Here is a 53,893-nt window from a genome sequence, read left to right as displayed (position 1 = left end):
CCCGTGGGTACCCCGCCGCTGTTGGGGCGCCCCCCCCCCCACATCCTAATAACCCCGGGGGGGCCCCCCCCCCCCCCGGGGGGGGGGGGGGGCGCCCCCCCCCCCCCCCCGCCGGCACGGGACGTCAGTCGGTGCCGGACTCGATCGCGGCCGCGTCGAGCAGCGCGTCGGCCTCGGAGACCTCACCGCGCGAGGCGATGACCTCGGCGCCGCCGTCGGGCACGTCGCCGATCAGCTTCGTCGGCTCGACCTGGGCCGAGATGAGCTCGGACTGGCGGGTGCCGACCATGCCGAGGCCCGCGAAGAGCTCCAGCTTGGCGCGCGAGTCCGCGATGTCGAGGTTGCGCATGGTCAGCTGGCCGATGCGGTCGACCGGGCCGAACGCCGAGTCCTCGGTGCGCTCCATCGACAGCTTGTCCGGGTGGTAGCTGAACGCCGGGCCGGACGTGTCGAGGATCGAGTAGTCGTCGCCCCTGCGCAGCCGCAGCGTGACCTCGCCGGTGACCGCGGAACCGACCCAGCGCTGCAGCGCCTCGCGGATCATCAGCGACTGCGGGTCGAGCCAGCGGCCCTCGTACAGCAGCCGGCCGAGCTTGCGGCCCTCGGTGTGGTAGCTCGCGACGGTGTCCTCGTTGTGGATCGCGTTCACGAGGCGGTCGTAGGCGATGTACAGCAGCGCCATGCCGGGCGCCTCGTAGATGCCGCGGCTCTTGGCCTCGATGATGCGGTTCTCGATCTGGTCGGACATGCCCAGACCGTGGCGGCCACCGATCGCGTTGGCCTCCAGCACGAGGTCGACGGAGCTGCCGAACTCCTTGCCGTTGATGGTGACCGGGCGGCCCTGCTCGAACCCGATGGTCACGTCCTCGGCGGCGATCTCGACCGACGGGTCCCAGAACTTGACGCCCATGATCGGCTCGACGATCTCGATGCCCTCGTTGAGCAGCTCGAGCGACTTGGCCTCGTGCGTCGCACCCCAGATGTTCGCGTCGGTGGAGTACGCCTTCTCGACGCTCGACCGGTAGGGCAGGTCGCGCTCCAGCAGCCACTCGGACATCTCCTTGCGGCCGCCGAGCTCGGTCACGAACTCCGCGTCCAGCCACGGCTTGTAGATCCGCAGCGACGGGTTCGCGAGCAGGCCGTAGCGGTAGAACCGCTCGATGTCGTTGCCCTTGTAGGTCGAGCCGTCGCCCCAGATCTGGACGTCGTCGTCGAGCATGGCGCGCACGAGCATGGTGCCCGTGACGGCGCGGCCGAGCGGGGTCGTGTTGAAGTACGCGCGGCCACCGGAGCGGATGTGGAACGCGCCGCACGCCAGTGCCGCGAGCCCCTCCTCGACGAGCGCCGAGCGGCAGTCCACGAGACGCGCGATCTCCGCGCCGTACGTGCCCGCGCGGCCGGGGACCTTGTCGATCTCCGGCTCGTCGTACTGACCGATGTCCGCGGTGTACGTGCACGGCACCGCGCCCTTCTCACGCATCCACGCGACCGCGACGGAAGTGTCGAGACCACCGGAGAAGGCGATGCCGACGCGTTCGCCGGCGGGAAGTGAAGTGAGCACCTTGGACACGACAATGATTATGCACGACTGTGTATGAACATGCACGCCGGGGTGGCTGTTAGTTGTGCCTCAGGTAGTGCTCGGCGATGTCGTCGCTGGTCGTGAGCCACACATCGGGTGCGGCAGCCAGGTGGGCGAGCGCCCGGTCGAGGTACTTGTGCCGGAACGCCTGACCGGTGACGAACGGGTGCAGCGCCAGCGCGAGCACCCGGCCGCCCTCGGCGTGCAGCACCTCGTACTGGTCCTCGACCATCCGCAGGAAGTCCGGCCCGGAGCGGTCGAGCAGCATCAGGTCGTTGAGCTCCACCGAGTACGGCACGCTGATCATGCCCGGGACGGTGAGCCGGAACGGCTGGTCGTCGGCGGTCCAGTCGAGCACGTAGCTCAGCCCGAGCTCGGCGAGCAGCTCCGGCGTGCGGGAGGTCTCGGTGAGCCCCGGCCCCATCCAGCCGCGCGGCCGGATGCCGGTCGCATCTTCGATCGTGTTCACGACGTCGGCGAGCACCTCGCGTTCGCGTTCCTCCGTCAGGCCGGTGTGCAGCTTGGAGTTCGTCTCGCCGTGCGCGAGCCACGCCCAGTCGCGCTCGACGCCGGCCTCGACGATCCGCGGGTACCGCCTCGCCGCCAGGGAGTTGAGCAGGACGCTGGCGCGCAGGCCGTGGCGGTCGAGCGCGTCGATGGTGCGCCAGATGCCGACGCGGGGGCCGTAGTCGCGCCAGCCGTGGTTGAGCGGGTCGGGCGTGAGCTCGGCGGTGCCCGGCCAGATGCTCGTGGACGGCGTGCCGAGCAGGAAGTGCTCCACGTTCAAGCCGACGTACACGGCGACCCTCGCGCCGTTCGGCCAGGCCAGCGGCGGGCGGTCGATGATCGGCGAGTAGTCGTAGAGCTTGTTCTCCGTCATGTCCCGACGGTAGGAGTTGACATCAATGTCAGGTTCAAGTCCGTTCCGGAGGCGGGGATGCGCATCGGTGAGCTGGCGCGGCGCACGGGCGTGAGCGAACGGTCGCTGCGCTACTACGAGCAGCAGGGCCTGCTGGCGCCGACGCGGACGGCGGGCGGGCATCGCGAGTACCCGGACGGCGCCGTCGACCGGGTGGTCCGCATCCAGGAGCTGTTCGCGGCGGGCCTGTCGAGCAGGAAGGTGTTCTCGCTGCTGCCGTGCCTGCGCGACGCCGACGGCGGCCCGTCCGAGGTCGCGACACCGCGGCTGGTCGCCGAGCTGGAGGACGAACGCGCGCGGATCGACCGGATGATCGCCGACCTGCGCACGACCCGCGCGGTGCTCGACGACGTGATCGACACCGCCCGAGGAGAAAACACCTAGGCACGCCCAGGTCTTCGAGCAGTTCGTCGTGACCGTCCCGGCCGTCGAGTCGTTCGCGGTCACCGGCCGCGAGCTGATCCCGGCGTTGTGAATTTCCCGGTACGGCAAAGATTCAGTGAACCACCTAGACGTGAACGCTGTTCATGTACAACCTTTTGCCTGCACGCCTCTCCGCTCCCCTGCTCCCGGAATCGAGGCCCTGTGAGGAAGAAGCTCCTGCCTGCCCTGCTCGGCGCACTGCTGGTCACCGCGCTGTTCCCCGGCGTCGCGCTCGCCGACCCGCCCCGCGCCATCCCCGCGAACTTCACGGCGGAGGACGGCAAGTGGCAACCGGCGTTCGACTACGACGGCGATGGCTGCTACCCGACCCCGGCGATCTCGCCGACCGGCCAGGTGGCGCCGGGCCTGAAGAACTCGGGTGCCCTCAACGGCGACTGCCACGACCAGTCGGACCTGGACAACACCAACTCCTACAGCCGGTCCAAGTGCAACAACGGCTGGTGCGCCTACCTGTACGACCTGTACTTCGAGAAGGACCAGGCCGTGCCGCTGTGGGACTGCTGCGGCCACCGGCACGACATCGAGCACGTGGTCGTCTGGGTGCAGAACGACGTCGCCCAGTACGTCTCGGTCTCGGCGCACGGCAAGTACAACACCTTTTCGCGCGACAAGGTGCAGTGGGAGGGCACCCACGCGAAGGTGATCTACCACAAGGACGGCGCCAGCACGCACTGCTTCCGGCTCGCCGGCTACAACGAGCAGGCGGAGAACCACTACGGCGTCTACCAGTACCCGGACCTCGTGAGCTGGGACCGGTTCCCCGGCGGTGTGCGCGACGTCCTCGTGAACGCGGACTTCGGCAGCGCCTCGCTGGCGATCAAGGACAGCGCGTTCAACGGCAACCTCGCGAGCGCCAAGCCCGCCGGCATCGCGTTCGACCCGCACGCCTGAGCCGTGCCGCGCTGGGCCCGGTCTCCGGGCTCAGCGCACCGGCCGCCCGTGCTCGCACAGGACGACCCCGCCGGAGCCGACGGCGTGCAGCGCGGCCTCGACCCGGCGCGCCAGCACCGGTTTCAGCAGGCCGCGTGCCTCGTCGAGGGGGAACAGCCCGGCCGAGCGGATCTCCGGGTCGGTCAGCTCCAGTGCGGCCACCTCGGCCGCGGTGACCAGGCCGCCGTCGAACACGAACGCGAGCCCCTCCGGCATCGGCCCGTCTGCGGGGACGTGGTCGACCACCAGCAGCCGCCCGAGCGGCCGCTGCACCCCCAGCTCCTCGCGCACCTCGCGCACCGCCGTGCGCCACGGCGCCTCACCGGCGTCGACCGCACCGCCCGGGATCTCCCACCACCGCTTGTAGGTGGTCTCCACCAGCAGGACCCGCGCCCGGTCGTCGCGGAACAGCACCCCGGCCGCAGCGCGCTTCCTGCTCAGCGACGCCGCGTACTCCGCGTACGGCAGAAGATCCACACCCGCGGAGGCTACTCGGCCACGCGGTCGTCCCACTCGCCCAGGAGCTCCCTTCCCGGCCCACCTTGCTCTGCTGGCGTCTGGTACTTGCAGCTGCCGATGAAGCCATGGGGGTCAGCGGCGGGCGGCGAGGAGCGCGGACACCGTGACGAACCGGAACCCGCGCTCCTTCAGACCGGCGATGATCGGCCGCAGCGCCTGCCGGGTCTGGTCCCGCCCGGCGTACATGGGGTGCAGCAGGACGATCGACCCCGGCTTGGTCTGCGCGAGCGTCTCGCTGACGACCCGGTCCTTCGGCGGTGTGCCCGCGGAGTCCGGTTCCACGTCCCACATCACCGTGGTCCGGTCGTGCTGCTCCAGGTAGTACGGCAACGCGAAGAGCTTCTTGCCGTTGGGCGGCCGGAAGTGGATGGCACCGCTGTAGCCGGTCCTGCGGATCGCCGCGTCGGTGTCCTCGACCTCCTTCGCCACGAAACCCGGTGTCACACCGAACATCCGCTCGTGCGAGAAGGTGTGGTTGCCGATCTCGTGCCCGGCCCGCGCGATCCTGCGCCCCAGCTCCGGGTGCTCCTCCAGGTCGCGGCCCACGAGGAAGAACGTGGCCGTCACGCCCTCGGCGGCGAGCACGTCGAGCACCTGCTGCGTACCGGCCGGGTCGGGACCGTCGTCGAAGGTCAGCGCGACGACGTTCTCGGTGGTCTCGACGCGGTGCACGAGGTCACCGAAGAACTGGAACGTGCGCGACCTGCTGACGTTCCACAGCACCACGGCGGCGGTCAGCACGACGACCACGCTGACGGCGGTGATGATCGTCGGCTTGCGGGACAACCACTTCATCCGCCCACTATGCCGAGGACCGCCGTCCCGACGCGCAGCACCCCGTCGTCGAGCGGCACGCACCGCACGCCGCCCTTGCCGCGCAACGCCTTGAACGCTCCGGGCGCGATCACCCGGTCCATCCACGCGCACGGGTTCGCCGGCCGGTGCACCTCGAACCGGACCGGCCCGTCACCGCTGTCGAGGCTGAACGCGGTGCCGCGCACCAACGCGTCCACGTCGAACCCGCGCACCACGACGTTGCGCCGCGCGACCAGCGGGTCCACCGGCCACGGCGCGAGCGACTCGGCGGCGAGGAACGTGACCGCCGCGTTGCGGTGCGCCTGGTGGTTGAAGTACCGGTCCCCCACGATCCCGAGCTTCGCGCGCACCTCGACGTGGTCGTGCGAGACGGGCCCCGGATCGGGACGCGGCCCGTCCGACGGACGGCCCTCGTAGGCGTGCACGGCGGAGGCGTGCAGCGCGACGATCTCCACCGCTTGCCCGGTTGCCGTTCCGGCCTCAGGTAGTGGCAGGTGCAGCCGTTGTGCCATGGCCGGTTGCCGAGGTGTGTGCGCTGGTGGTGCGTGCCGAGGAGTCCCGGATCTCCGCCGGTGGTCGCTTCGGTCGTCCATGCGGTCCACGGTACGTGCCATCGGCCCGCCGAGGAGCCTCCTGACCGGCCGAACCGGACTCACGCCCGCGCTGTCCCGTTGGTCCTGGCCGGTTTCGGCCTGGGCGTCGGTCGTCGAGGCGTCTGCCGCGGGTGGCTCGGCGGCTACGGCGCGGAGGTGGTGCTGCCGGAGATCGTGCCGGGCGTGCGGCCCGTTGTGGCCGTGCGGGTACGTTGGACGGGTCCGCGAACGAGGAGAGGCGAGGATGAGCCAGGCGCTGCCGTTGGAGATCGGGGTGCACGACCGCGGTGCCGACACGGTCGCGGCGGTCGTCGGGGAGCTCGACTTCGGCACGACCCCTCGGATGCTGGAGGTGGTCGAACCGCTCGCCGCCCAGGGCGGGACGCTGGTGCTGGACCTGTCCGGGCTCGACTTCTGCGACTCCAGTGCGCTCAGCGCGCTGGTCAGGTTGCACAAGGTCGCCCTGGCAGCGGGTGGCGCGCTGCACCTGGCCGCGCTGCGGCCCCAGGTCGAGTCGGCGATCAGGCTCACCTCGCTGCACCAGCTGCTGACGATCCACGCGCACGTGCCCGACGCACCTGGTGGATCAGCCCGGTGAACGACTTCTCCCCCCGGCCTGCCCGGGACGGTGGCGACTTCGCCTCGTTCGGCCTGTCGGACGTGGTGCGGCTGACCGCGGGACTCCGCGCCGCGGCCGAGGACGCCGACGACTTCGGCTCCGCCGCCGCTGAGGTCGTGGAACGGCTGCGCGGCCACTTCACGGACGAGCACGGGAGCTCGGTCGTGCTGTCGGCGCGGTTGTTCTCCACCCGCCGTTTCGCCGAGCTGCCCGAAGCGCTCCGGGAGGTCGCGCGCCGATCCGAGCCCGATGAGGCCGGTCCGGACACGTGGTGCCTGGTGCTGGAGGCCGGCTCCGGTGCGGAACCCGGCCAGAACGCACCGGTCGTGCGCCGCACACCCGGTGCGTTGGCACCGACCTCGGCCGAGGCCGCCGCTGCGGCGCCGATGGCCTTCGCGCTGGCCGCCGCGCTCGGCGTGCGGGACGCGGGCGGGCTGGCGCTGGACGCGGGCGAGCGGTGCGGTGTCTTCCTCGTGGCCGATGCCGACGGCAGCGAACACGTTCCGGACCAGGGCTTCGTCCGGGACCACGGGGTGCGCTCGGTGCTGGCGTTCGGTGGCGCGCTGCCGGACGGTGGCCTGTTCTGCGTGGTGCTGTCGGTGGGCGTGCCGATCTCGCCGCAGACCGCGGAGATGTTCCGGGCGGTGGCCGTCAGCGTCCGCACCGGGTTGCTGGCCCACCCCCTGGCCGGCCGCGGCGAGGTCGACGTGGCGGCCCAGCGCGACGCCCTGCTCGACCACCTCCGCGTGCTGGAGGACACCTCCCGTGAGCAGGCGACCGACCTCGAAAGCACGGTCGACCGGCTGCGCGCCGAGGCCGAGCTGGTCGACACCCTCCAGGTCGTCGGTCGCCGGCTGACCTCGCAGCTCGACCTCACCACGCTGGTCCAGGACGCCACGGACGCCGCGACCAAGGCCACCGGGGCGGAGTTCGGCGCGTTCTTCTACAACCTCGTCGACCAGTACGGCGAGTCCTACACCCTCTACACGCTGTCCGGCGTGCCGAAGTCGGCGTTCGAGCGCTTTCCCATGCCCCGCAACACCGACGTCTTCTCCGTCACCTTCAACGGCGAGGGCACGGTCCGCTCCGACGACATCACCTGGGACCCGCGGTACGGCCGCAACGACCCCCATCACGGGATGCCACCGGGGCACCTGCCGGTGTGCAGCTACCTGGCCGTCCCGGTGGTCTCGCCGTCGTCGCGGGAGGTGCTGGGCGGGTTCTTCTTCGGTCACCACGAGGCCGGGCGGTTCACCGAACGGCACCAGCAGCTCGCCGAGGGCATCGCGGGCTACGCGGCGATCGCCCTCGACAACGCGCGCCTGTTCGACCGCCAGCGCTCGACGGCGTCGGAGCTCACCCACAGCATGCTGCCCGCGGTGCCGCACGTGAGCGGTCTGGCCATCGCGTCCCGTTACCTGCCGGCGGCCACCGGCTCCGAGGTCGGCGGCGACTGGTTCGACGTGCTCGAACTGCCCGCCGGACGCACCGCTTTCGTGGTCGGCGACGTCGTGGGCCGGGGTGTGACGGCGGCGGCCGTGATGGGGCAGATGCGTACGGCCGTGCGTTCCTACGCGCTGCTGGACCTCCCGCCCTCCGACGTGCTGCGGCACGCGACGGCACTGGCCGGCGTCACCCCCAAAGCCACGTTCATCACCTGCTTCTACGCCGTGCACGACCCCGCGGACGACACGCTGACCTTCGCCAACGCCGGTCACCTGCCGGCGGTCCTGACCCACCCCGACGGCACGACGGACCTGATCGGCGAGGGGCTGGGCATGCCGTTGGGCGTCGGCGAGACGTTCCTGCAGCGGCAGACGTCGTTCCCGGTGGGCGCACGGCTGACCCTCTACACCGACGGTCTGGTCGAGAGCCGGGTCCGCGACCTCACCACCGGCATCAACGCGCTGCTGGCCGAGATCGGCTCCCTGCCGCCCGACGTGGACCTCCAGGTCGCCTGCGACAAGCTCATCGACCGCCTCACCGCCGGGCGCCACGACGACGACGTCGCCCTGCTGCACGTGCAGCGCCTGGCGGCGGACCGGCAGGTGGCCTCCATGCCGCTGGACACCGGGCCGGGCGTCGCGGCACGCGCCCGCGCGTTCGTCAGCGAGCAGCTGACCCGGTGGGACCTGGCCGAGGTGCGGGACGCGGCGCTCACCGTGACCAGCGAACTGGTCGCCAACGCCGTCCAGCACGCCGACCGCCCGGTCGTGCTGCGCCTGCACCTCGAGAACTCCCGGCTGTTCATCGACGTCGCCGACCACGGCACCTCCGGGCCCCGCCTGTTCAACGCCGGTCCGCAGGACGACCGGCACCGCGGGCTGCTGCTGGTCGACGCCTTCGCCACGCGGTGGGGCACCCGCGCGACCGAGGAGGGCAAGGTCGTCTGGGCCGAGATCGCCGCGGCGCAGCCCCGCGGCCCACGAGGAAGGTCGTGACCGCGTTCCGGGTCACCGCCGGTCGCACCCTCCGAACTGCCCGTGGCCGGGAGTACCTTCTACCGGTGGGCGCGTCGACGACGTGCGGCCTCGGCTCGATCCTGGCCGGTGGTCGCGACGATCGCCGCGGCGCAGGTGAGAGGCGGCTGAGGTGACGCGCAAGCGCAGGTCGGGGTTCGCCGGGCACGGACGGGGGTTCGGACCCCACGACCACGTGTGCTGGCGATACCGCGACAAGCACGATTTCCGGCACCGGGTCCGCGAGTTCCTGTCCGAAGGCCTGACCCTCGGTCACCGGGTCTGCTACATCGGCACCGGTACCCACGGCTCCCTGGTCGAGGACCTCGACGGGATCGACGGGATCGACGAGGCGCTGAAGAGCGAGACCGCGCAGGTCGCCTCGCTGGACAGCACCTACCCGGTGGGTGCGGTGGTCGAGCCCGCGGCGCAGGTGCGCACCTACGTCGCGGCGACGGAAGCGGCGCTGGCCGCCGGGTTCACCGGGTTCCGCGTCGCGGCCGACTGCACCTCGCTGGTGCGCACCCCGGCGCAGCTGGACGCGTTCGCCCGCTACGAGCACCGGATCGACCGGTACATGGTCGAGAGGCCGTTCTCGGCGATGTGCGCCTACGCCGCCGACGAGGTGGACGACCACGCGTTCGCGCAGCTGGCCTGCATGCACCCCAACGCCAACACCTCCTCCCCCGGCTTCCGGCTGCACGCCGCCGATGACCTGAGGACGGCCTTCGCCGGTGAGGTGGACCAGCTGAGCGAGGACCAGTTCGCCCTGGCCCTGCACCGCGCCGAGCTCCGTCCCCGCGACGGGCGGCTGGTGTTCGACGCGACCGGCCTCACCTTCCTCGACCACCGCGCCCTGCTGCGCCTGTCCCGCCACGCCGCTGATCGGGACGCCTCCGTCGTGCTGCGCACCTCCTGGCCAGGGGTGGCCGTCCTGGTGGACCTGCTCGACCTCACGAACGTCCGAGTGGAGAGCGCCGCATGACGATCACCGACCTCCCGCTCCCCGGCGAGTTCGTCCACCCCGCCGTGTTCTACTCCTCCGACGAGGAGTACCTGCACCTGTTGGTGCCCTTCATCGCGGAGGGCTTGGAGCTGGGCCACCCGGTCGCCGCCTCCGTGCCGGCCCGGCAACTGCGGCTGCTGCGCGAGGGCCTCGGTGCGAGCGCCGACGACGTGCTGCTGCTCGACATGGAGGTGGAGGGCCGCAACCCGGGCCGGATCATCCCCATGGTGCTGCGCCGGTTCGCCGACCGCCACCCCCGGAAGCACGTCCGCATCATCGGTGAGCCCATCTGGGCCGCCCGCACCGACGTCGAGTACCCGGCCTGCGCCCAGCACGAAGCCCTGATCAACCTCGCCTTCGCCGGTCGTGACGTGACCATCGCCTGCCCCTACGACACCGCCACGCTCGACGAGCACGTCGTGGCCGACGCACTGGCCACCCACCCGCTGGTGTGGGAGACCGGCGGTCGCCACGGCAGTGACCGCTACGCCCCCGACGCCGTCGTCGACCGCTACAACCAGCCCTTCGACATCGCCCCGGACGCCGTCACGCTCGACGTCACGTCCTCCGCCGGCATCCGCGACGCCCGCCGCTTCGCCACCGCGCAGGCCAGCCGGCTCGGCCTGTCCGAGACCCGCACCGCCGACCTCGCGCTGATGACCACGGAACTCGTCTCCAACAGCCTCCGGCACGCCGGCGGCACCTGCCGGCTGAGCATCTGGCAGGCCGGCGACCACCTCGTCTGCACCGTCCAGGACGACGGCCACCTCGCCGATCCCCTCGCCGGCCGCCGTCCCGCGGCTCTCAACCAGGAGGGCGGTCGCGGTCTGCTGCTGGTCAACCAGCTCGCTGACCTCGTGCGCGTCCACACCGTCCCGCGAGGGACGACCACCCACGTCTTCCTGCACATCGTCTCCTGAGGGCACCACGCCGCGGTGGCGTCAACGCGACGACGAGGTCGTCGAGCTTTCGAAGAAGGCGCGACGCTGATCCCGGCCGCCCGCCGCGCCAGTGCCACCAGCCCTGCCGATCAATCGGCAGGGCTGGTGGCCGGTCGTGGTGGTGCGGTGTCAGCCGGTGGTGAACTGGACGGTGCGCTCCACCATGTCGCGGTTGCGACCGGTGGTGGAGGGCCACTGCTCGTAGACCAGCGTGGCCTGCTGGCCGGCCACGCTGCTGGAGGTGCCGATCAGCTGCGGGTAGCCGACGGTCTTGCCCGCGGCGGCGGTGAGCAGCGTGGTGGCCGCGCCCCAGGTGATGCCGTCGGTGCTCGTCTTCATGTACACGTGGGTGTTGTCGCCCCAGTTCTTGTAGACCAGGACGAACTTGCCCAGGTACGTGTTCCAGGTGAGGTCGCAGTCGGAGATGTTGGAGCCCAGCGAGGACAGGGGCTTGGTCTTCCCGGCGTCGGTGGAGGTGGAGGGCATGGACACGGTGAAGGCACTGCCGTCCCAGCCCTTCCAGGTGCCCGGCGCGGCACCGGGGTCGGTCGAGGCGTAGGCGATGCCGTGCCCGATGCCCAGCCACCGCTTGTTGATCGGGTCGTAGACCACCGAGTTGATCTCGTGGCCGCCGTTCTGGGCCGTCTGGGGCTGCGGCGTGCCGATGATCTGCCCCTCCTTGGTCCACGTGACGCCGTCGTCGGTCGAGACCGCCAGGCCGGTGGAGTTGTACTCGTAGCCGGTCACGCCGTCGGCGAAGATGTGGTCCTCGGCGTGGTAGAACCCATAGATGGCTCCGGACGGGTCCTCGGGGTCGCGCACCGCCTGGAACAGCCACGCGCCGTTGCCGTCGAAGCTCCCCTTGGGGCCGGCGCTGAGCACGGCGGTCGTCGGGTTGACCGGGCTCATCGTGTCGAGCGTCTGCCCGGTGCTGCGGTAGTTCACGCCGTCGACCCAGAACGTGAGGTTCGCCGTGCCCGTGGCGTTGGGCAGGTAGGGGAAGGTCGAGTCGTTGGCGTACCACCGCACCTGGCTGTCCGGGATCGGGACGACCTGCGGGGAGCCGAGCGCGGTGGTGGTCGCCGCGCTCGCCGGCACGGCGGCGGAGGCGAGCAGGACCGCGGTCACGGCCAGTACGGGGGCGGTCCATCGGGTCCGGGGGTGGGTGCGCATGTCGGTTCACTCCTGATCGGTCGTGTTCGTTGTTTGTTTCTGACCAACGAACAATAAGACCGGTATGACAGGGCACGAATATAATCCATTCGAGTGAACAGAGTTCAAACTTTCCTTTTCTTACAGCTCCTACCTGCGCAAACGTCACCGAATTCGCCGATTTGTGTAACCGCTCACGGTGCTCCCGGTCACTTATCCAATTCTTAGATGTTTATCAGGCGCCTCTGCGGTTGTGAGTCCGTTGGACGCATTGCCGCCTTTGCCGACCGGAATGGAATTTCCGCGTCGAACGGCGTGCGTGCCATTCGGGTGGTCGGCCGCAACTCCATCGGCTGATTGTCGTCGATCATCGCGCGTGGTCGGGTGGTCGTGGCTGGACATCCGCGCAGGAGGAGGCGTCAGTGTCGATTCACCGAAGAGTTCCAAGGGGCCGGTTCAGGACCTGGGCCGTGGCCGCCGTGTCGGTCCTCGTGCTCGGGTCGGCCGGAGCACTCGCGCCGCCGGCTCACGCCGTGGTCCCCCACCTCACCTGCAACGTCAACGTGCAGCTCAGCTTCAGCCCCGCGCTGACCGCCGTGCAGACCACGGCGTCGGTGACGGCGGTGGCGAACCTGGTGAACTGCCTGTCCCCCAACGGTTCGCACCCGGAACTGGCCGGCGGTGCGGTCACCAGCGCCACCGGCACGGCCACCAGCCTCGGCGGCGTGCCGTGCAACCTGCTGCTCACCCTCACCGGCTCGGCGACCATCCTGTGGTCCCCGGGAGACGAGCAGACCACTTTCGACTTCACCGTGCGCACCAACGTGCTCGACGGCACCGTGCAGCTGACGACCTGGCAGACCAGCGGTCCGCTGATCGGTACCACCTCGCAGACGGTGGGGGCGGCCAACCCCAACCTCGACTGCCTCCTCAACGGCCTGTCCGGTCTGGCCGTGCCGATCGGACAGACCACCTTCCTCTGACCAGCGCTGGACGGTTCGGCCGCGTCCGTAATGGATACGTCACATCATGGCGGGGATGAACCGGCCGACACCGAACGTTCTCCTGGGTGAGAACCGAAGGCAGAGGAGTGACACTGTGACGGAGAAGGCAGTTCTCGCGGGCGGCTGTTTCTGGGGCATGCAGGACCTGTTCCGCCGCCACCCCGGCGTCGTCTCCACGCGCGTCGGCTACACCGGTGACCCCGAGACGCCGAACGCGACCTACCGCCGCCACGGCAACCACGCCGAGGCCATCGAGATCGTGTTCGACCCGGCGCAGCTGAGCTACCGGCAGGTCCTGGAGTTCTTCTTCCAGATCCACGACCCGTCGACGCGCAACCGGCAGGGCAACGACATCGGCGCCAGCTACCGATCGGCGATCTTCTTCGAGACCGACGAGCAGAAGCGCGTCGCCGAAGAGGTCATCGCGGAGGTCGACGCCTCCGGCAAGTGGCCGGGCAAGGTCGTCACCGAGGTCACGCAGGCGACCGACTTCTGGGAGGCCGAGCCGGAGCACCAGGACTACCTGGAGCGCTACCCGAACGGTTACACCTGCCACTACGTCCGGCCGGAGTGGCAGCTGGGCGAGCGGTAGAGATCGCCGCACGCATCGACGAGGGCCGTCCACCGGACGGCCCTCGTCGGCGTTCACTCAGAAGAACGTTCGGGCTTGGCCGGTTCGTCGCCGACGGGTCGTGACGTGTCCACTGCGGGCTCCTCCGCGACCGTGCGCGCCTCGATCACCTCGCCGAGGTACCGCACGACCACCGCCACGGCCGCCGCGACCGGGACGCTGAAGAACGCGCCCGCGATGCCGTAGAGGCTCGTGCCGGCGGTGACGACGAGCAGGACGACCGCCGCGTGCAGCCGCAGCCCGCGCGACTGCAGGATCGGTTGCAGCACGTTGCCCTCGACCTGCTGCACCACCACCACGATGACCAGCATGATGATCGCCGTCGTCGGCCCGTTGCTGACCAGCGCCACCAGCACCGCGAGCGCACCGGCGACGAACGCGCCGACGATCGGGACGAACCCGCCCAGGAACGTCAGCGCGGCCAGCGGCACCGCGAGCGGCACCCCGAGGACCAGCAGCCCGAGCCCGATCAGCACCGCGTCGATGAGGCTCACGGCCGCCTGGCTGCGGATGAAGCTGCCCAGCGTGGCCCACACCCGCTCCAGCACCGTGGTGACGTGCCCACCGGCCCGCTGCCCGATGATGCCGCGCAGCCACGGCGTGAACCGCATGCCGTCCTTGACGAAGAAGAAGGCCAGCAGCAACGCCACGACCGTCGTGACCAGCCCCGACGTGACGGCGCCCGCGCCGGTGAGCAGCCCGGTCGCGATCGAGCCGATGCTCGACTTGACCTGCTGCACGCCCTGGTCGATCAACCGGTCGAGGTCGGTGCCCTTGAGGTTGAACGGCGGCCCGGCCACCCACCGCTGCGCCTGCTGCACCGCGTCCTGGGCGCTGCGCGCGATCTCCGGAACCCCGGACGCGATCGACGACGAGATCGCCGCCACCACCCCGCCCAGCACCACGAGCCCGCCGAGCAGCACCGTCGTCGCGGCCAGCGCGGCGTTCCACCCCTTCGACATCAGCCACCGCGCCGGCGGCCACAGCACCGTCGTGATGAGCAACGCCAGCAACACCGGCATCACCACCACCCACAGCTTGCCGATCAGCCACGTCAGCATCCAGAAGCCGAGCGCGGCCAACGCCACCCGCAGACTCCACCGCGCGAGCCAGCTCACGCCGTGCCCGATGGCCTCGCCCTTGTCCGTCCAGCTTCGATTGCGATCCACGAGGTCAGTCTCTCGTGATCTAGCCCGAACGGGTGTCAGGACGCGCGACTCCGTTACGACTTCGCGGCCCGCCCCCAGAACGCGTCCTCCTCGGCGGGGTCCGCGGTGAACAGCCACACCTCGACCACCTGCTCCCCCTCGACGCGCCCCGGCACCGTCCATCGCGGCGCCGGGGCGCGTCGCGACCTGTCCCTCGCGGACCTCGCCGGCCCGCATCGCCAACACGTGGACGGCGGCGTCGACCTGACTCAGCTCTCCGCCTTTTTGGTGAACGCCTCGAGCACCTCGGCCCACCCACCGGTGTTGTCCTCGTGCGCCCGCACCCGCACCTCCTCGGACGCCGCGAGCGCCGCGAACCCGCTCTCCACCACCCGCAGCCGCACACCGGCCCCCTCCGGCGTGAGCGTGAACTCGACCAGGGTGGTGTTGTCCGCGGTCAGCTCCGCGCCGGCGAACGCACTGGCCCACCGGTACGCGACGTACGACTGCGGCGTCACGGTCTCCACCCGAACCGGGTAGTCGCCGTGCTGCTCGTTCCTGCACAGCGTCGTCTCCCCCTCGACCGCCGTGCCGGACGGCTGCGACGCCACCCAGAACCCCGGCTCGGTCACCAGCTGCCAGACCCGGTCCAGCGACGCCTCGATCAGGGTCTCGCGTTCGATCCGGTCCACGCTCACGACAGGCTCCTCAGTCCGGCTTCATTTGCAACCTCAGGGTTGCACATCATTCGACTGATGTGCAACTGCCAGGTTGCACCAAGTGTGGCCGCGGAACGCGGTCGAGCACCCGTTTCCCCCGGCGAGGGCGGCGACCGCCACCCGGACGAGTGACGACTAAGATCACCGCGGTGACCACCTACGACGATCTTGAGCACCTCGACACGTCGGTGCTGCCGGAGCGCCAGCAGAAGATCCTGGTCGCCATCCGCGACTGGGTGGTCGAGCACGGCTACTCCCCCAGCACCCGCGAGATCGGCGAGGCGGTGGGCCTGCGGTCCTCCTCCTCGGTGTCGAAGCACCTGGCGGCGTTGGAGGACAAGGGTTTCCTCAAGCGGGGCGCCTCGGTGACGCGGCCGATGGACGTGCGGGTCTTCCTGCACGAGCCGGCGACCGCCCGCTCCTCGGCCGACTCCGTCCCGGTGCCGGTCGTCGGTGACATCGCCGCCGGGTCGCCGATCTCGGCGATCGAGCACGTGGACGACGTGCTCAGCCTGCCGCGCGGACTGGTCGGCCGCGGCGGCAACGTGTTCGCGCTGCGCGTGCGCGGTGACTCGATGGTCGGCGCGGCGATCTGCGACGGCGACATGGTGGTCATCCAGCAGACGCACGAGGCGCACAGCGGACAGATCGTCGCCGCGATGATCGACGAGGAGGCGACCGTCAAGGTCTACCAGCGCCGCAACGGGCACGTGTTCCTAAAGCCGCGCAACCCCGCCCACGAGGTCATCGACGGGGACAACGCGACGATCCTCGGGGTTGTCGTGTCGGTGCTGCGCAGCGTCTGAAGCAGGAGCCGCGCCACGCCCAGCAGGTACAGCAGCAACGGCCCCCGGCTCACCTGCACCAGCAACCCGATCGGCACCGGCCCCAGGACGCCGAAGTGGCACCACACCGCCACCACCGCCGCGAGCACGGACAGTCACAGCCGCCGCAGGCCTTGCCGATCCCCCGCACCTCCAGCATGCGCTCAGGATCAGTGGGAATAGCCGGGCGCCCCACGCGTTAAGGTAGATGCAAACGCATAGAACTTCAGACAGAAGGAGGCGGGGACCGTGCAGTTCGGAGTGTTCTCGGTGAGCGACATCACCAGGGATCCGGTGAGCGGCGAGACCCCCAGCGAGGCCGAGCGCATCGACGCGATCGTCCAGATCGCGCAGAAGACCGAGGAGGTCGGGCTCGACGTCTTCGCGATCGGCGAGCACCACAACCCGCCGTTCTTCTCGTCCGCGCCGACCACCCTGCTGGCCGCCATCGCGGCGACCACGCGGAAGCTGGTCGTCAGCACCGCCACGACGCTGATCACCACCAACGACCCGGTGCGCATCGCCGAGGAGTACGCGATGCTGCAGCACCTGGCGAAGGGTCGCATGGACCTGATGCTGGGCCGCGGCAACACCGCGCCGGTCTACCCGTGGTTCGGTCAGGACATCCGGCAGAGCCTGCCGCTGGCGCTGGAGAACTACAACCTCCTGCACCGGTTGTGGCGCGAGGACGTCGTGGACTGGGAGGGCAAGTTCCGCACGCCGTTGCAGGGCTTCACCTCCACGCCGCGGCCGTTGGACGACCTGCCGCCGTTCGTGTGGCACGGGTCGATCCGCACGCCGGAGATCGCGGAGCAGGCCGCCTACTACGGTGACGGCTTCTTCGCCAACAACATCTTCTGGCCCAAAGAGCACTACATGCGGCTCATCAAGTTCTACCGCCAGCGGTTCGCGCACTACGGCCACGGAACGGAGAAGCAGGCCATCGTCGGTCTCGGCGGGCAGGCCTACATCGCCAAGCGGTCGCAGGACGCGCTGAACGAGTTCCGCCCGTACTTCAACGAGGCCCCCGTCTACGGCCACGGGCCGCGGATGGAGGACTTCATGGCGCAGACCCCGCTGTCGGTCGGCAGCCCGCAGGAGGTCATCGACAAGACGCTGACCTTCCGCGAGCACTTCGGCGACTACCAGCGCCAGATGTTCCTGATGGACCACGCCGGTCTGCCGCTCAAGACCGTGCTGAACCAGCTCGACCTGCTGGGCGAGGAGGTGGTTCCGGTGCTGCGCAAGGAGATCGAGGCGCGGCAGGACCCGGAGACCGCCAAGCCGCCGACGCACGCGGTGCGCCTGAAGGCCAAGTACGGCGACGGACCGGTCCGCCAGCCGCGGCCGAACGCCAACCGCGGCGACAACGTCACCGGTGGCTCGCCCTACCAGGACTCCGAGTGAGGTAGGCGCGGTGACCAGGGCGAACGAGGCGTGGGAGGCGCTGATGACCTCCTACGCCGTGCTCGTGAAGCGGTTCAACGCCGAGGACGTGTGGGGTGAGCTGAGCATGCGCGAGTACGACGTGCTCTACACCCTGTCCAAGTGCGACGGTCCACTTCGGATGAGCGAGCTGAACCGGCACGTGCTGCTCAGCCAGCCCGCCCTGTCCCGCATGGTCGACCGGCTGGTCGACCGCGGGCTGGTGGACCGCTGCCCCGATCCCGGCGACCGGCGGGGTGTGCGCCTGTCGCTCACTCCGGCCGGCCGGGAGACCCAGCAGGCGATCGGCCGCCCGCACGCGCGCAGCGTCACGCGCGCGTTGAGCGTCCTCACGCCGCAAGAACTCGACCAACTCGCCGCGATCTGCGGCAAGCTCAGCCAGAGCGAGGAGTAATGGGCACCACCTTCCAGCTCGCCGTCGTGTCGGCGGGCACCAGCGACCCGTCGTCCACCCGGCTGCTCGCCGACCGCGTCGCCGGCCGCGTCACCGCACTGGCCGGGCAACGGTCGCTGACCGTGCGGACGCAGGTGGTCGAGCTGCGCACGCTCGCCACGGAGATCGCGAACGCCCTGGTGTCGAACCACGTCGGCCCCGGGCTGCAGCAGGCGATCACCACGTTGCAGCACGCCGACGCGGTCGTCGCCTCGACGCCGGTCTACAAGGCGGGCGCGAGCGGCCTGTTCACGTCGTTCTTCCAGGTACTCGACAACGACCTGCTGATCGCGAAGCCGGTCGTGCTCGCCGCGACCGCCGGCACCGCCCGGCACGCACTCGTGGTCGACGACCAGATCCGCGGGCTCTTCGCCTACCTGCGGACGGTGGTCGTGCCGACGTCGCTGTTCGCGGCCACCGAGGACTGGACGGACCCCGCGCTGAACAAGCGCATCGACCGCGCGGCGCTGGAACTGGTGGCGCTCATGGCCTCCGGGTTCGAGAAGCAGGTGCGCGAGGAGTCGTGGGGCAGCTACCAGCACGAGTTCGGCAGCGCGGGCGGTACCGAGCTGTCGATCGACCTCGACTCCGACCTGATGCGGCTGGCCGCGGGCGGTCCGACCGGCAAGTAACGCCGCACCAGAGGTCCGCGCCGCGCGAGAGCTCCTCGCGCGGCGCGGACTTCGCGGCCGAGTAGAAGCCGTTGTCCCCCAGCACCTTCGCGGTGAGCGAGCCAGCGAACCCGGCGGACATCCCCACGAAGGCGTCCACGCCCGCCATCCCCGCTCCGGACCCCGGTGGCGCACCCCGGGCCTCACCCGCGTGGCGCGACCTCCATCTCGCCGAGGCGCGACCAGTCGTCCTGCTCGACGACCTGGCTCACGATCCGCGGCGTCTCCGCGAGGTACTGCGGCAGCTCGGCCTGCGCGGCCTTGAAGTGGTCGGACTGCACGTGCGCCGCTCCCGCGTCACCGTCGCGGAACGCCTCCACGAGCACGTACTCGGTGGGGTCGTCGAGGCTGCGCGACCAGTCGAACCACAGGCAGCCCGGCTCGGCCCTGGTCGCCTCGGTGAAGGAGCGGGACAGCTCCGGCCACGCGTCGGCGTGCTCGGGCAGGACCGGGAACTTGGCGGTGATGAAGATCAAGGAGGCCTCCTTCTGCGGTGATCACCACCGAGCCTAGGGGGTGCCGAGTCGGCCCACAGCCCGGCCGGTGGAACCCGGCCGCGGTGCGCGGCACGCGCTGCGGAGTGCGCCGACCTGCGCGACCATCGGCGCCGTGCCCGAGATCGACACCCGCAGGCGGAACCTGGTCGTCGCCGCCGTCCTGCTCGCCATGCTGCTGGCGGCGCTCGACCAGACCATCGTGTCCACCGCGCTGCCGACGATGGTCGCGGACCTCGGCGGTGGCGCGCACCTGTCGTGGGTGGTGACGTCCTACCTGCTGGCCGAGACGATCATGACGGTCCTGATCGGCAAGTTCGGCGACCTCTACGGGCGCAAGCGGACGTTCCTCATCAGCGTCGTGCTGTTCCTGGTCGGCTCGTTCTTCGCCGGCTGGTCGGAGTCGATGGGGATGCTGATCGCGTTCCGCGCGGTGCAGGGGCTGGGCGCCGGCGGACTGATGGTCACGTCCACGGCGATCATCGCGGACGTCGTTCCGCTCCGGGAGCGCGGCAAGTTCCAGGGGTTCGCCGGTGCGGTGTTCGGCATCGCCACGGTCGCGGGGCCGCTGCTGGGCGGGCTGTTCGTGGACCACCTGAGCTGGCGGTGGGCGTTCTACGTCAACATCCCGCTCGGCGTCGCGGTCATCGTGGTCGCCGTGGCGGCGCTGCCCGCCATCAGGACGGACGCGCGGCCGAAGATCGACTACGCGGGCATCGCGCTGATCGCGCTCGCCGCGACCGGGTTGACGCTGGTCACGAGCTGGGGCGGCACCGAGTACGCGTGGACCTCGCCGACGATCCTGGGGATGGCGGCGGGTTCGGTCGTGCTGCTCGTGGCGTTCGTGCTCGTGGAGCAGCGGGCCGCGGAACCGATGCTGCCGATGCGGTTGTTCCGCAGCCGGGTGTTCACGGTGTCGGGCATCCTGAGCTTCGTCGTCGGGTTCGCGATGCTCGGCGGCATCACCTACCTGCCGATCTACCTGCAGTACGTGCGCGGCGAGTCGGCCACGGCGTCCGGGCTGTGGATGCTGCCGCTGATCGCGGGACTGATGGCCACGGCGCTGCTCACCGGCACCACCATCAGCCGCACGGGCAAGTACCGGCTGTTCCCGCTCATCGGGTCCGCGGTGCTGACGGCCGGCCTGTTCCTGATGTCCAACCTCGGCACGGACACCAGCTACTGGCTGATGGGCGCGTTCATGGTGGTGCTGGGCGCGGGCATCGGCCTGGTGATGCAGGTGCCGGTGATCGTCGTGCAGAGCACCACCGGCTACAGCGACCTCGGCGTGGCCACCTCGGGCATCAGCTTCCTGCGCACCATGGGCAGCTCGTTCGGCGTCGCCCTCTTCGGCACGATCTACGCCAACCGGCTGCCGGAGAACGTCGTCGTGCCCGACGGCGTGGACCCGCGGGCCATCGCGAGCCCCGCGGCCGTGCACGCCCTGCCCGACGTCGTCCGTGCGCCGATCGTCGCCGGGTACGCCGAGACGGTGCAGACGATGTTCCTCATCGCCGCCCCGATCGGCCTGGTCGCACTGCTGGTCGCCGTGTTCCTGCCCGAGGTGCCGCTGCGGGACACCTCCCGCGCCGCCGCGACCGGCAACAGCGGTGTCGGCGAGAGCTTCGCCGCGCCGCCGTCGAACTCCTACGACGAGCTGCGCAAGCTGGTGTCCGCGGTGGTGGCGAGGTCGCGGGAGGACCCCGGCGCGGCGGTGCTGCGGCGTTCGGGCGTCGGCCTGCCGCTGGAGCAGGCGTGGCTGCTCGGCCGGGTCTACAAGGCCTCCGCCGACGACGGTGTCGCGACGCTGGACGAGATCGCCGCGATGACGCAGGTGCCCGGCGGGATCTTCGCCCCGACCGCGCAGGCACTGGTCCGGTCAGGGCACCTGGCGTTCCACGACGACGGCTACCGCTTCACCGACCAGGGCGCCGAGGTGTTCACGCAGCTCGTGCGGGCGTGGCGGCGGTGGCTGCTCGACCAGCTGCAGGACTGGCACGAACCCGACCACCGGGACTTCGCGCGGGCGCTCGACTCGTTCACCGACGAACTGACCGAGAGCGGTCGCGCGCTGAGCCGCACCTGACGCCGGACCTCCACCGCGGCGAGCGGCCGGCGAGCTACGCCGGCATCGACTGGTCCAGCTCGACCCCGGCCAGCATCCGCTGCGCTCGTGGGAAGTCCCGCAACTGCACGGAAAGCAGGTCCAGGGCCGGTTCCAGCACCCGCACGGGCACCCCGCGCGCGTTGAGCACATCACCGGTCCACGCCATGAAGCCGTGGAACAGCGAGTCGTCGTCGACGTACAACGCGGTCGCGAGGAAGTCCACGATGTGCGCCAGGTCCTCGGCGGTGTGCTGGCGCTGCTCGGCGCTGTAGGCGCGCATCGCGGGCACCCGCTCCTCCAACCCGCGGAACACCGCGCGCACGAGGTCGTTCGCGGTCCGCTTGACCAGCGTGTACTCCTGGTCGGCCAGGTGCGGCAGGTCGTCGATCGGCTGGTGCGGCGAGGTCGGCACCGGCAGCTTCTGCGACAGCAGCATGTCCGCGGCGGACCGGGCGTCGGCGGCCCACGCGTTGGCTCCGAACCGGCGCGCGTACTCGCCGTCCCGGCCGAAGGCCGCGCCACCGACGATCACCGGCACGCCCGCCGCCTGGCACGCCGTCATCGTGGCGTGCGCGACGGGCAGCCTGGTCGCGATGGAGCTGGACAGCGCCAGCACGTCCGGGCCGGTGCGGTGCAGGTGGGTGATCAGGTGCGGGGTCGGGACCTGCGCGCCGAGGTAGTCGACGGCGAACCCGCGCAGCGACAGCACCTCGGCCAGCAGCCGGGCGGGCAGCGCGTGCCACTCGCCGTCCACGCAGGCCACGGTCACGCGCCCGTGCGTGGGCTGCTGCCGCGGCCGGGTGATCGTGAGCGCCGTGACCGCGCGTTCGTTGATGGCGGTGATCGCGTGCTCCTGCGCGACGCTGATCCGGTTCGCCGCCCACTCGCGGCCGACCCGCTGCTGCACGGCGCCGATCACGTCGAGCAGCACGAACTCGTGCCCGTACCGGTCCGCGGCTTCGAGCACGAGGTCGGTCGCCCGGTGCTCGTCACCGTCCAGGACGGCCTCCCAGAGCGCGTCGAGCGCCGTCACGCGGACCTCCGCCGGGGTGCGGTGACCGACATCACCGCGATGTCGTCGTGGGCACCCGCGCCGACCCAGTTCGCCGCGAGCATGTGCACGTGTTCGACCAGCGCCTCGGCGGGCATGCCGCCGCACGACGCGAGCGCGCGCCGCAGCCGTTCCTCGCCGAACTCCTCGTCGCCGAGCGGTCCGCCCACGGCCTCGATGATGCCGTCGGTGTAGAGCAGGCAGGAGTCACCGGGGCCGAGCAGCACCTCGTCGGTGGTCGTCGTGATCTCGGGCAGGATGCCGACCAGCGTGCCGCGCGTCTTCGCGGCCTCGACCAGGCCGTTCGCGCGCACGATCAGCGGCGGCGGGTGCCCGCCAGAGGTGAGGGTGAGGCGCAGGCCGTCGTCGACCGGCCGGACGGTGCCGACGACCACGGTGATGAACCGCGACCGGTCGGTGGTGAGCAGCGCCTGGTTGAGCGCGCGCAGCACCCGGTCGTGGTCGTCCACGACCTGCAGCAGCGCGTGCAGCGTCGTGCGCACCTTGCCGGTCTGCACGGCCGAGTCGAGGCCCTTGCCGCACACGTCGCCGAGCACGACGAACAGCTCGTCGTCCGGCAGCTCGTGCACGTCGTAGAAGTCGCCACCGACCCGCTCGGTGTCCGCGGCCGCCCGGTAGCGCCCGGCCAGCTCGACCCTGTCGTAGCGGCGCAGCACCGGCGGCAGCAGGTCCCTGGTGAGCCGTTCGGTGATGACCGCCTGCTGGGTGAACAGGCCGGCCGCCGACATCGCGACGCCCGCCCGTGAGGCGAAGAGCCGCGCGAACGCCTCCTCGTCCTCGCTGAACGGCTGGTCGCGGCGCACCAGGATCAGCGCACCGGCCGGCACCCCGTGACCGGGCAGCGGCGTGACGACGATCGACACGACGTCCTTGGCCAGCCAGTCCGGTGCCGCGGCCGGGTCGATCCACCGCGACGGCACCGGCGGGAACCCGCGCAGCGCCTCGCCGAGCCCGATCACCTGCTCGACGTCGAGGTGCTGCAGCTCGTGCGTGGGCGACCCGCCGCGCACGCAGCGCGTGACGGGGTGCCCGTGGTCCGACTGCGGCGCGATGACCAGCGCCTCGTCCGCGAGGTGGGTGGCGGCGAGCTCGGCGACGACGGTCATGCAGCGCTCGGGGTTGAGCGAGGTCATCAACGCGCTCGACATCCGCGTCAGCAGCGCCGTCCGCTCGCGCTCCAGCTTGAGGTCGGTCTCGTCGAGCAGCCACCAGGTGACCGAGCCGTCCTCGTTGTCCACCCGGTGTGCGGCGTAGGTGCGTTCGGAGACGCTGACGGAGTCGCCGTGCTGCCACTGCAGCTCGGCGACCTGAGAGGGGAAGATGCTCTTGGCTGCCTCGTTCATGCCGTGCACGGCACCGGCGGCATCGGCGACGAGTGCGGGGCACGGCGAACGCAACCAGTTCATGACCGCGACCACGTGTCCCAGTGTCTCACCCGAAACTGATCAAGAACAACGTTTGGCAGCCGCGCGGCGCGGGTAGGGACCCTCACACGACCTCCACCGTCACCTCGATGGTGTCACCTGGTCCAACCTGTTCCTTCTTCCGGACGGCGGCCTTGACCGGCAGGACGTAGCAGCCGCTCGCCTTGTCCGGGAACACCGAGGTCGACCAGCTGCTGGTGCCGACGCCGGCCCGGACCTTGACCGAGCCGAAGCCCGCGCCGGGGGTGGCCAGGTCGCGGATCTCGTCCGAGACGTCCTCGGGCAGTGTGACGAACGTCCAGGTGTCCAGGCGGCGGGCCTCCCACAGCCAGAGCTCCGCGTCGAAGACGAACATCGGTCCATTGTCCCGTAGTCGGTGATTGCCCCCAGAGCGGCATCAAGCCCGTCTCGGTTCATCCATCCGGCAGTACGAGGTGACCACCAGTCATCTCAACCCGCTCGATGATTCCCCCGTTGTGGTGACGAAGGCCACCGACCGAATCGGTCGGTTTACCTACCGAATCGGTTGGTGAACACCGTAAAGTCGGGTTCATGCCACGCCAGCCCAGGACCGGAGTCGACGAGTCGATCCTCGACGCCGCTGCGGCGTTGTTCGCCCGCCACGGCTTCGAGCAGACCTCGCTCAAGGCCCTCGCGGACGCCGCCGGCCTGTCCAAGGCGGGGCTGCTGCACCACTTCCCCAGCAAGGAAGCCCTCTTCGAGGCCGCGTGGGAGCAGAGCCGCGTCATCTGCCGGCACGTGCTCGACCTGGTCAGCGACCTGCCGGCCGGACCGGCCCGCGAGCGGCGGGTGCTGGAGCTGCTCACCGACTACGCGCTCGACCGGCCGGGCATGGTCGCGCTGCTGTTCCGGTCGATGACGGCACCGGACGAGGACCCGCAGCAGGCGCAGGACGAACTGCTGCTCAACGAGATGTTCGTCATCGAGCCCGAGCAGGAACTGCCCCGCGCGATCCGGATCGTCGGCGCGCTCAGCGCCATGGCCGTGCTGACCCTCCTGGCCAACCAGGAGGGCGACAAGACGACGTGGCGCCCCTTGATCCTCGCTACCTGTTATGACGCACTCGGGCACCGGGAGGCCTGAACACCATGGCGAAACTGCTCTACCGGCTCGGACTCGGTGCCCACCGGCACCGCCTCCCGGTCGTCCTCATCTGGCTGCTCGTGCTGGTCGGGTCCGGTGTCGGCGCGTTCACGCTCGGCGGTGAGACGTCCAACGCGATGTCCATCCCCGGCCAGGAGTCGACGACGGCGCTGGAGCGCATCCAGCAGAAGTTCGGCACCGGCGAGACCGCGCAGGCTCGCGTCGTCGTGCACGCGCAGGACAAGCTGCCCGCGCACGCCCAGGCCGTGACCGAGCTGGTCGGAGACCTGGGCAAGCTCGACGGCGTCACGTCCGCGACGAACCCGCTGGACCCGGCCCGGCCGAGCGTCAACAAGGACGTCGACACCGGCTACAGCACCGTCACCTACGACGTGAAGCCCGGCGAGGTCACCGCTGACCAGCGGACCGCGTTGCTCGGCGCCGTCGACAAGGCGCGGGCCCAGGGCCTCACGATCGAGGTCGGCGGCACCGCGATGCAGGAGACGCCGCACGTCGGCGGCCCGACCGAGGCCATCGGTGTCGTGCTCGCCCTGGTCGTGCTGGCGCTGACCTACGGCTCGCTGGTGACCGCCGGCATGAACCTGCTCAGCGCGGGCATCGGCGTCGGCATCGGCACGCTCGGCATCACCATCGCCACCGGGTTCATGGACCTGCAGTCGACCACGCCGATCCTCGCCTCGATGCTGGGTCTCGCGGTCGGCATCGACTACGCGTTGTTCATCATCAACCGCTACCGGCAGGAGCTGCGCCGGGGTGCCGACGTCGGCCACGCCGTCGCCACCGCGGTCGGCACCGCCGGGTCCGCCGTCGTCACCGCCGGTCTCACCGTGGTGATCGCGCTGGTCGGCCTGGTGATCGCGGGCATCCCGTTCCTCACGCAGATGGGTGTCGCGGCCGCCGCCACGATCGTCGTCGCCGTGCTGATCGCCATCACGCTGGTGCCCGCGGTGCTGAGCATGCTCGGCCGCCGCGTGCTGACCCGCAAGGAGCGCTCCGCGTCCGAGGCCGAGCCGGTCGAGCCGAAGGACCGCGGTGTCATCCGCGGCTGGGGTGGCCTGGTCACCAAGCGCCGCGTCACCGCGTTGCTGCTCTCGGTCGTCGCGCTCGGCGTCGCCTCGATCCCGGTCGCGTCCATGGACACCACGCTCATCCAGCGGCCGCCGGCCGGTTCCACCCAGGAACGCGCCGACCAGCTGCTGGCCCGCGGGTTCGGCGAGGGCTTCAACGGCCCGATCATCGTGCTCGTCGAGGGCGACAACGCCGCAGCGACCGCGACCAAGGCCGCCGAGCCGCTCTCGAAGCTGTCCGACGTCGCACTGGTGACGCCGGCCCAGCCCAGCGCCGACGGCGGGTCCGCCATGGTCACCGTCATCCCGAAGTCCGGCCCGGACACCGCGGAGACCGAACAGCTCGTCGCCGACCTGCGCACCGAGCTGTCCGACCTGGACGGCGGCAAGGCCTACGTCACCGGTGCCACCGCCGTGAGCGTCGACGTGGCCACCTCGCTGGACCGCGCGCTGCCGATCTACCTGGCCGTCGTCGTGGGCCTCGCGCTGGTGCTGCTGGTGCTGGTGTTCCGCTCGCTGCTCGTGCCGCTGGTGGGCGTGCTCGGCTTCCTGCTGACCATCGGCGCCTCCCTCGGCGCCACGGTGGCGGTGTTCCAGTGGGGCTGGCTGTCCGGCGCGGTCAACCTCGACGGCACCGGCCCGTTGATCAGCCTCACGCCGATCCTGGTGATCGGCATCCTGTTCGGGCTCGCCATGGACTACCAGATCTTCCTGGTGTCGCGGATGCACGAGGCGCACCACCGCGGTGCGAAGCCGATCGAGGCCATCACCACCGGCTTCCGCCAGGCCGCACCGGTCGTCGTGGCCGCCGCACTGATCATGTTCTCGGTGTTCGCGGGCTTCGTGCCCGCCGGCGAGCCCACCGTGAAGTCCATCGCCTTCGCGCTGGCGGTCGGCATCTTCGTGGACGCGTTCGTGGTCCGCATGGTGCTGGTGCCCGCCGCGCTGGCCCTGCTCGGTGAGCGCGCCTGGTGGCTGCCGAAGTGGCTGCGCTGGCTGCCGGAGCTCGACGTCGAGGGCACCGCGCTCGACGACTTGCCGGCCGCGAAGAAGGCGCAGGAACCCGTCGCGGTGAGCTGACCCCGACACGCGACTCGCCCCAGAGCTCTTGACGGAGCCCTGGGGCGAGTTCGTCGTTGCAGACCAGTCTCGTTCAGGTCAGTCTCGGTGCAGGTCAGGCGACCTGTCCGGGGTGGGTGTGCGTCTCGGTGGCCGCCGTCTGCCGGTCGGCGCGGGCGAGCACGCGCCGCACCCACCTGGCCACCGTGCGCGGTGGCGGCTCCACCGCTCCCCCGAGGTGCTCGACGACGGTCACCTCGGCCGTGTCGGGTCTCTCGACCGCGATGGCCCAGCCGTGGCACTCGGTCCACAGCAGCGCCACCTCGTGGTCGGGGTGGCCGGGCAGCCGCCCCTCCACCGCGATGTAGAGCCTCAACGGCTTCTCGCTGTCCACACAGGAGGACTCTCCGCTGAGGCCGAGCTCCCGCGTGACGCGGAGCGCGTAGTCCAACGCCGGCGTCATCATGCCGTCACCGCCTCTCGTACCAACGGGGCAACAGCGCCGACTGCTTGACGCAGGGGCCGAGTACCCCGTTCTGCGGCAAGGCAACCGCGCGAACGCCAGGGCTTGCGCGCCACCGCCTGCGCCCCGTACGACAGGAGGGTGACCCTCCGCAGCGCGCACTGGTACGCAGGGCAGGACCGCAACGCCTACATCCACCGCGCCTGGATGCGCCGCGGCACCCCCGACGACGCGTTCTCACGTCCGCAGATCGCCATCGCCAACACCGCCTCCGACCTCACGCCGTGCAACGCGCACCTCGGCGAGGTCGCCGCCGCGGTGTCGAACGGCGTGTACGAAGCCGGTGGCATCCCGTTGAACCTGCCGGTGGTGTCGCTCGGCGAGACCAACGTCCGCCCCACCGCGATGCTGTGGCGCAACATGGCCGCGATGGCGGCCGAGGAGATGCTGCGCGCCAACCCGGTCGACGGCGTGGTGCTGCTCGGCGGCTGCGACAAGACGATCCCCGCGCTGCTGATGGCCGCCGCGTCCGTCGACATCCCGGCCGTGGTGGTGCCCGGTGGCCCGATGCTGACGGGCACGTTCCGCGGGGTGCCGCTGGGGTGCGGCACGGACGTGTGGCGGCTGTCGGAGGAGGTGCGCGCGGGCACGTTGTCGCAGGAGCAGTTCCTCCGCTCCGAGTCGGCGATGATCCGCAGCCGCGGCCACTGCAACACCATGGGCACCGCCTCGACCATGGCGCTGGTGGCGGAGGCGCTCGGCACCGTCGTCCCCGGTGTGGCGGGCACCCCGGCACCGGACAGCAGGCTGCTGGAGGCCTCCCACGGCACCGGCCGCCTCGCCGTTCAGCTCGTGGCGGAGGACCGGCGCCCCAGCACGTTCCTGTCGAATGCGTCGTTCCACAACGCGATCGTGGCGCTCGCGGCGATCGGCGGCTCGACCAACGCCGTGGTCCACCTGCTCGCCATCGCGGGCCGCCTCGGCGTCGACCTGGTGCTCGACGACTTCGACCGCATCGGCTCCGGGGTGCCGCTGCTGGTGGACCTCCAGCCCGCCGGCCGGTTCCTGATGGAGGACTTCCACCGCGCGGGCGGCCTGCTCGCGGTGCTGCGCGAGGTCCGCGACCTGCTCGACCCGGCCGGTGTGACCGTGACCGGCCGGCCGCTCGTCGACCACCTCGACGACGCCCCGATCTGGGACCCCGAGGTGATCCGCAGCCGCGCGCAGCCGATCATCGCCGAGGGCGGCATCGCCGTGCTGCGCGGCAACCTCGCCCCGCAGGGCGCGCTGGTGAAACCGGCGGCCGCGTCACCGGAGCTGTTGCGGCACAGGGGAAGGGCCGTGGTGTTCGACAGCATCGAGGACTTCCACGCCCGCATCGACGACCCGGACCTCGACGTGGACGCCGGCTCCGTGCTGGTGCTGCGCGGCTGCGGCCCGCGCGGCTACCCCGGCATGCCGGAGGTGTCGAACATGCCGTTGCCGAAGAAGCTGCTGGAGCAGGGCGTCCGCGACATGGTGCGGATCTGCGACGGTCGCATGAGCGGCACCGCCTACGGCACGGTCGTCCTGCACGTGGCCCCCGAGGCCGCGGCAGGCGGGCCGCTCGGCCTGGTGCGCACCGGTGACGTGATCGTGCTCGACGTGGCGAACCGGCGCATCGACGTGGAGGCACCGGACTTCCTCGACCGCACGCCGAGCCCGCGGATGACCGCCGCGTTCGCGGCTCCCCGGCGTGGCTGGGAACGGCTCTACGTCGACCACGTGCTCGGCGCCGACACCGGTGCCGACCTGGACTTCCTGCTGGGGTCCAGCGGGTCGGAGGTCAGCAGGGAGTCGCACTGAGCCGCTTCGCGTCCCAGACCAGGAACAGCCCGAGGAGCAGCCACAGCACGGCGAAGACGCCGTGTTCGAGGTGGTCGCGCGACGACCCCGGCTCCGTCGCCAGCGACACCACCTGCGCGAAGTTGTTCGTGATGCTGAACGCGATGAACGCCACGCCGATCCCGGTGAGGACCCGCACCCCGGCGGGCCTGGGCAGCAGGCCGCCCGCGTAGGTCCCGAGCGCCACCGGACCGGCCAGCACCCCCAGCAGGCCGGCGTTGACGAGCGCCGTCCCCGCACCCGGCACCAGTGCCGTCACGGCCAGCAGCACACCGCTGATCACCGCGACGACGGCGAACACCCGGACTGCGATCTTGAGCACGACCTCTCCCCCCAACTGCTCCGAACCTAGCGCGTCCGCCCTTCTCCGACGTGCAAGCGTCCTCCCCGTCGATCTTGCTGTGGCGTTGCCAACTATTGCCTGTTGCAACTTCATTGCTGTTAGCTGCACCCGGCAACACGGACACCCCGGGAGGAACTGCATGCGCCGAACGGTCCTCGCACTGCTGACCGCCGCACTGGCGGCGACGGCGTGCACGTCACCGGACGGCGCGGTGACCGGCTCGGCGACATCCATCGTGATCGGCGCCGGCAGCGAACCGGAGAACCTGAACCCGGTGCTCGGCTACGCCCCCGACGGCGCCGCGAAGGTCTTCGACGGCCTGGTCGCCCGCGACGCCGCGCTGAAGCTGGTCCCCGCACTGGCCGCCGAGCTGCCCACCGCGTCGGCCGACGGCCTCACGTGGACGGCGAAGCTGCGCACCGGTGTCACATTCTCCGACGGCACCCCGCTGACCGCCTCGGACGTCGTGTTCACGTACAAGTCCGTGCTGGACAAGAAGGTGAACTCCACGATCGCCTCCCGCTTCGACGCCGTCGCCGACGTCGTGGCCGTCGACCCCGCGACCGTGCGGTTCACGCTCTCCTACCCCTACGCCCCGTTCGCCCAGCAGCTGACCCTGGGCATCGTGCCCGCGGCGAAGTTCGCCGGCGCCGACGTGAACACCGCGCCGTTCAACACCGCCCCCGTCGGCACCGGCCCGTACGCGGTGGCGGAGTGGCGCAAGGGCGACCGCCTGGTTCTCAAGGCCAACGAGCAGCACTGGGCCGGCGCCCCCGCGATCAAGACCGTGACCGTGGTGTTCGTCCCCGACGACAACGCCCGCGCCACCCGCATGGCCGCCGGCGAGTTCGACGGCACCGTCCTGCCCCCGAAACTCGCCCGCTCCTACACCGACCGCTCCGGCTACCGCGTGGTGCGCAACCCGTCCGCCGACTACCGCGGCATCGGCCTGCCCTCGGAACTCCCCTTCACCTCCGACCCCCGCGTCCGCCGCGCCCTGAACCTGGCCATCAACCGCCAGGCCATGATCGACACCGTTCTCGCCGGCTCCGGCACCCCGGCCGCAACCCCGGTCTCCCCGCACCTCTCCGCGTGGCACGACCCGTCGGCGACCTTCCCGTTCGACACAGCGGAAGCCGCCCGCCTGCTCGACGAGGCAGGCTGGCGCCAGGGCCCCGACGGCAAGCGCACCAAGGACGGCCAGCCAGCCCGCCTACCCGTCCTGTACCCCGCACCCGACGTGCTGCGCAAAGAGCTCGCCCTGGCAGCCGCCTCCGACATCGCCAAACTCGGCATCGACGCCCCCGCCGAAGCCACCACGTTCGACGTCATGCTGCAACGCCAACGCGAAGCCGCCTCGATCTGGGGCGGTGGCGACCCCTACGACCCCGACACAGCCGCCTACACCCTGCTGCACTCCCGCTACGCCGGCCAGCCCGGCTACGTGAACATGAGCCACTACCGCAACTCCACAGTGGACACCGCACTCGACACGGCCCGCCGGTCGCTCGACCCGGCCGTGCGCAAGCAGGCCTACTCCGACTTCCAGCAGGCCTACGTCGCCGACCCGGGGTGGGCGTTCCTCGTGTTCCTGGAGCACACATACGTGGTGCGGGACAAGTGGAACGGGCAGGAAACGCAGGTCGAGCCGCACGACCACGGGCTCGTGCACGCGGTGTGGTGGAACCTCGAGCGCTGGACGCCGAAGTCGTGACTCGGGCTTCGGGTGGTGGGCCGGAGGGCGCTGAGGGGATTGTTGGCGGTCAGGCGGCCGGGGTTTCTGCCGTCGGCGGTCAGGCGGCCAGCGACCCTGCCGTCGTCGCCCCGCAGGACGGCGACGGGTCCGGCTCACCGGCGGCTGCCGCGCACCCACAAGCCCCGGCGGCGCGGCGTTCCTTGGCTGGTCTGCCTTCCTTGGCCGGTCGACGTTCCTCGGCCGGTCCTCGCTTCTCGGGTCGTCCCCGGACCAGGTCGCGCGCCCTCGGCATGATGGCGTTGCGCCGCTTGGCCTTCGCCGCCCCGGTCCTGCTCGTGGTGAGCTTCGCGCTGTTCGTGCTCGCCAAGGCCTCCCCGTTCGACCCGGTCGAGCGCTACTTCGGCGTCCGCATCATCGGCGCCTCCCCGGAACGCGTCGCCCAGCTGCGCGAGAACTGGGGCGTCGACCAGCCCGTGGTGGCCCAGTACTGGGCCTGGCTGCGGCACGCGGTGGTCGGCGACCTCGGCGACTCGCTCTCCCTGCAGCAACCCGTGTCCGCCGTCATCGGCGACCGTCTCGGGTGGACGGTGCTGCTCGTGTCGGTCGGCTTCACCCTGGCGCTGCTGCTCGGACTGCTGCTGGGAACGGCCGCGGCGTGGCGGCAGGGCACGTGGCTGGACCGCGTGGTCACCGGCGGCTGCTACGCGCTGGAGGCCGCGCCCGTATTCTGGGTGGGGTTGGCGGTGCTGTACGTGTTCGCGCTGCAGCTGCGCTGGCTGCCCGGCGGCGGCGTGACGAGCGGGGCGGAGCCGGTCACCGTCGGCGGGGTCGCGGTGCACATGGTGCTGCCGGTGGCGGTGCTGGCGATCTCGCAGGCGCCGTGGTTCGTGCTGTTCGTGCGGCAGAACCTCCTCGAGTCCTTCACCCAGGACCACGTGATCGGCGCGCGGGCCCGCGGGCTGCCCGACCGGCTGGTGGTCACGGGGCACGCGCTGCGCACCTCGCTCCTGCCGTTCCTGACGCTGCTCGGGGCGCGGCTGCCCGAGCTGATCACGGGGGCGTTGCTGGTGGAGACGGTGTTCTCGTGGCCGGGCATCGCGCGCGCCACCGTGGAGGCGGCACTGAACGTGGACTTCGCGTTGCTCGGTGCCCTGACCGTGATGGCCACCGCCGTGGTGCTGGTGGGGAACCTCCTCGCCGACGTCCTCTACGCGCTCGCCGACCCGAGGGTGGCGGTCGATGGCTGACGGACTCCTGACTGCGGCCGGCTGCCCCTCGACCCGGCTGGCGGCCCCGACCTGGCTGGCAGTGCCGGGGTGGCTGGGCAGCGGTCCGCCCCCATCCGCGCTTCCTCACTTCGCGGGCGAACGAGTTGGGTACTTCCGGACATCAACCAGACGCGGCCAGGCGCGGATCAGGACAACGACCACCCGTCCGGGTGACGTACGGCGGGCCGAGATGGAGGCGGACCATGGCTGACCTGGCCTGGCGCAGTGCACCGCGTGCGCGGCTCACCGCTGCCGGACCGCCGCGGTCGCCTCGGCTGCGGCTGGTTCCGGCAGCGACCGTGCTGGTGGTCGTCGCGTTGGCGACCGTTGTTGTTCCGCTGGTCGTCGACCTCAACGAGCAGTACGTCGACCTCGCCGTGGCCAACCAGGCGCCGTCGGCGGCGCACCTGTTCGGCACCGACGAGCTTGGGCGGGACGTGCTGCTGCGGTGCATCTATGCGCTGCGTGTGTCGCTGACGGTGGGCATTGTCGCGGCGACCATCTCGGCGGTTGTCGGCACTGCGGTGGGTGCGCTGGCCGGGGCGGTCGGCGGGTGGGTCGACCGGGTGTTGATGCGGCTGGTCGACGCGATGGCGTCGGTGCCGCACCTGTTGCTGGGCATCGTGATCATCGCCGTGCTGCGGCCGAGCCTGACCGCGGTGATCATCTCGATCGCGCTCACCCACTGGCTCACGTCCGCGCGGATCGTGCGGTCGGAGGTGCTGTCGTTGAAGTCGCGGCCGTTCATCGATGCGGCCGTCGTCGGCGGTGCCGGCAGGACGAAGGTGCTGACGCGGCACCTGTTGCCGAACGTGGCGCCGCAGGTCTTGCTCGCGACCACGCTCATGGTGCCGCACGCGGTGTGGCACGAGACGGCGTTGTCGTTCCTCGGGCTCGGGCTGCCGCCGCACGCGGCGAGCATCGGCAACATGATCAACGACGCCCAGCGGTCGCTGCTGGTCGGCGGGTGGTGGATGTCGTTGGCGCCGGGGTTGCTGCTCGTCGTCACGACGCTCGCCGTGTCGGGCGTCAGCGGGGTGTGGCGGGACCGGTTGAACCCCAAGCGGCGCACGGAGCTGACGTGGTGAACCTCGAGGTCGAACGGCTGTCGGTGCGGTTCGCGTTGCCGGGGGCGACGGTCGACGCGGTCAGCGACGTGTCGCTGACCATCCGGCCCGGCGAGTGCGTCGCGCTCGTCGGGGAGAGCGGGTGCGGCAAGACGGTGCTGGCCAGCGCGCTGCTCGGGTTCCTGCCGGGCAACGCCCAGACCCGCGGGGCGGCACGGCTCGGCGAGCTCGACCTGCTCCAGGCCACGGACCACGAGCTGGCCACGAAGGTCCGCGGCCGGCAGATCGGGCTCATCCCGCAAAGCCCGGCCAGCCACCTCACGCCGGTGCGCACCGCGCGGTCGCAGCTCGAAGAAGCCGCGCGCACGCTCGGCGGCGACGCTGCCAGTGCCGCCGAACGCGCCGGGCTGCTGCCCGAACACCTCGACCGCTACCCGCACGAGCTGTCCGGCGGCATGGCGCAGCGCGTCGCGAACGCGTTGGCGCTGGTCGGCGACCCGTGGCTGCTCATCGCCGACGAACCGACCACCGGCTTGGACCGCGACCTGGTCGACGGGTTGCTCGACGAGTTCCGGCGCATGGTCGACGACGGGCACGCCGTCCTGCTCATCACCCACGACCTGGAGGCGGCGCACAAGATCGCCGACCGGATCGCGGTGATGTACGCGGGGCGGATCGTCGAGCTCGGACCCGCCCACGACGTGCTCGACAACGCGCGCCACCCCTACAGCCGCGGCCTGGCGGACGCCCTGCCCGACCGCGCCTTCACACCCATCCCCGGCCTGCCGCCGCTGCTGACCGACCTGCCGGTCGGTTGCGCGTTCGCCCCTCGGTGCGAGCAGGCCATGGCGATCTGCGAGGAACGGCCCGTGCTGACCGACGACCCGCACGCCGTCGCGTGCCACCGCCCGTGCTGAGCGCGCACGGCATCACCGCGGGCTACCGGCACCCGGTGATCACCGACTTCAGCCTCACCATCCCCTCCGGACGGACGATCGGGCTCGCCGGCCCGAGCGGGTCCGGCAAGTCCACTGTGGCGCGGGTGCTCGCGTTGCTGCACAAGCCGTTCGCGGGCACCGTGGAGATCGACGGCGACACGGTCACGGGCTACCGGTTCCGGGCACCGCAGCGCACCAAGATCGGTGTGCTGTTCCAGCAGCCGCGCCTGTCCGTCGACCCGCGCTTCACCCTGCGCAGGGCCATCGCCGAACCGCTCGGCAACAACCCCGGCCGCGTCGCCGAGCTCGCCGACCTCGTCATGCTCACCGAGGACCTGCTCGACCGCCGCCCGCACGAGGTGAGCGACGGCCAGCTGCAACGCGCCTGCCTCGCCCGCGCGCTCGCCCTGCGGCCCCGGTACCTGATCTGCGACGAGATGACCACGATGCTCGACGCCTCGACGACCGCCGCGCTGGTCGGCGTGATCCGCGCCTACCAGGCCGAGACGGACGCGGGCGTGCTCGCGATCTCGCACGACTCCCGGCTGCTCGCCCGGTGGGCCGATCAGACGTTCACCACCGCCTCCACGGTGACGTCGTCGCGGTAGCTGTCCGACGCTTGGCGGCACGTCGCACGCGGCGTTGGTCGGCATGAACCACACCCACCAGACCGAGACGGACGCGAACATGCGCGTGACCTCTCACGCACACAACGGTCTGGTCAGGCCTTCAGCACCGCCTCCACGATGACGTTGTCGCGGTAGCTGCCCGCCGCACGGTCGAACTCACCGCCGCACGTCACCAGCCGCAGCTCCGACAACGGTGTCGGGCCGTACACGCCCGCGGTCGGGAACTCCACCTTCTGCGTGGAGTACGACCGGTTCACCACGAACGTCAGCGCGCTGCCGTCCTCGCGTTCGACCAGCACCTCGGCGCCCGGTTGCAGCTCCGGTAATCGGTAGAACACGCCAGGGCCGGTCTTCGAGTCGACGTGGCCCGCGATCACCGCCGGGCCCGCGTCGCCCGGTTTGACGCCCTTCGCGTACCAGCCGGCCTGGTCCGCGCGGGTCGGCGGTTCAAGTGCGCCCGCGCCGTCGACCGCGAGGGCCTGCAGCTTCGTCTCCACCCCGATCGCCGGGATGCGCACCGTCACCGGCTCCGGTGCCTGGTCCGCGCCGGGGCCCTTGACGATGTAGATGAGCGTGACCACGATCGCCGCGGCCATCACCAGCTTGCCCTTGCCCATCAGCCGAACCGGAACAGGCGGTCGCGCACCGAGTACATGGCGAGGCCGACGACGAGCGCGATGACGAGCGCGGTCAGCCAGTCCCAGCCGCCCGCCATGCCGCCGAAGCCGGTCTCCTGGCCGCCGCTCGGCACGACCTCGGCGCTCTTCGCGTCGGTCCGCAGCTCGATGCGGCGTGCGCTGACCAGCAGCGAGTAGACCGCGCCGGGTTCGGTCGTCACGTCGAGCTGGGTCGAGTCCTTGCCGCGCGGCAGCACCTGCAAGGGGTCGTCGTCGGGCAGGAGCACGACGTACCCGGTCGTGCTGTTCGCCTGCACGCCCCGGTGGATGAAGGAGCCCGACCGCACGACGTCCATCTCGGCGTCACCGGCGTTGATCACGCGCAGCCGCGCCTGACCGTTGACCGGCAGGCTGATGTCGTCCTCCAGGACCTTCATCGTGCTCGCCAGGTCGACCACCGTGTACGCCTTGCCCTCGGCGGCCTGCACGAGCACCGAGCGCAGCACCGGCGCGTTCGGGTCCGCGGTGCGGAACTCGACGAGGTGCTCGCCGGGGGCGACCCGCCGGTAGTCGTCGAGCGCGGCGTAGTCGAAGCCGCCGAGCGCCGTGCCGTCCAGGCTCACCTCCACCCGCGCCTGGTCCACCGAGAAGTGCCCGATGCGGATGTACGTGCCACTGGCAGCCTGCGCCGGCGCGGCGCTCAGCAGCAACAACAGCACAACGGCGATGAACCGCACGGCAGACCTCCCCTCACCGGACCACGCCAACGGTAGCGTGCCGCACCGACAATTCTCGCGTCGTTCCCACCGCTCACAACCCGGCCAGATCCGGTCGCCCGCCGGGACGCGTCACCGTGTCGCCCGATGCCTTCACGGCGAGCCGTGCGGCTTCTTCCGGCGTGGAACCGTTCGTGAGCGCATAGGTCAACGCCGCGATGAACGCGTCTCCTCCTCCGGTCGTGTCCACCACCTCCGCGTCACCCAACGGCAGCACCAGCTCGCCTCCGTCCCAGACGAACACGTTGCCCTCGCCGTTGACCGCGAACGCCACGAGCCCCGGCCCTTCGACCGAACGGGCCGCCGCCAGGGCGTCGTCGGTCGAGGTGATCTTGCGTCCGGTCAGCAGCTCGGCCTCCCGGTGATCGGCCCGCAGCACGTCAGCGCAGGCCAGCAGCTCGTCGCGGAACTCCTCCGGCGCACCGTCGAGCACCACGACACCGCGTGCCGACCGGGCCGCCTTGAGCGCCACCTCGGGCGGTAGCTGGAGCTGGACGACGACGGCCTTCGCCGCGGCGATCACGTCGAGCGGGAGGTCTTCCTCGCGCACCGGCTCCCGCAGGTCCTCCAGGTACCGCCACCCGTCCGCCACGAGGTCGACGATCAACGCCGACACGCCCCGCCGCACCACACCCGCCGTGCCGATGCCGTCCGCGGCCGCCCGCGCGACCAGCCGCTCACCGACGCCGTCCTCCCCGACCACGCCGACCAGCTCGACCGCCGCACCGAGCTGGGCCAGGCCGACGGCGATGTTCGCGCCCTTGCCGCCGAGCATCTCCCGGCGCTGCCGCACCTGGCTCGTGCCACCGGAACCGGGCACCTCGTCGACGACGAGCACCAGGTCACGCGCTATCTGCCCCACCACGACGATGTTGTCCACGGCGCCGGGGTACCCAGCCTGCGGCACGGGACCTCCGGATTCACCCGGCGAATAACGGTTGCGCGCCTTCGCATACTGGCCTCGTGACGCGACACCTCGCCGAGCTGCGGACCCTGAAGCGGCACCGCCGTGCCTTCACCCTCGACCACGAGCGCGCCGCGTTCAAGGAACAGGTCCGCGCCCACCGCGCCGCCCTGGCCGAACGCCGAGCCGCGCACACCACGCTCACGCTGCCCGCGCAGCCGAAGCGCTCCCAGCCCGCGCTGCCGCACTTCGTGTCCGACAACGGAACCCCGGCGCGGCTCTGCCCGCAGTTGCCGGACCCGGCGTCCTACGCCGTCGTGGTCATGCTCCCGCAGGTCCGGGTGGTCGACCGCATCGAGGCGTTCTCGTTGCACGCCCGCAAGTCCGCCGCTCTCAAGCGGATCGTGCTGGGTGCGCGGGAGGTGTTCGCGTCCGTGCTCGGCCTGACGCATCCGGCGGCGCGCTCGCTCACGCCCTCCGGCCGGTACGTGCACACGTCGCCGCACCCGGTTCGCGGGCGGGACTTCGGCACCGACTGACGGCGCTCAGCCGGGAGCGAAGCGGTCCGTGACGTCCTCGCCGCCGGACAGCACCAGCACGGGCATGGCGCCGTGCTTGACGTGTCCGTGCACCCGGTCGGCTTGGCCGCGGCCGAACTTGAGGACCCTGCCGTGGCGCACCAGGTACAGCAGCCCCGCCTCGTCGGGCCGCGAACGCTTGCGCAGCAACGCGACCTCGCCGGTCTCGTCGTTGCGGTCCCACGTGCCGTGCGACTTGGTCAGCCAGCGGAAACCGGTCCACGGCAGGCCGTGCACAGCAGGCACCAGGCGACGTCAGCGATTTCCTTGCGCGGCAACCTGGTCATGCAGTTGGTGCACTGCTTCACGTTGTCGTCCTCCCCCGGCGGGAAGGCCTATTCCAACGCTCGGCGCAGCCGTGAGGAGACCAGCGCGTGCCGCGGGTCGGCGGCCGGCAGCAGCCCGTGCAGCCGCTCCAGCACCTCGGCGTCCTCCACGTTGTCCGCGAACGACACCAGCGCGTCGACGTCACCGGCGTCGATCACCTGCCGGCGCAACGCCGCGGTCAGGTCGTCGCGTTCCTCCCGCACGACCGGCGCGTCCGACCGGGCCAGCAGCTCACCGGGGTAGGCGGCGACGGAGCGGCCCTCGCGCAACGCGGCGCGCACGTCCAGGAAGTCACCGCTCAGCTCCACGTTGAGGCGGTAGGGCCTGGTCAGGAGCGCGGTGCCGAGCTGGGCGCGCAACCGGTGCAGCTCGGCGCGGACCGTCGTCGGGTTGCCGCGCTCGCCGTAGAGCTGCAACGCCAGCTGTTCCGCGGTGAGGCCGCGCGGGTGCAGCGCCAGCGCCGTGAGCACCTCGGCGTTGCGCAGCGTGAGCGACAGCGGGCGTCCGTCGAGGGTCGCGGCCAGCCCGCCGAGGAAGGTGAGCGCCAGCACCGGCCTGCGCGGCCGCAGGTGGCTCCGCAGGTGGTGTTCCGCGAGCTGGGCGGCGGCGGAGACCAGCGGCGCGACGGCCGGGTGCATCGTCTTCAACGGGCCGCTCACGTCGACCACGCCCAGCAACGTGCCGGTGCGCGGGTCGCGGATGGGGCTCGCCGCGCACGTCCACGTGTGGCACCGGCGCACCAGGTGCTCGTTCGAGTGCACGGTCACCGGGCGGCCGGTCGCGAGCGCCGTGCCCATCGCGTTCGTGCCGATGGCGTCCTCGCTCCACCGCGAGCCCTCGGTCAGGTGGACGCGCTCCGCGGTGTGCCGGGTCTTGTTGTCGCCTTCGCACCACAGGATCGTGCCCGTGGTGTCGGTGACGATCATGATCGTCTCGTCCATCGCGAGGGTGTGCCGCAGCACCGGCAGGGCAGCCGCCAGCGGGTGGTCCCCGCGCAGGTGCGCGACCTCGTCCGGTGCGAGCACCACCGGCGCCTCGTGCCGGTCGGGGTCGACGCTGGCCGCGAGGGACCGCTGCCACGACTCGGCGATCACCGGCCGCGCCACTTCGCGAGGCTGCATCACACCAGGATGACTGCCGCACGCGCGGTCCGGACTACTCCTTTCGGATGCAACGTCGATGAAACGTTGCCCTCCCTAGCGTCGTCACCGGTTCGCAACGATGCGGGAGGCGAGACGATGACGAAGTACGCGGCCCCGGGCCAGCCCGGCAGCGTGGTGACGTACCGCGACCGGTACGACCACTTCATCGGCGGGGAGTACGTCCCTCCCGCCAAGGGCGAGTACTTCGCCAACCCGACCCCGGTGACCGGTGAGGACTTCACCGAGATCGCCCGCGGCACCGCGGAGGACGTCGAACGCGCGCTGGACGCCGCCCACGGCGCCGCCCGAGCGTGGGGCAAGACCTCCCCCTCCGCCCGCGCCCAGGTGCTCAACCAGATCGCGGACCGCATGGAGGACAACCTCGAGGCGCTCGCCGTGGCCGAGTCGTGGGAGAACGGCAAGCCCGTCCGCGAGACGCTGGCCGCCGACCTGCCGCTGGCCGTGGACCACTTCCGCTACTTCGCGGGCGTGATCCGCGCCCAGGAGGGCGGCATCTCGCAGATCGACGAGGACCTGGTCGCCTACCACTTCCAGGAGCCGCTGGGCGTGGTCGCGCAGATCATCCCGTGGAACTTCCCGCTGCTCATGGCCACCTGGAAGCTCGCACCGGCACTCGCGGCGGGCAACGCGGTGGTGCTCAAGCCGGCCGAGCAGACCCCGGCGTCCATCCACGTGCTGATGGAGCTCATCGCCGACCTGCTGCCACCCGGTGTCCTCAACATCGTGAACGGCTTCGGCGTCGAGGCCGGCAAACCGCTCGCGTCCTCCCGCCGCATCGCGAAGGTCGCGTTCACCGGCGAGACCACCACCGGCCGGCTGATCATGCAGTACGCCAGCGAGAACATCATCCCGGTGACGCTGGAGCTCGGCGGCAAGTCGCCCAACGTGTTCTTCTCCGACGTGGCGGCCTCCCGCGACGCCTTCTACGACAAGGCCCTCGAGGGCTTCACGATGTTCGCGCTGAACCAGGGCGAGGTCTGCACCTGCCCGTCCCGCGCGCTGATCCAGGACTCGATCTACTCGGACTTCCTCGGCGACGCCGTCGAACGGACGAAGGCGATCAAGCAGGGCAACCCCCTCGACACCGACACGATGATCGGCGCCCAGGCCTCCAACGACCAGTTGGAGAAGATCCTGTCCTACATCGACATCGGCAAGCAGGAGGGCGCCCGCGTCCTCACCGGTGGTGAGCGGGCCGACCTCGGCGGCGAGCTCTCCGGCGGCTACTACGTCACCCCGACGGTGTTCGAGGGCGACAACAAGATGCGCGTCTTCCAGGAGGAGATCTTCGGCCCGGTCGTCGCCGTGACGTCGTTCTCCGACTACGACGACGCCATGAAGACCGCCAACGACACCCTCTACGGCCTCGGCGCCGGTGTCTGGTCCCGCGACGGCTCCATCGCCTACCGCGCGGGCCGCGACATCCAGGCCGGCCGCGTGTGGGTGAACAACTACCACTCCTACCCCGCGCACGCCGCGTTCGGCGGCTACAAGCAGTCCGGCATCGGCCGCGAGAACCACCGCGTGATGCTCGACCACTACCAGCAGACGAAGAACCTGCTGGTCAGCTACTCGCAGAACGCCCAGGGCTTCTTCTGATGGCACGGGTCGACCTGACCTCGGAGGCGGCGGACCTGCTCCGCCGCCTCCGGGCGTCGCACGGCGAGCTGATGTTCCACCAGTCCGGCGGCTGCTGCGACGGGTCGGCGCCGATGTGCTACCCGGCAGGGGAGTTCCGGACCGGGTCGTCGGACGTGCACCTCGGGGACCTGGCCGTGGACTCGGATGCCGACTCGTTCTCCGTTCCCGTGTGGATGTCGGCGGCGCAGTTCGAGTACTGGAGCCACACGCACCTGACGATCGACGTGGTGAAGGGGCGCGGGAGCGGGTTCTCGCTGGAGGCACCGCTCGGGGTGCGGTTCCTGGTCCGGTCGCGGCTGCTGACCGACGACGAGCTCTGAGGAGCTCAGTCCAAGGCAGCCGCCAGCACCGCGAGATCCGTGAACGCCGGGTTCCGCGGCACCTCCGTCACGAAGTCCGCACCGGAGTCCCAGTCCCACTCCTCCGCCTCCTCCCCCAGCCGTTCGACCAGCTCTCGGCCGGGCGCAGGCCCTCCACCACCGCGGTCAGGTCGCGTGCAGCGACGAAGCGCGCGCCGTCGCCGCCGACGGACAGCACAGACAGCCAGCCGTCCGCGTCGGCCGGCCACAGGTTCGCGCCCGTCTCCGCCCGGAACAGCACCGTGGCCTCAGCGGGACCGGACAGGAACTCGCCGGCCGCGGCGAACATCAGCAGGGCGGTGAGCTCGGTCAGCCCGATGAGGTGCGCGGACCGCGCGGAAGCGGGTGAACGAGCAGTCGAAGCCGCTCTCGAAGGCGTACAGCGCCGCGAACCGGTCACGCGGGCTCCCCTGCCCGGTGTGTCCATCCAGGACCTGGACCGAGCCGGCGACAGAAATCGGAGCATCTACCGTGCGGGCATGACGATCGAGCCGTTGCACGACACCGGCTGGCGTGCCTTCGCCAGCGACAACTACGCCGGGGTGCTGCCGGAGGCGCTCGCCGCCATCGCCGCGGCGAACGGCGGGCACCAGGTGTCGTACGGCGAGGACGTCTACACGGCACGGTTGCAGGAGGTCGTGCGGGAACGGTTCGGGGAGCGCGCGGAGGCGTTCCCGGTCTTCAACGGCACCGGTGCGAACGTCATGGCGCTCACCAGCGTCTTGCCCCGGTGGGGCGCGGTCGTCTCGGCGGCCACCGCGCACATCAACGTCGACGAGGGCGGTGCGCCGGAGCGGATGACCGGGCTCAAGGTGCTGACCGTGCCCACGCCGGACGGCAAGCTCACGCCGGAGCTGATCGCCGCGGAGGCGTGGGGCTGGGGCAACGAGCACCGGGCGCAGCCGCTGGCCGTGAGCGTCTCGCAGACCACCGAGATGGGCACCCTCTACACGCCCGATGAGCTGCGGGCGATCTGCGACTACGCGCACGAGCGGGACATGGCCGTGCACGTGGACGGCGCGCGGCTGTGGAACGCGGCCGCCGCGCTCGGGGTGCCGTTCCGCGAGTTCACCACCGCCGCGGGCGTGGACGTCATCAGCCTCGGTGGCACGAAGGCGGGGTTGCTGGGCGCGGAGGCGGTGGTCGTGCTCGACCCCGGCCGGGCGACCGGGCTGCGGTACCTGCGCAAGCTGATGATGCAGCTGCCGAGCAAGATGCGGTTCGCGTCCGCGCAGCTGCTCGCGCTGTTCGACGGCGACCTCGGGGTGCGGTCGGCGGCGCACGCGAACGCGATGGCGGCACGGCTGCGGGCGGCGCTGGAGGAGGTTCCCGGGCTCGCGTTCACGCAGGAGACGGCGGCGAACGCGCTGTTCGTGACGTTGCCGGTCGAGGTCGCCGACCGGATCCGAAAGCGGGTGCGGTTCTACGACTGGGACCGGGCGCGCGGGGAGGTGCGGTGGATGACGGCGTGGGACACGACCGAGTCCGATGTGGACCGGTTCGTCGCGGTCGTCCGGGAGGAGCTCGGCGCGTAGCCGGACCGCAACGTCAGGGAAGTCCCAAGTTTGTGCGGGTGAACTGGACCACAGCCGACGGTGGGCACACGATTCCCAGCCATGAACGTCCTGCTGGCTTTCGCTCTCACCGCCGCGAGCGTCACGACGCCCGTGCACCTGCCGCCCACGGCGCCGTGCCCGGCGAACGTCCCGGCCGACACCCGCTGTTACGAGGGCCGGGACGCGAACGGCGCCTACTACACCGTTGCCGTGCCGAAGCACTGGAACAAGACGCTGGTCGTGCACTCGCACGGCGGTCCGGACCTCGGCGAGCCCACGCCCGAGCGCACCCGTGACGACCTGAACCGCTGGGCCGTCATGGTGAAGGAGGGCTACGCGTGGGCCGGCACGTCCTACCGCCGGGGCGGGTACGGCACGCGGATGGCCGCCGAGGACACGGACAACCTGCGCAGGATGGTCAGCTCGACGCTGAAGCCGCGCAAGGTGTACCTGCACGGGCAGTCGTGGGGCGGCAACGTCGCGGCCAAGACCATCGAGCTGTACAAGGGCTACGACGCGGCACTGCTCACCAGCGGGGTCATGGCCGGCGGGTCGAAGGGCTACGACTACCGGGTCGACCTGCGGGTGGTCTACCAGTACTACTGCGGCAACCACCCGCGCCCCACCGAGGCGCAGTACCCGTTGTGGATGGGGCTGCGCAAGGACTCCACGATGACCACGGCCGGGCTGCGGAGCCGGATCGAGGAGTGCCTGGGCACCGCGGGCAACCGCACGGCTGAACAGCAGCAGAAGCTCAATGACGTCCTGGCCGTCACGAAGATCCCCGAGTCCACCTTGAACTCGCACCTGAACTTCGCGACGTTCACGTTCCGCGACATCGTCCACAACCGGCTGGGCGGCCGGAACCCGTGGAGCAACGCGGGCGTGCGGTACCAGGGCTCGCACGACGACGCCGCGCTCAACGCCGGGGTCGAGCGGTTCTCGCCGGACCCGCAGGCACGCGCGGAACTGGCCTACGACAGCGACCTCACCGGCAAGATCGACATCCCGGTGCTCTCGCTGCACGCGATCGGCGATCCCACGGCGTTCGTCGAGCACGAGTCGGCCTACAAGCAGCAGGTGCTCAAGGCCGGGCGGTGGTGGAACCTCGTGCAGACGTTCACCACCGAGTCCGAGCACAGCGCGCTCAGCGACTCCGAGTACGCCTCGGCGGTGCAGTCGCTGGAGCGCTGGGAGCGGACCGGGCTGCGGCCGAACCCGTTCTCCGTCGCGGCCAGGTGCCCCCGCAACGACGAGACGTACGGCTCCGGCTGCTTCTTCGACCCGCGGTACCAGCCGAAGCCCTACGAGTCGCGCGTGCTCCCGCGGTCGTGACCGCCGCTCGGGCCGGAGGTGCAGGCCTCCGGCCCGAGCAGCGGTGCGCTACCGGCCCTGCAGGCGCTTCACGTTGTCGCCGAACGTCCAGCCCTTCGAGCCGTCCCAGTTGATCGACCAGGTCATCAGGCCCTTGAGCTGGCCACCGAAGCTGTTCCACGCCTGCCCCACCAGAGAGGGCGACATGTACCCGCCACCGGCACCGGGCTGGGCGGGCAGGCCGGGGACCTGCTTGTCGTAGGGCACCCGGATCGTGGTGCCCTGGATGACCAGCCCCTTGTTGAGGCACTGGGTCTGCGCCACGAACCCCTGCACGGTGCCGGCGGAGTAGCTGTCACCGGAGCAGCCGTACATGGACCCGTTGTAGTACTGCATGTTCAGCCACCACAGGCGGCCGTTGTCGGCGTACTTCTTGATGATCGGCAGGTACGCGCCCCAGATCGAGCCGTAGACGACGCTGCCGCCGGTCACGTACGCCGTCTCCGGCGCCATCGTCAGGCCGAACCCGGCGGGCATCGCCGCGAGCACCCCGTCGATGATCCGGATCAGGTTGGTCTGCGACGGCGACAGCTGGGTGATGCTGCCGCTGCCCACCAGACCGGTCTCGACGTCGATGTCGATGCCGTCGAAGTTGTACTTCTTCAGGATCGGCACGACGGTCGCGATGAACCGGTCCGCGACGGCGGACGAGCTCAGGTCGATGCCGGCCGTCGCGCCGCCGATCGAGAGCAGGATCGTGGCGCCCGCGGCCTTCGCCGCGCACATCTCGGCCGGCGTCGCGACCTTCACCGTCGCGTCCATCCCGTCCTCCCACAGCACCGTGCCGTCGGAGCGGATCACCGGGAAGGCCGCGTTGATCACGTTGTAGCCGTGCTGGGCGATCCGGCTGTCGTTGATCGGGGTCCAGCCGAACGGCGGGTGCACGCCGTTCGAGGCACCGTCCCAGTTCTCCCAGTAGCCGTGCAGCACTTTTCCGGCCGGCCGGGGCTTGAGGGCGCACGTGTCGGCCGCCTGGGCAGCGGTCGACGGGACCAGGACGGCGGTCATGAGCAGAAGCAGGGCTGTCAACACCGAACGTGCGGACATTCGCTCACCTTTCGCGTTCAGGCGGCGACCCGCTGTCATTCAAGCACGAAATGGTCCAGACCTCTAGGCGGGATGTTCGGCGCACAGGCACGCGACGCCCGGTTCGATCCACTCGCGGCCCTCCCACTCGGGGTGCCGCGCGATCATCAGCTCCCGCACCTCCTCCGCGACCAGCTCGGAACCACGCCGCCGCCACGTCTCGTCGCGCAGTTCGGCCAAGTAGGACCGCACGTCCGCAAGCACCTCCTGCCCGCCGAGGTCGCCGTGACCGGGCACCACGACGGACGGCCGCAGCGAGCTCAGCCGGTCCAGCACGTCGATCCAGCCCAGGCCGGACACGTCGGTGTCGTGCGGCGGGAACCACGGGAAGATCGCGAACTGCCCGGTCTCGGCGAGGTCGCCGGTGAACAGGACGCCGGCGTCGGGCACCTCGACCACCTGGTCGCCCAGCGTGTGGCCGCGCCCCGTGGCCCGCAGCCGCACCACCCGGCCACCGAGGTCCAGGTCGTACGAGTCGTGCACGACGTCCGGCACCGGCACCTCGACGCCTTCCAGCCGGCGCGCGACCACGTCGCTCAGCCCGCGGAACATCTGCAGATAACCGGCGCCCTTGCGGTCCAGATCGGCGGCCTGCGCGCGGTTCACCAGGTACGTGGCCTCCCCCGCGAACACCTGCGCGCCGAACGCGTGCTCCGGGTGGAAGTGCGTCGTGGTCAGGTAGATCCGGCGGCCGCGCGCCACCTCCTGGGCGAACGCCAGCACGGCGGAGGCGTTCTCCACGCCCAAGCCGGTGTCCACGACGAGCACCGCCGCGGAACCGCCGATCACACCGATGTTCGGCACGAGCGGCACGCGTTCGCCGGGCACCACCAGCAGGTCGCGGGCGATCTCGACCGCGCCTTCCACCCGGACGACCGGGTCCATGAGCTCCATGACCACCAGCTCACCCGCGGGACCGCGCGCTGTCCAAGACCGGCTCCGCACACCCGATACCGGGCCGGTATCGTCGCTGATCGTGGAGCTGCGCACCCTGCGGTACTTCGTCGCCGTCGCCGAGGAGCTCCACTTCGGCCGCGCCGCCGCGAGACTGCACCTGAGCCAGCCGCCGCTGAGCCGGGCGATCAAGCAGCTGGAGCACGACCTGGGCGCCGTGCTGCTGCACCGCTCCCCCGCGGGCGTCGCGCTCACGCCGGCCGGTCGCCTGCTCCTGCACGGGGCGCGCGACCTGCTGGACCGGGCGGACCGCCTGCGCGACCGGGTCGCGGGCGCGGCCACCCTCACGATCGGCGTGCTCGCCGACAGCTCCGACCAGGGCGCGACCCGGCTGGCGGCCGCGTTCCGGCGCGAGCACCCGGACGTCGAGGTGCTGGTCCGCGAGACCGACCTCACCGACCCGACCTGCGGCCTGCGGGCCGGGCTCGTGGACGTGGCGCTGACCAGGGCGCCGTTCGACCTGACCGGGCTGAGCACCCACGAGCTGCGCGGCGACCCGGTCGGCGTGGTGCTGCGCGCGGACGATTCCCTGGCACAGCACGGGGAACTGCGGCTCGCCGACCTCGCGGACCGCCGCTGGTTCCGGTTCCCCGAGGGCACCGACCCGGCCTGGCAGAGCTACTGGCACGGCGGCGAGCCCCGTGAGGGCCCGGTCGTGCGCGCGGTCCAGGAGTGCCTGCAAGCCGTGCTGTGGAACGGAACCGTCGGCATGACCCCGTTGGGACACACCCCACCGGCCGAGCTCGCCGTCGTGCCGCTCACCGACATGGCACCGAGCCGCGTCGTCGTGGCGTGGCAGGACGGCGACCCGAACCCGCTGATCAGCTCGCTGGTCCGGACCGCCGTCACGGCGTACGCCTAGCGCAGGGCGGCCTGCAGGTCGTAGACGCCCAGGGTCTCCTCGGAGACCTTCCACAGCAGTGCCGCTGACTCCTCGTCCTGCGCGTACGGGGCCAGGCCGCGGTAGCTGCCCGGCAGCACGGCGGTAGTCGTGATCCCCTCGGCGGCCCACCGCTTGCCGGCCTCGATCGCGAACAGGATGTTCGCGGTCTTGGACTGGCCGTAGGCCTGCCAGCGGTCGTACTCGCGGTGCTCGAAGTGGAGGTCGTCGAACACGACATCGCTCTTGAGGTGCGCGGACGAGCTGACGTTCACCACGCGCGCACCGTCGGCCCGCAACGAGTTGAACAGCCCGAGCGTGAGCGCGAAGTGCCCGAGGTGGTTGGTCGCGAACTGCAGCTCCCAGCCCTCGGCGGTGCGGGTCAACGGCGTGGCCCGCACCTCGGCGTTGTTGACCAGCAGGTGCAGCGGGCCGTCCCAGTCGCGCGCGAACGCCTTCACCGACTGCTGGGACGCGAGGTCCAGCCGTGCGGCTGAGATCCGCTTGTTGCCGGTGGCCACCATCAGCTCCACGGCCACCCGTTGCGCGGCATCGAGGTCACGTGCCGCGATGGTCACCTCGGCGCCCGCGACGGCCAGCGCGCGCACGGTCTCGACACCGATCCCCGACGCCCCGACGGTCACGATCGCGCGGCGGCCGGAGAGGTCAGCGCCCTCGACGACGTCCAGTGCGGTGGTCTCGAACCTGGTGTTCATCACTGTTCCCCAACGTTGAGCGTGTCCTCGGAGACCTTCCACAGCTGTGCGGCGGCCTCCGGGTCGTGTGCGTATGCGGCGAGCCCGGCCGAACCGGTGGCGGGCAAGGCCTGGTTGCAGTCTTCGAAGTAGAGCCCCGACCGCCCGTCGACCAGCGGCGAGACGGCGAGCACGAGCGTGGTGGCCGCGCCCTGCTCCGGCGTCTTGAGCCGCACCGGCCGGTCGCCGCCGCGCAGCCGGCGCCGTTCCTCCAGCTCCTCCGGCGTGATGTGCCGCTGCAGGTTCGTCAGGATCGCGCCCGGCATCAGCGCGTTCATCGTGATCCCCTCGGCGCCCCAGCGCTTCCCGGCCTCGACGCCGAACAGGACGTTCGCGGTCTTGGACTGGCCGTAGGCCTGCCAGCGGTCGTACTCGCGGCGCTCGAAGTGGATGTCCTCGAACACCACCGGGCTCGAGAGGTGACCGGCCGAGCTGACGTTCACGACGCGTGCGCCCTCGGCCCGCAGCGCGTCGAACAAGCCCAGCGTCAGCGTGAAGTGGCCGAAGTGGTTGGTGGCGAACTGGATCTCCCAGCCCTCCGGTGTGCGGGTCAGCGGCGTGGCCATGACGCCGGCGTTGTTGACCAGCAGGTGCAGCGGCCCGTCCCAGGACCGCGCGAACGCCTTGACCGACTCCTGGTCCGCGAGGTCCAGCGGCGCCACGAGGACGTTCTTGTTGCCCGTCGACTCGGCGAGCGACGCGGCCACGCGCCCGCCCACCTCGACGTTGCGGGCCGCGATGGTGACCTCGGCGCCGGCTGCGGCCAGTGCCCGCACGGTCTCGACGCCGATGCCCGACGCCCCACCGGTGACCACGGCGCGGCGGCCGGACAGGTCGACGCCGTCGATGACCTCGAGAGCGGTGGTCTCGAAGCCGAACGGGGTGGTGATGCGCTCCGTCATCTGCTTTCCCCAACCTGTCGTACACTGAAACGGAGGTTCCTCCGGTTCGAGTTCCACACTAACCGGAGGCCCCTCCGGTTAGCAAGTGATCCCACGGGGAGAGTTCGAAGTGCGTGCTGATGCCGCCCGCAACCGGGCGTTGCTGCTCGAGGTGGCGCTCGACGCGTTCACCCACGGGAAGGACGTGACGCTCGGCGCCGTCGCCAAGAAGGCGGGCGTCGGGATCGGCACGCTGTACCGGCACTTCCCCACCCGCGAGGCGCTGATCGAGGCCGTCTACCGCGCGGAGCTGGAGAAGCTCTGCGACCTGACCCCGCTCGCCGGCCTGCCGGCCGAGGAGGCGCTGCGGGCGTGGATGGACCGCTTCACCGCCTACATCGCGACGAAGCGCGACCTCAAGGACGCGTTGCAGGCGGTGATCGCGAGCGGCGTGAACCCGTTCGAGCACAGCCGCGCGAAGATGGTCGGCGCGTTGCGGGAGCTGCTGGAACCGCTGGGTGCCCGCAACGAGCCCGCGGACGTGATGGCGATGCTCGTGGCCGTCGCCCAGAACGACGACCCGGCTCAGGCCCGCAGGATGCTCGACCTCGTCATGGACGGGATTCGCTTCGGCGCTGCTCGAACCGCTCCACCAGCGCCGGCACCTCGCTGAGCAGGAACTCGTAGAAGTCCCGCATGTAGACCAGCCGCTCACGGGCGGGCCCCGGCTCGACCGACTCGACCCCGCGTGCGACGGCGTCGAGGATGTCGTCGATCGGGGCGTGCTGGCGGCCGTAGAGCGTCGTCCACGCCCGGTCGCGCATCCGGTAGTGCTCACGGCGGCTGCCCTGCACCGGCACGCGTTCGATCAGCCCCATCTGCATGACCATCTTGACCGCGCCGGACACCGACCCCGCGCTCGCGCCGAGCTCCTCGCTCAGGTCGCCCGCGGTCAGCGAGTCCTCGTCGGTGAACAGGAACGCGGCGAGCACGCGCGCGGCCATCCGCTGCATCCCGGCGCCGACCAGCGTCAGCGCCAGGTGCTCGGCCACCTGCCTGCGGTCTGTCTCGCCCGTCACAGTGCCCCAGCCTTCAGAAATTTCTGAACGTTCGCTAGCCTCAATCCTAGGGGGAAGGGGCAGGTCATGGCCACAGCACTCGTCGTCGGAGCCGGGACCGCCGGGCTCGCGACCGCTCTCCGGCTGGCCCGCAGCGACTGGCACGTCGTCGTCCTGGACCACGGCGTGCGGCAGGAACCGATGCCGGTGCTCGGACCGGACCGCCACGCCGCCCGCCGGCTCGCCGCGCTGCCGCACCCGCTGCACTACGAGACCCGCCACGACCCGGTCACCGCCCTGTGCCCGGACCGGTTCGGTGTCACCGTCGCGTTCCCCGGTCACGACGAGTGGTTCGACATCGTCGTGTGCGCGCAACCCTGCTGCCAGGCGGAGCGATTACCGGGCCTGCGCCTCGACGCCTGGTCACGCGACCACGTGGCGCTGCTCCACCGGGCCGTGCGGGACACACGGCTGCCGCTGAGCTCGGCGGAGGCACTGGCGGACGGACTCGACCTGCACCGCGACCACCGCGACGCGTTCTCGTGGTGGGAGAGCACATTAAGACCGCATACCACCGCCGTTAGGCGGTCCTTTACTCGCGCCGGGTAAGCCTGCGAGGCATGACCACGTTACGGAGACGCACCTTCATCGTGGGAAGTCTCGCCGGAGCGAGCGCGGGTGTGTTCGTGCCCCGGCTGGCCAACGCGATCGGCTACCCCTTCACCCTGGGCGTCGCGTCCGGTGAACCGGCGGCCGACGGGTTCGTGATCTGGACCCGCCTCGCCCCCACCCCCCTCAACGCCGACGGTCTCGGCGGCATGCCGAACACCACCACCTCCGTCGAGTGGCAGGTCGCCACCGACGAGCGCTTCACGGGCATCGCTCGCACCGGCACGGTCACCGCGGTGCCGGCGAGTGCGCACTCCGTCCACGTCACGCTGACCGGCCTGGAACCGGGCCGCGAGTACTGGTACCGCTTCCGCGCCGACGGCCACATCTCCCCCGTCGGCCGCGCGGTCACCGCACCGGCCGCCGGCACCTCCCCCGAGCTGTCCATGCTCTTCGCGTCCTGCTCGCACTACGAGGAGGGCTACTTCACCGCCTACCGCAGGATGGCCGAGGAGCACCCGCACCTGATCCTGCACCTGGGCGACTACATCTACGAGGGCGCGGCCACCACCACGAAGGTCCGCAAGTTCGCACCCGCCGGCGAGATCAGCACGCTCGCGAACTACCGGGTGCGGCACGCGCAGTACAAGACCGACCCGGACCTGCAGGCCGCGCACGCGACCGCGCCGTGGCTGGTCGTGTGGGACGACCACGAGGTCGAGAACAACTACGCCAACCTGGTCCGCAACGACTCCAGCCCTGCCGGTGACTTCAAGGCCCGCCGGGCGGCGGCGTACAAGGCGTACTACGAGCACATGCCGCTGCGCTCCGCCCAGGCCCCGAGCGCGGAGAACATGCTGCTGCACCGCAGGGTCCGCTGGGGCAGCCTGGCGACGTTCCACCTGCTCGACACCCGCCAGTACCGCGACGACCAGGCGTGCGGCGACGGCACGAAGGTCTGCCCGGACGCCGACGCCACGGCCCGCACGCTCACCGGCACCGCTCAGGAGTCGTGGCTGGTCGACGGCCTGCGGCAGAAGCTCGGCACCTGGGACTTCCTGGGCCAGCAGGTGTTCTTCGCCCAACGGCTGGCCGCCGCGGACGGGTCGAAGAGCATGGACGCCTGGGACGGCTACACCGCCAACCGCACGCGCATCCAGAACGCGTGGGACACCAACGGCAACAAGGGCACCGTCGTGCTCACCGGCGACGTGCACCGCAGCTGGGCCGCGAACCTCATGCAGTCCTACCAGTCGCAGAACCGGATCATCGGCACCGAGCTGGTGACCACGTCCGTCACCTCCGGCGGTGACGGCAACGCCGCCGACAACAGCCTCAACCCGACGCTCAACCCGCACGTGAAGTTCTTCAAGAACCTGCGCGGCTACGTGAAGACCCGCACCACGAGCACCGAGATGCGGGTCGACTTCCGCGCCGTCGACAAGGTCACCGTCCGCGACTACCCGGTGAAGACCGTGCAGAGCTACGTGGTCGAGGCGGACAACCCCGGATTGCAGGCGCCGTGAAGACATTGCTGATCGCCTCGTTGCTCCTCGCCCCCGCCCCCATGACGTGGTCCACGGTCAACAGCGACTCGACCGGTGACCAGGACAACGCCGCCGTCTCCGCCACCCGCAACGGCTACACGGCCGTCGTGTGGGAGGACGACCGCGACGCCGCCACCCCCGAGGACCCGGTCCACTCCGACGTCTGGATCCGGCTCTACCGGGAGGGCACGCCGGTCTACGAGAAGAAGCTGAGCACCGGCGGCACCGGCGACTGGCGGCACTGGCAGCCCGACGTCGCGCTGCACGAGGACGGCAGCGCTGTCGTCGTGTGGTCGGAGGACCCGGACGGCAACGGCTACTACAACATCGCGGTCCGCCAGGTGTCGGCCACCGGGACGGTCTCCGGTTCCGGCACCGCCAACGCGAGCGCCGACGGCCAGCAGCACTTCCCGAGCGTGGCGGCGGACCCGGACACCGCGCACTTCGCCGTGACGTGGGAGGACGAGCAGGGCACCAACCCGTCGACCGTCCGGATCGCCGGGTTCGCGTCCCTGACCAGCAAGACCTACGAGGCCCAGGTCAACAACGCCGGTGGCACGCACGCCAAGCCGCAGGTCGCCATGGGTGCGGCCGCCAACGCGGTCGTGGTGTGGGAGGCCGATGCGACCGTGGCCCGCAAGATCCTCACCCCGTCCGGTGGCGTGAAGCAGGCGCAGACCACGACGGGAACGGGAAAACGTCCCGCCGTGGCGGCCAACTTCAACGGCGACTTCGCGGTCGCGTGGGAGAGCGCCGGGGTGCGGACCCAGTCGTTCACCGCGGCCGGTGCGGCCACCGGGACGACCGCGCAGACCACCGGCGCCGACCCGCAGATCGGGGTCGACGACCAGCGCGGCGTCGCGGTGACCACGGCCGAGGCGCAGGACGTGCACACGGTGGTCTACAACCCGGACGGCACCACCACGGGCCGGCCGCCGCGGCAGCTCACGGTCTCGACCGCCACCGGCAGGCAGGACGAACCGGCCGTGGGCGTCGACCCGTGGGGCCGCGTCAGCGTCGTCTACACCGACGACAACGACGGCAACGGGTTCGACCAGGTCTACCTCGGCCTGGGCCTCACGACCCAGGCGTGGTGAGCTGAGCCCCTGGCCAGAAGCCTTGCCCGCCCCCTCGTTGCTTCCCAAGGATGTTGAGTTGGTGGTGCTTGCAGACGCCAGCAGAGCCAGGGGCGAAGGCATGACAGCTGGCAACCTGCCTAGCGGAGGTCCAGGGGCCTGCGGCGCGGGGGGTCCGGCACCCCCCCACGCGGGGGACACAACCCCCGCACGGCGGAGGGGTGGGGGGCGGGGGGCCCCAGAAACGCGGCGCCGGGCAC

General features: G+C 71.1%; 56 protein-coding genes. 31 read left to right on the top strand and 25 right to left on the bottom strand.

Translation table 11 applies throughout. The features are described 5' to 3' along the window. Nucleotides 1–124: 124 nt before the first annotated feature. Complete coding sequence (gene argG, locus AB0A63_RS39090; protein ID WP_360401358.1) at nt 125–1,570, bottom strand: argininosuccinate synthase; 1,446 nt, start codon at nt 1,568–1,570, stop codon at nt 125–127. Nucleotides 1,571–1,619: 49 nt separating this feature from the next. Continuing rightward, nucleotides 1,620–2,462, bottom strand: a complete 843-nt coding sequence (locus AB0A63_RS39085; protein ID WP_360401355.1) for a polysaccharide deacetylase family protein — start codon at nt 2,460–2,462, stop codon at nt 1,620–1,622. A gap of 57 nt (nt 2,463–2,519) precedes the next feature. Between AB0A63_RS39085 and AB0A63_RS39080 the strand changes: the two genes are divergently transcribed. Together AB0A63_RS39080 and AB0A63_RS39075 are read left to right on the top strand one after the other, a co-directional pair. Then, nucleotides 2,520–2,885 (top strand): MerR family transcriptional regulator, encoded by a 366-nt coding sequence (locus AB0A63_RS39080; protein WP_360401352.1) that lies wholly within the window; start codon nt 2,520–2,522, stop codon nt 2,883–2,885. Nucleotides 2,886–3,101: 216 nt separating this feature from the next. Continuing rightward, on the top strand, nt 3,102–3,836 hold the full coding sequence (locus tag AB0A63_RS39075) for an NPP1 family protein (RefSeq protein ID WP_360401361.1): 735 nt from the start codon (nt 3,102–3,104) through the stop codon (nt 3,834–3,836). Between the two features lie 30 nt (nt 3,837–3,866). Here the strand turns inward: AB0A63_RS39075 and AB0A63_RS39070 are convergent, their stop codons facing one another. From AB0A63_RS39070 to AB0A63_RS39060, 3 genes are all read right to left on the bottom strand, one after another. Then, complete coding sequence (locus tag AB0A63_RS39070) at nt 3,867–4,352, bottom strand: NUDIX hydrolase (protein WP_360401349.1); 486 nt, start codon at nt 4,350–4,352, stop codon at nt 3,867–3,869. Nucleotides 4,353–4,466: 114 nt separating this feature from the next. Continuing rightward, nucleotides 4,467–5,189: a polysaccharide deacetylase family protein gene (locus tag AB0A63_RS39065; RefSeq protein ID WP_360401346.1), complete on the bottom strand. Its 723-nt coding sequence runs from the start codon at nt 5,187–5,189 to the stop codon at nt 4,467–4,469. After that, nucleotides 5,186–5,665, bottom strand: a complete 480-nt coding sequence (locus tag AB0A63_RS39060; protein WP_360401343.1) for an MOSC domain-containing protein — start codon at nt 5,663–5,665, stop codon at nt 5,186–5,188. The genes AB0A63_RS39065 and AB0A63_RS39060 overlap by 4 nt, the downstream gene beginning before the upstream one ends. Nucleotides 5,666–6,047: 382 nt before the next feature. On the opposite strand from AB0A63_RS39060, the gene AB0A63_RS39055 reads away from it, so the two are divergent. The 4 genes from AB0A63_RS39055 to AB0A63_RS39040 all read left to right on the top strand — a co-directional run bounded on the left by AB0A63_RS39055 (nt 6,048) and on the right by AB0A63_RS39040 (nt 10,807). After that, nucleotides 6,048–6,401 carry an STAS domain-containing protein gene (locus AB0A63_RS39055; RefSeq protein ID WP_360401340.1) on the top strand — a complete coding sequence of 118 codons (354 nt, stop codon included), beginning with the start codon at nt 6,048–6,050 and terminating at the stop codon, nt 6,399–6,401. Next, nucleotides 6,398–8,863 carry a SpoIIE family protein phosphatase gene (locus AB0A63_RS39050; RefSeq protein ID WP_360401337.1) on the top strand — a complete coding sequence of 822 codons (2,466 nt, stop codon included), beginning with the start codon at nt 6,398–6,400 and terminating at the stop codon, nt 8,861–8,863. The genes AB0A63_RS39055 and AB0A63_RS39050 overlap by 4 nt, the downstream gene beginning before the upstream one ends. A 151-nt stretch (nt 8,864–9,014) precedes the next feature. Next, nucleotides 9,015–9,866, top strand: coding sequence for an MEDS domain-containing protein (locus AB0A63_RS39045; RefSeq protein ID WP_360401334.1), 852 nt, complete (start codon nt 9,015–9,017; stop codon nt 9,864–9,866). Beyond that, nucleotides 9,863–10,807: an anti-sigma factor RsbA family regulatory protein gene (locus tag AB0A63_RS39040; protein ID WP_360401331.1), complete on the top strand. Its 945-nt coding sequence runs from the start codon at nt 9,863–9,865 to the stop codon at nt 10,805–10,807. Before AB0A63_RS39045 ends, AB0A63_RS39040 begins: the two co-directional genes overlap by 4 nt. 150 nt (nt 10,808–10,957) lie before the next feature. Here AB0A63_RS39040 and AB0A63_RS39035 read toward each other — a convergent pair whose 3' ends face one another. Further along, nucleotides 10,958–12,001 (bottom strand): hypothetical protein, encoded by a 1,044-nt coding sequence (locus AB0A63_RS39035; RefSeq protein WP_360401328.1) that lies wholly within the window; start codon nt 11,999–12,001, stop codon nt 10,958–10,960. Nucleotides 12,002–12,450: 449 nt separating this feature from the next. Here AB0A63_RS39035 and AB0A63_RS39030 point away from each other — a divergent pair, with 449 nt between their 5' ends. Then, on the top strand, nt 12,451–12,963 hold the full coding sequence (locus AB0A63_RS39030; RefSeq protein ID WP_360401325.1) for a hypothetical protein: 513 nt from the start codon (nt 12,451–12,453) through the stop codon (nt 12,961–12,963). A gap of 115 nt (nt 12,964–13,078) precedes the next feature. Then, nucleotides 13,079–13,576, top strand: coding sequence for a peptide-methionine (S)-S-oxide reductase MsrA (gene msrA, locus AB0A63_RS39025; RefSeq protein ID WP_360401322.1), 498 nt, complete (start codon nt 13,079–13,081; stop codon nt 13,574–13,576). Between the two features lie 53 nt (nt 13,577–13,629). Here msrA and AB0A63_RS39020 read toward each other — a convergent pair whose 3' ends face one another. Further along, on the bottom strand, nt 13,630–14,784 hold the full coding sequence (locus AB0A63_RS39020; protein WP_360401319.1) for an AI-2E family transporter: 1,155 nt from the start codon (nt 14,782–14,784) through the stop codon (nt 13,630–13,632). 248 nt (nt 14,785–15,032) lie between these two features. Further along, nucleotides 15,033–15,461, bottom strand: coding sequence for an SRPBCC domain-containing protein (locus AB0A63_RS39015; RefSeq protein ID WP_360401316.1), 429 nt, complete (start codon nt 15,459–15,461; stop codon nt 15,033–15,035). Between the two features lie 170 nt (nt 15,462–15,631). Here AB0A63_RS39015 and lexA point away from each other — a divergent pair, with 170 nt between their 5' ends. The 4 genes from lexA to AB0A63_RS38995 all read left to right on the top strand — a co-directional run bounded on the left by lexA (nt 15,632) and on the right by AB0A63_RS38995 (nt 18,817). Beyond that, nucleotides 15,632–16,288: a transcriptional repressor LexA gene (lexA, locus tag AB0A63_RS39010; protein WP_360401313.1), complete on the top strand. Its 657-nt coding sequence runs from the start codon at nt 15,632–15,634 to the stop codon at nt 16,286–16,288. A gap of 267 nt (nt 16,289–16,555) precedes the next feature. Continuing rightward, a complete protein-coding gene (locus AB0A63_RS39005) occupies nt 16,556–17,713 on the top strand; it encodes an LLM class flavin-dependent oxidoreductase (RefSeq protein ID WP_360401310.1) in 1,158 nt (385 codons plus the stop codon). A 10-nt stretch (nt 17,714–17,723) separates the two neighbouring features. Then, complete coding sequence (locus AB0A63_RS39000) at nt 17,724–18,146, top strand: MarR family transcriptional regulator (protein WP_360401307.1); 423 nt, start codon at nt 17,724–17,726, stop codon at nt 18,144–18,146. Beyond that, entirely contained in the window at nt 18,146–18,817 is a 672-nt protein-coding gene (locus AB0A63_RS38995; protein WP_360401304.1) for a CE1759 family FMN reductase, read from the top strand. The genes AB0A63_RS39000 and AB0A63_RS38995 overlap by 1 nt, the downstream gene beginning before the upstream one ends. Nucleotides 18,818–18,999: 182 nt before the next feature. On the opposite strand, the gene AB0A63_RS38990 is transcribed toward AB0A63_RS38995, so the two are convergent. Next, complete coding sequence (locus AB0A63_RS38990; protein ID WP_360401301.1) at nt 19,000–19,332, bottom strand: putative quinol monooxygenase; 333 nt, start codon at nt 19,330–19,332, stop codon at nt 19,000–19,002. A gap of 67 nt (nt 19,333–19,399) precedes the next feature. On the opposite strand from AB0A63_RS38990, the gene AB0A63_RS38985 reads away from it, so the two are divergent. After that, on the top strand, nt 19,400–21,436 hold the full coding sequence (locus tag AB0A63_RS38985) for an MDR family MFS transporter (protein WP_360401298.1): 2,037 nt from the start codon (nt 19,400–19,402) through the stop codon (nt 21,434–21,436). Between the two features lie 34 nt (nt 21,437–21,470). On the opposite strand, the gene AB0A63_RS38980 is transcribed toward AB0A63_RS38985, so the two are convergent. The 3 genes from AB0A63_RS38980 to AB0A63_RS38970 all read right to left on the bottom strand — a co-directional run bounded on the left by AB0A63_RS38980 (nt 21,471) and on the right by AB0A63_RS38970 (nt 24,308). After that, a complete protein-coding gene (locus AB0A63_RS38980) occupies nt 21,471–22,490 on the bottom strand; it encodes a cobalamin-dependent protein (protein ID WP_360401295.1) in 1,020 nt (339 codons plus the stop codon). Continuing rightward, nucleotides 22,487–23,935: a SpoIIE family protein phosphatase gene (locus AB0A63_RS38975; protein ID WP_360401292.1), complete on the bottom strand. Its 1,449-nt coding sequence runs from the start codon at nt 23,933–23,935 to the stop codon at nt 22,487–22,489. Before AB0A63_RS38975 ends, AB0A63_RS38980 begins: the two co-directional genes overlap by 4 nt. A gap of 82 nt (nt 23,936–24,017) precedes the next feature. Continuing rightward, complete coding sequence (locus AB0A63_RS38970; RefSeq protein WP_360401289.1) at nt 24,018–24,308, bottom strand: DUF1905 domain-containing protein; 291 nt, start codon at nt 24,306–24,308, stop codon at nt 24,018–24,020. Between the two features lie 197 nt (nt 24,309–24,505). On the opposite strand from AB0A63_RS38970, the gene AB0A63_RS38965 reads away from it, so the two are divergent. Beyond that, a complete protein-coding gene (locus AB0A63_RS38965; RefSeq protein ID WP_360401286.1) occupies nt 24,506–25,057 on the top strand; it encodes a helix-turn-helix domain-containing protein in 552 nt (183 codons plus the stop codon). A gap of 5 nt (nt 25,058–25,062) precedes the next feature. Further along, nucleotides 25,063–27,225 carry an MMPL family transporter gene (locus tag AB0A63_RS38960; protein ID WP_360401283.1) on the top strand — a complete coding sequence of 721 codons (2,163 nt, stop codon included), beginning with the start codon at nt 25,063–25,065 and terminating at the stop codon, nt 27,223–27,225. A gap of 94 nt (nt 27,226–27,319) precedes the next feature. Here AB0A63_RS38960 and AB0A63_RS38955 read toward each other — a convergent pair whose 3' ends face one another. Continuing rightward, nucleotides 27,320–27,670: a DUF6292 family protein gene (locus tag AB0A63_RS38955; protein ID WP_360401280.1), complete on the bottom strand. Its 351-nt coding sequence runs from the start codon at nt 27,668–27,670 to the stop codon at nt 27,320–27,322. 138 nt (nt 27,671–27,808) lie between these two features. Here AB0A63_RS38955 and AB0A63_RS38950 point away from each other — a divergent pair, with 138 nt between their 5' ends. Beyond that, complete coding sequence (locus AB0A63_RS38950; RefSeq protein ID WP_360401277.1) at nt 27,809–29,512, top strand: IlvD/Edd family dehydratase; 1,704 nt, start codon at nt 27,809–27,811, stop codon at nt 29,510–29,512. Here the strand turns inward: AB0A63_RS38950 and AB0A63_RS38945 are convergent. Continuing rightward, complete coding sequence (locus tag AB0A63_RS38945) at nt 29,493–29,873, bottom strand: hypothetical protein (RefSeq protein ID WP_360401274.1); 381 nt, start codon at nt 29,871–29,873, stop codon at nt 29,493–29,495. The genes AB0A63_RS38950 and AB0A63_RS38945 overlap by 20 nt on opposite strands. A gap of 160 nt (nt 29,874–30,033) precedes the next feature. Between AB0A63_RS38945 and AB0A63_RS38940 the strand changes: the two genes are divergently transcribed. The 5 genes from AB0A63_RS38940 (at nt 30,034) to AB0A63_RS38920 (ending at nt 35,471) form a co-directional block, all read left to right on the top strand. Then, nucleotides 30,034–31,608 carry an ABC transporter substrate-binding protein gene (locus tag AB0A63_RS38940; protein WP_360401271.1) on the top strand — a complete coding sequence of 525 codons (1,575 nt, stop codon included), beginning with the start codon at nt 30,034–30,036 and terminating at the stop codon, nt 31,606–31,608. A gap of 275 nt (nt 31,609–31,883) precedes the next feature. Continuing rightward, nucleotides 31,884–32,837, top strand: coding sequence for an ABC transporter permease (locus AB0A63_RS38935; RefSeq protein WP_360401268.1), 954 nt, complete (start codon nt 31,884–31,886; stop codon nt 32,835–32,837). A gap of 224 nt (nt 32,838–33,061) precedes the next feature. Further along, nucleotides 33,062–33,946: an ABC transporter permease gene (locus tag AB0A63_RS38930; RefSeq protein ID WP_360401266.1), complete on the top strand. Its 885-nt coding sequence runs from the start codon at nt 33,062–33,064 to the stop codon at nt 33,944–33,946. Continuing rightward, nucleotides 33,940–34,842, top strand: coding sequence for an ABC transporter ATP-binding protein (locus tag AB0A63_RS38925; RefSeq protein WP_360401263.1), 903 nt, complete (start codon nt 33,940–33,942; stop codon nt 34,840–34,842). The genes AB0A63_RS38930 and AB0A63_RS38925 overlap by 7 nt, the downstream gene beginning before the upstream one ends. Beyond that, nucleotides 34,836–35,471: an ATP-binding cassette domain-containing protein gene (locus AB0A63_RS38920; RefSeq protein WP_360401260.1), complete on the top strand. Its 636-nt coding sequence runs from the start codon at nt 34,836–34,838 to the stop codon at nt 35,469–35,471. The genes AB0A63_RS38925 and AB0A63_RS38920 overlap by 7 nt, the downstream gene beginning before the upstream one ends. Nucleotides 35,472–35,584: 113 nt before the next feature. On the opposite strand, the gene AB0A63_RS38915 is transcribed toward AB0A63_RS38920, so the two are convergent. The 3 genes from AB0A63_RS38915 to AB0A63_RS38905 all read right to left on the bottom strand — a co-directional run bounded on the left by AB0A63_RS38915 (nt 35,585) and on the right by AB0A63_RS38905 (nt 37,792). Further along, on the bottom strand, nt 35,585–36,109 hold the full coding sequence (locus AB0A63_RS38915; RefSeq protein ID WP_360401257.1) for a class F sortase: 525 nt from the start codon (nt 36,107–36,109) through the stop codon (nt 35,585–35,587). Beyond that, complete coding sequence (locus AB0A63_RS38910; RefSeq protein ID WP_360401254.1) at nt 36,109–36,846, bottom strand: DUF4397 domain-containing protein; 738 nt, start codon at nt 36,844–36,846, stop codon at nt 36,109–36,111. The genes AB0A63_RS38915 and AB0A63_RS38910 overlap by 1 nt, the downstream gene beginning before the upstream one ends. 73 nt (nt 36,847–36,919) lie before the next feature. Continuing rightward, nucleotides 36,920–37,792, bottom strand: coding sequence for a PfkB family carbohydrate kinase (locus tag AB0A63_RS38905; protein ID WP_360401251.1), 873 nt, complete (start codon nt 37,790–37,792; stop codon nt 36,920–36,922). A 56-nt stretch (nt 37,793–37,848) separates the two neighbouring features. Between AB0A63_RS38905 and AB0A63_RS38900 the strand changes: the two genes are divergently transcribed. Continuing rightward, nucleotides 37,849–38,328 (top strand): hypothetical protein, encoded by a 480-nt coding sequence (locus tag AB0A63_RS38900; RefSeq protein ID WP_360401248.1) that lies wholly within the window; start codon nt 37,849–37,851, stop codon nt 38,326–38,328. A 6-nt stretch (nt 38,329–38,334) separates the two neighbouring features. Here the strand turns inward: AB0A63_RS38900 and AB0A63_RS38895 are convergent, their stop codons facing one another. Together AB0A63_RS38895 and AB0A63_RS38890 are read right to left on the bottom strand one after the other, a co-directional pair. Continuing rightward, nucleotides 38,335–38,613 (bottom strand): hypothetical protein, encoded by a 279-nt coding sequence (locus tag AB0A63_RS38895; protein ID WP_360401245.1) that lies wholly within the window; start codon nt 38,611–38,613, stop codon nt 38,335–38,337. 89 nt (nt 38,614–38,702) lie between these two features. Further along, the gene (locus AB0A63_RS38890; RefSeq protein WP_360401242.1) at nt 38,703–39,815 is read right to left on the bottom strand and encodes a GAF domain-containing protein; all 1,113 of its coding nucleotides are present in this window, start codon (nt 39,813–39,815) and stop codon (nt 38,703–38,705) included. 117 nt (nt 39,816–39,932) lie between these two features. On the opposite strand from AB0A63_RS38890, the gene AB0A63_RS38885 reads away from it, so the two are divergent. After that, the gene (locus AB0A63_RS38885) at nt 39,933–41,456 is read left to right on the top strand and encodes an aldehyde dehydrogenase family protein (protein ID WP_360401239.1); all 1,524 of its coding nucleotides are present in this window, start codon (nt 39,933–39,935) and stop codon (nt 41,454–41,456) included. Further along, nucleotides 41,456–41,818, top strand: coding sequence for a DUF779 domain-containing protein (locus tag AB0A63_RS38880; protein WP_360401236.1), 363 nt, complete (start codon nt 41,456–41,458; stop codon nt 41,816–41,818). The genes AB0A63_RS38885 and AB0A63_RS38880 overlap by 1 nt, the downstream gene beginning before the upstream one ends. Nucleotides 41,819–41,885: 67 nt before the next feature. Here the strand turns inward: AB0A63_RS38880 and AB0A63_RS38875 are convergent, their stop codons facing one another. Beyond that, entirely contained in the window at nt 41,886–42,257 is a 372-nt protein-coding gene (locus tag AB0A63_RS38875; protein WP_360401233.1) for a hypothetical protein, read from the bottom strand. A gap of 79 nt (nt 42,258–42,336) precedes the next feature. Between AB0A63_RS38875 and AB0A63_RS38870 the strand changes: the two genes are divergently transcribed. Both AB0A63_RS38870 and AB0A63_RS38865 read left to right on the top strand, forming a co-directional pair. Continuing rightward, complete coding sequence (locus AB0A63_RS38870) at nt 42,337–43,392, top strand: beta-eliminating lyase-related protein (protein WP_360401230.1); 1,056 nt, start codon at nt 42,337–42,339, stop codon at nt 43,390–43,392. An 81-nt stretch (nt 43,393–43,473) separates the two neighbouring features. Further along, the gene (locus AB0A63_RS38865) at nt 43,474–44,748 is read left to right on the top strand and encodes a hypothetical protein (RefSeq protein WP_360401227.1); all 1,275 of its coding nucleotides are present in this window, start codon (nt 43,474–43,476) and stop codon (nt 44,746–44,748) included. A gap of 48 nt (nt 44,749–44,796) precedes the next feature. On the opposite strand, the gene AB0A63_RS38860 is transcribed toward AB0A63_RS38865, so the two are convergent. Both AB0A63_RS38860 and AB0A63_RS38855 read right to left on the bottom strand, forming a co-directional pair. Continuing rightward, complete coding sequence (locus AB0A63_RS38860) at nt 44,797–45,834, bottom strand: chitinase (protein WP_360401224.1); 1,038 nt, start codon at nt 45,832–45,834, stop codon at nt 44,797–44,799. Nucleotides 45,835–45,897: 63 nt separating this feature from the next. Further along, nucleotides 45,898–46,767, bottom strand: coding sequence for an MBL fold metallo-hydrolase (locus tag AB0A63_RS38855; RefSeq protein ID WP_360401221.1), 870 nt, complete (start codon nt 46,765–46,767; stop codon nt 45,898–45,900). Nucleotides 46,768–46,849: 82 nt separating this feature from the next. Here AB0A63_RS38855 and AB0A63_RS38850 point away from each other — a divergent pair, with 82 nt between their 5' ends. Continuing rightward, complete coding sequence (locus AB0A63_RS38850; RefSeq protein ID WP_360401218.1) at nt 46,850–47,689, top strand: LysR substrate-binding domain-containing protein; 840 nt, start codon at nt 46,850–46,852, stop codon at nt 47,687–47,689. On the opposite strand, the gene AB0A63_RS38845 is transcribed toward AB0A63_RS38850, so the two are convergent. Next, a complete protein-coding gene (locus AB0A63_RS38845) occupies nt 47,686–48,423 on the bottom strand; it encodes an SDR family NAD(P)-dependent oxidoreductase (protein ID WP_360401215.1) in 738 nt (245 codons plus the stop codon). The two genes, AB0A63_RS38850 and AB0A63_RS38845, sit on opposite strands and share 4 nt — an antisense overlap. Beyond that, a complete protein-coding gene (locus AB0A63_RS38840; protein WP_360401212.1) occupies nt 48,423–49,364 on the bottom strand; it encodes an SDR family NAD(P)-dependent oxidoreductase in 942 nt (313 codons plus the stop codon). Before AB0A63_RS38840 ends, AB0A63_RS38845 begins: the two co-directional genes overlap by 1 nt. A 109-nt stretch (nt 49,365–49,473) precedes the next feature. On the opposite strand from AB0A63_RS38840, the gene AB0A63_RS38835 reads away from it, so the two are divergent. Next, entirely contained in the window at nt 49,474–50,016 is a 543-nt protein-coding gene (locus tag AB0A63_RS38835; RefSeq protein ID WP_360401209.1) for a TetR family transcriptional regulator, read from the top strand. Here the strand turns inward: AB0A63_RS38835 and AB0A63_RS38830 are convergent. Beyond that, nucleotides 49,955–50,422: a MarR family transcriptional regulator gene (locus tag AB0A63_RS38830; protein WP_360401206.1), complete on the bottom strand. Its 468-nt coding sequence runs from the start codon at nt 50,420–50,422 to the stop codon at nt 49,955–49,957. The two genes, AB0A63_RS38835 and AB0A63_RS38830, sit on opposite strands and share 62 nt — an antisense overlap. 66 nt (nt 50,423–50,488) lie before the next feature. Between AB0A63_RS38830 and AB0A63_RS38825 the strand changes: the two genes are divergently transcribed. Genes AB0A63_RS38825 through AB0A63_RS38815 form a run of 3 tightly spaced genes read left to right on the top strand, consistent with a single transcriptional unit; the run spans nt 50,489 to nt 53,654 of the window. After that, the gene (locus AB0A63_RS38825) at nt 50,489–51,010 is read left to right on the top strand and encodes an FAD-dependent oxidoreductase (protein WP_360401203.1); all 522 of its coding nucleotides are present in this window, start codon (nt 50,489–50,491) and stop codon (nt 51,008–51,010) included. A gap of 11 nt (nt 51,011–51,021) precedes the next feature. Continuing rightward, nucleotides 51,022–52,536, top strand: coding sequence for an alkaline phosphatase D family protein (locus tag AB0A63_RS38820; RefSeq protein ID WP_360401200.1), 1,515 nt, complete (start codon nt 51,022–51,024; stop codon nt 52,534–52,536). Then, nucleotides 52,533–53,654 (top strand): hypothetical protein, encoded by a 1,122-nt coding sequence (locus AB0A63_RS38815; protein WP_360401197.1) that lies wholly within the window; start codon nt 52,533–52,535, stop codon nt 53,652–53,654. The genes AB0A63_RS38820 and AB0A63_RS38815 overlap by 4 nt, the downstream gene beginning before the upstream one ends. Nucleotides 53,655–53,893: the final 239 nt, after the last annotated feature.

This window comes from Lentzea sp. NPDC042327, assembly GCF_040647275.1.
Lineage (GTDB): Bacteria > Actinomycetota > Actinomycetes > Mycobacteriales > Pseudonocardiaceae > Lentzea.
Note: the sequence above shows the minus strand (reverse complement) of the source record. Positions and strands in the feature narration are given on the sequence as shown.

What these genes read in the sequence shown, in the direction of transcription:
- AB0A63_RS38995 (WP_360401304.1), top strand. Translation starts at nt 18,146, where the DNA reads ATGGGCACCACCTTCCAGCTCGCCGTCGTGTCGGCGGGCACCAGCGAC.
- AB0A63_RS39040 (WP_360401331.1), top strand. Translation starts at nt 9,863, where the DNA reads ATGACGATCACCGACCTCCCGCTCCCCGGCGAGTTCGTCCACCCCGCC.
- AB0A63_RS38825 (WP_360401203.1), top strand. Translation starts at nt 50,489, where the DNA reads ATGGCCACAGCACTCGTCGTCGGAGCCGGGACCGCCGGGCTCGCGACC.
- AB0A63_RS38845 (WP_360401215.1), bottom strand. Translation starts at nt 48,423, where the DNA reads ATGAACACCAGGTTCGAGACCACCGCACTGGACGTCGTCGAGGGCGCT.
- AB0A63_RS39085 (WP_360401355.1), bottom strand. Translation starts at nt 2,462, where the DNA reads ATGACGGAGAACAAGCTCTACGACTACTCGCCGATCATCGACCGCCCG.
- AB0A63_RS38870 (WP_360401230.1), top strand. Translation starts at nt 42,337, where the DNA reads ATGACGATCGAGCCGTTGCACGACACCGGCTGGCGTGCCTTCGCCAGC.
- AB0A63_RS38970 (WP_360401289.1), bottom strand. Translation starts at nt 24,308, where the DNA reads ATGTTCGTCTTCGACGCGGAGCTCTGGCTGTGGGAGGCCCGCCGCCTG.
- AB0A63_RS38965 (WP_360401286.1), top strand. Translation starts at nt 24,506, where the DNA reads ATGCCACGCCAGCCCAGGACCGGAGTCGACGAGTCGATCCTCGACGCC.
- AB0A63_RS38820 (WP_360401200.1), top strand. Translation starts at nt 51,022, where the DNA reads ATGACCACGTTACGGAGACGCACCTTCATCGTGGGAAGTCTCGCCGGA.
- AB0A63_RS38865 (WP_360401227.1), top strand. Translation starts at nt 43,474, where the DNA reads ATGAACGTCCTGCTGGCTTTCGCTCTCACCGCCGCGAGCGTCACGACG.
- AB0A63_RS38955 (WP_360401280.1), bottom strand. Translation starts at nt 27,670, where the DNA reads ATGATGACGCCGGCGTTGGACTACGCGCTCCGCGTCACGCGGGAGCTC.
- AB0A63_RS39065 (WP_360401346.1), bottom strand. Translation starts at nt 5,189, where the DNA reads ATGAAGTGGTTGTCCCGCAAGCCGACGATCATCACCGCCGTCAGCGTG.
- AB0A63_RS39080 (WP_360401352.1), top strand. Translation starts at nt 2,520, where the DNA reads ATGCGCATCGGTGAGCTGGCGCGGCGCACGGGCGTGAGCGAACGGTCG.
- AB0A63_RS38960 (WP_360401283.1), top strand. Translation starts at nt 25,063, where the DNA reads ATGGCGAAACTGCTCTACCGGCTCGGACTCGGTGCCCACCGGCACCGC.
- AB0A63_RS38855 (WP_360401221.1), bottom strand. Translation starts at nt 46,767, where the DNA reads ATGGAGCTCATGGACCCGGTCGTCCGGGTGGAAGGCGCGGTCGAGATC.
- AB0A63_RS38930 (WP_360401266.1), top strand. Translation starts at nt 33,062, where the DNA reads ATGGCTGACCTGGCCTGGCGCAGTGCACCGCGTGCGCGGCTCACCGCT.
- AB0A63_RS39055 (WP_360401340.1), top strand. Translation starts at nt 6,048, where the DNA reads ATGAGCCAGGCGCTGCCGTTGGAGATCGGGGTGCACGACCGCGGTGCC.
- AB0A63_RS38880 (WP_360401236.1), top strand. Translation starts at nt 41,456, where the DNA reads ATGGCACGGGTCGACCTGACCTCGGAGGCGGCGGACCTGCTCCGCCGC.
- AB0A63_RS38940 (WP_360401271.1), top strand. Translation starts at nt 30,034, where the DNA reads ATGCGCCGAACGGTCCTCGCACTGCTGACCGCCGCACTGGCGGCGACG.
- AB0A63_RS38975 (WP_360401292.1), bottom strand. Translation starts at nt 23,935, where the DNA reads ATGAACTGGTTGCGTTCGCCGTGCCCCGCACTCGTCGCCGATGCCGCC.
- AB0A63_RS38885 (WP_360401239.1), top strand. Translation starts at nt 39,933, where the DNA reads ATGACGAAGTACGCGGCCCCGGGCCAGCCCGGCAGCGTGGTGACGTAC.
- AB0A63_RS38935 (WP_360401268.1), top strand. Translation starts at nt 31,884, where the DNA reads ATGGCGTTGCGCCGCTTGGCCTTCGCCGCCCCGGTCCTGCTCGTGGTG.
- AB0A63_RS38860 (WP_360401224.1), bottom strand. Translation starts at nt 45,834, where the DNA reads ATGTCCGCACGTTCGGTGTTGACAGCCCTGCTTCTGCTCATGACCGCC.
- AB0A63_RS38890 (WP_360401242.1), bottom strand. Translation starts at nt 39,815, where the DNA reads ATGCAGCCTCGCGAAGTGGCGCGGCCGGTGATCGCCGAGTCGTGGCAG.
- AB0A63_RS38915 (WP_360401257.1), bottom strand. Translation starts at nt 36,109, where the DNA reads ATGGGCAAGGGCAAGCTGGTGATGGCCGCGGCGATCGTGGTCACGCTC.
- AB0A63_RS39035 (WP_360401328.1), bottom strand. Translation starts at nt 12,001, where the DNA reads ATGCGCACCCACCCCCGGACCCGATGGACCGCCCCCGTACTGGCCGTG.
- AB0A63_RS38840 (WP_360401212.1), bottom strand. Translation starts at nt 49,364, where the DNA reads ATGACGGAGCGCATCACCACCCCGTTCGGCTTCGAGACCACCGCTCTC.